The organism is Agriterribacter sp., assembly GCF_035445465.1.
Taxonomy (GTDB): Bacteria; Bacteroidota; Bacteroidia; order Chitinophagales; family Chitinophagaceae; genus Agriterribacter.
The window spans coordinates 1-57671 of the sequence record NZ_DAOMQT010000011.1; the positions used below are offsets into that span (position 1 = coordinate 1).

Sequence of the window (57671 nt, forward strand, 5' to 3'; positions counted from 1 at the left end):
TCTTGCTGAATCATCTTTTTAGTTATTTGAAATTTGATATTTGAAATTTGAAATTTGGTACGATGTTGAGATGATGATAAAATCAAAGCATCTCAAACCTTCCTGCCGGCCGGCAGGTCTCAAATCAGAAATCTCAAATCAGAAATATATTACTTCGCCTTTTCTACCACCTCAACCAGGCGCCAGTGCTTTGTTTTACTCAGCGGACGGGCTTCCATGATCTTCACCGTATCGCCAATACCGCACTCGTTCTTTTCATCATGAGCATGGAATTTGGTGGTTTTCTTTACAAACTTACCATAGATGGGGTGTTTTACCTTTCTTTCAATTTCAACCGTAACTGTTTTTTCCATCCTGTTACTGGTTACCACCCCAATCTTTGTTTTACGCAAATTTCTTTCAGCCATCTTATTTAGCTTTTAGCTTTTTTCTTTAATTCAGTTCTTAACCTTGCAATATCCCTTCTAACCGATTGTATGGTCATGGGATTCTCCAGGGGAGAAGTAGCATGAGCGAATTTCAATTTCTTCAGGCGTATCTCATCTTCACTGATACGCGCCTGCAAATCCGCTTCACTCATCGTTTCCAGGCTATTTAAAAAATCAACTTTCTTTGACATTGCTATTCGGTTTGAATATTTAAAACTTTAGCTGCTGCGTTTATTGTCCGGCATAGTCACGACGGATAATAAACTGGGTTTTGATCGGCAATTTTGCGGCAGCCAGTTCCATTGCCTCTTTTGCCACCTGAACCGGAACGCCATCGGCCTCAAAAATGATACGGCCCGGTTCCACCACTGCTGCCCAAAACTCAGGGTTACCTTTACCTTTACCCATCCTCACTTCCGCAGGCTTACGCGTAATAGGCTTGTCGGGGAAAATACGTATCCACACATTCCCTTCACGCTTCATGGCACGTGTCATGGCCTGGCGGGCAGATTCTATCTGGCGGTTATTGAGCCAGATGGGTTCCAGTGCTTTCAGTGCAAATGAACCAAAAGATATGGTTGCTCCCCGCTTCGCCACCTGCCTGATCCGTCCTTTCTGCGCTTTTCTGTGTTTTGTTCTCTTCGGCTGTAACATTATATTACAATTTGAAAATTTTGAATATTTACTTGATTTTCCTTATGCCTCTCTACCCTATACCTTTCCTCCCTGCATCTATCTCCTGTCGCCTCTTCCGCCACCGCGTCTGTCTCCGCCGCCACCTCTTCTGTCATCGCGCCTGTCGCCTCCTCCTCTTCTATCTCCGCCGCCGCCACTTCTTCTGTCATCGCGCCTGTTGTCGCCAACTCCCACTTCACTTTTTCCGTCAATGATATTCGGGTTAAGATCGCGTTTTGTTAATACTTCACCTTTACAGATCCAAACTTTGATGCCTATTTTTCCATATACGGTTAAGGCAAACACGTTGGCATAATCAATTTCCATACGGAAAGTGTGTAATGGAACGCGTCCCTGCTTAATTTCTTCCGTACGGGCAATTTCAGCACCGCCCAACCGTCCGCTCACCTTTACCTTAATACCTTCGGCGCCCATGCGAAGCGCTGAAGCGATGGATAACTTAATAGCACGTTTATAGTTGATACGGTTTTCTATTTGCCGTGCAATGGTATCGCCCACTATATTGGCATCCAGTTCAGGGCGACGCACCTGCAGAATGTTGATCTGCACATCCTCCTTGCCGGTCAGTTTTTTCAACTCTTCCTTAATATGGTCTACTTCGCCGCCACCTTTACCAATGATAATACCGGGCTTGGAAGTATGTATAGTAACGATAAGCTTGTTAAGCGTACGTTCAATCACAATTTTAGAAATACCACCTTTATTGATACGGGCATTAAGGTAGGTTCTGATCCGGTTGTCTTCTATAAGCTTTTTGGAATAATCCCTCTTGTTACCATACCAGTTGCTTTCCCAGCCACGGATGATCCCTAACCTGTTACCAATTGGATTTGCTTTTTGACCCATGTTTATAATTTGAAAATTTTCATTTTTATTTCTGGTCTACAATCACGGTTACATGATTGCTGCGTTTGCGTACCCGGTAAGCTCTTCCCTGGGGCGCCGGCAGCATTCTTTTGAGCACTCTTCCGCCATCCACAAAAATCGTTTTTACTAACAGGTTGCTGTCTGCCGCGCTGGTGCCTTCATTTTTTTGCTCCCAATTGCTTACGGCGCTCCTCAATAATTTATAAAGAGGGGTTGAAGAATGCTGCGGATGATGCTCCAATATTGCCAAAGCCTTCTCTACATCCATACCACGTATAACATCAGCCAGCAAACGCATTTTGCGTGGCGATGTAGGATAGTTTTTGAGTTTAGCTACTGCTTCCATTTTTTATGTTTTCGGGTTCCCATAAGAGGGAACTATTATTTACGCTATTTTTTTGCTTGAGTGTCCTTTAAAGTTCCTGGTAGGCGCAAATTCACCTAACTTATGACCCACCATATACTCCGTTACATACACGGGTATGAACTTGTTGCCATTATGCACCGCAAAAGTATTGCCCACAAAATCGGGGGTAATAGTGGAACGCCGACTCCAGGTTTTGATTACACCTTTTTTAGCTGTGCCCTCGTTCATAGCCAGTACCTTTTTTTCGAGGTAATCTGCTACATAAGGACCTTTTTTAATTGAACGACCCATAATCTATATTTCAGATTTTAGATTTGTTGATTTCTGATTTATCTTATCACTTATTTCGCCAGCTTCTTTCCGTTTTTACGCTGAATGATCAGCTTATCTGAACCTTTTTGCTTGCGGGTTTTCAATCCTTTGGCATATTTACCGGTTCTTGATCTCGGATGCCCTCCGGACGCTCTTCCTTCACCACCACCCATCGGGTGATCTACAGGGTTCATAGCCACACCACGTACACGCGGACGAACGCCTTTCCAGCGGTTTACACCTGCCTTACCGGCTCTTTCCTGGCTATGATCACTGTTGCTTACCACACCTACGGTTGCATAACAATTGATCAGTATCTTCCTGAGCTCGCCACTGGGCATTTTTAACACGCCGTATTTTTCTTCCTTATTGCTCAGTTGCGCAGAAGATCCGGCGCTGCGTACCAGCTTCCCTCCCTGTCCGGGTTGCAGTTCAATATTATGTACGTTTGTACCCAGGGGCATATACTTCAACTGCAATGCATTTCCTACCTCGGGCGCTACACTGTCGCCGCTTATGATCACAGCACCCACCTGCAATCCCTGCGGTGCAATGATGTATCTTTTTTCGCCGTCGGCATAATGCAGCAGGGCAATAAAAGCAGTACGGTTAGGATCGTACTCAACAGACGCCACAGTTGCTTTGATATCCTTTTTATCTCTCTTAAAATCTACGATACGGTATTTCTGCTTGTGTCCGCCACCAATATAGCGCATGGCGCGGCGTCCCTGGAAATTACGTCCTCCTGTTCTTGATTTTGCTTCCAGCAAACTTTTTTCAGGTGTATCTGTAGTAATTTCGGCATATCCGTTCCCAATTCTCCAGCGGGTGCCCGCTGTCATTGGTTTGTATTTTCTTACTGCCATTGTTATTTCTTTTTATCGCGAACTTTTCAGCTTCGCCAGCTTTAATAATGTAATATCCGTTTGACCTATAATGTACTGTACAGATCAATATTTTCTCCTTCGGCCACTGTTACATATGCCTTTTTGTAAGCAGGCTTGCGTCCCGAAATAACACCTGCCTTCGTAAATCTCGATTTGCTTTTACTTGGAACAACAACCGTATTTACATTGGTCACGCTGATGCCATAAAATTCTTCCACTGCCTTTTTTATTTCAAGTTTATTAGCCCTGCGTCCTACCTTAAAAGCGTATATATTCCTTTTTTCAGTAAGCTTATTGCTTTTTTCGCTTATGATCGGCTTAACAAGTACATCTGCAAGTTTCATCTTTGTTAATTTGAAAATTTGAAAATTTGAAAATTTGAAAATTCATCTACTCCTTTGATCTTAACCAGCTTTTCAAAATTTCTCTTATGCTTATGCTTCTGCTACTGCTGCTTCCTCTTCAGAAAATATTTTAGCCGCATTTTCTGTAAGCACCAGCACATCACTGTTCACAATATCATACGTATTTATATCAGCCAGCAACACGCCTAACACCGTAGGCATATTACGAAAGCTTAACTGTACATTCTCATTATAACCGGGTAATACGAATAAGGTCCTTTTCTTATCCAGATTAAGACTTTTAATTACACCGGCTGCTGCTTTGGTTTTAGGTGTATCTAAAGCAAAATCTTCAATAACTACAATGGCATTTTCTTTTGCCTTATAAGAAAGGGCCGATATTTTAGCCAGGTCTTTTACTTTACGGTTCAGCTTAATGTCGTAGCCATGTGGCTTGGGTCCGAATATGGTACCGCCACCTTTATATAAAGGGTTGCGGATATTGCCTTTACGTGCGCCGCCTGTACCTTTCTGACGATGCAGCTTGCGGCTGGATCCTTTAACTTCGGCACGGGTTTTAACCTTGTGCGTTCCCTGGCGCTGTGCGGCCAGGAACTGCTTTACAGCGAGGTAGATGACATGATCGTTTGGCTCAATTCCAAAAATTTCATCAGGCAGTTCTGCTGTGCGGCCTGTTTTCTCACCTGCTTTATTTAAAATATCTACTTGCATTGTATAAAATATTTTGCCGGTACACAGTTACCTGTGTACCGGCAGTGACTTTACTTTTGAATTAATACAATTGAACCATTATACCCCGGAACAGCTCCGCTTACCAGCAGGTAGTTTTTATCGGGGAACATTTTCACCACTTTTAATCCTTTCACTTTCACCCTGTCGCCCCCCATACGGCCTGCCATACGCATACCTTTAAATACGCGCGATGCATCGGAAGAGTTACCAATGGAACCAGGTGCTCTCTGTCGGTCGTGCTGCCCGTGCGATTGTTCACCTACGCCATGAAATCCGTGACGTTTAACCACACCCTGGAAACCTTTACCTTTTGTGGTGCCTATTACTTCCACTTTATCGCCTTCGGCGAAAATGTCGAGCGTAACCGTTTCACCAATATTTTTTTCAATAGAAAAATCGCGGAATTCTTTTACGAACTTTTTAGCGGGAGTATTTGATTTGGCGTAGTGACCAGCTTCTGCTTTTATAGTATGCTTTTCCGTTTTATCGCCAAAACCCAACTGAACTGAACTGTAGCCGTCGGTTTCTTTTGTTTTAACCTGCGTAACCACGCAGGGACCAGCTTCAATAATAGTAACGGCAGTTTGCGTGCCGTCGGCAGGATTGAAGATGCTGGTCATCCCGATTTTTTTACCAATAATACCTTTCATTGTTTTGTTTTTATACCCGTTAGGTTAAAGAGACAGACCGGATCGTATAATATCCAATGCTTCAATCCCCGTTTGCCGCCGACCTTTTCCCGTATTTCCCACTTGTGAAAGAGGAAGTACCAGCGGTAAACTAACCTCGAAGGGCTAGTTCATATTTAATTCTCCAAAAACCGGAAATCATAAGCTGGTTATGACCAAACGGGCTTTACCCCTTTTGCTTCCGGCAATCCAGCGCTGCTTTTTTTTGGTTTCCCGCAATTGGCAGATGGAATATATAGTAAGAACTAAGTTGCTTCATTTTTCTCCCGCCTTTGCGGGGGATGATCAAAAATTACGCTTTGATCTCTACATCCACACCACTGGGCAGGTCTAACTTGCTCAGCGCATCCACGGTACGGGAAGAGGAAGTGTAAATATCCAGCAAACGCTTATGCGTGGAAAGCTGGAACTGTTCACGACTCTTCTTGTTTACATGAGGCGAACGCAATACCGTAAATATTTTTTTGTGTGTAGGTAAAGGAATAGGTCCTGTTACCACAGCACCGGTACTGCGCACAGTTTTAACGATCTTTTCGGCAGATTTATCTACCAGATTGTGATCGTAGCTCTGTAATTTTATTCTGATTCTTTGAGACATACCGTAAACTACCCGTTTTGATTTTGGGAGTGCAAAGGTATGTGCCTTATTGTTTATTGCCAAATAGTTGGGAAAGAAAATTAAAAAATGTTTCAGGGTGCCGCAAGCTGCCGCCTGCAGGGGGTCATTTCAGGAGGTTTACACGGGTAAATCTTCACTTCCCTTTTTTAGTTTACCCGTAATTATATATTTTATTATTTTTAGATAAGTAATTATTGCTCAACCTGAAAAACACACTATGGATATCACCATCATCCAGCAAAAGATATATGAAATAAGAGGTGAAAAAGTAATGCTCGATTTTGACCTGGCGAACCTGTATGGAATAGAAACTAAAGTTCTTAATCAGTCTGTCAGGCGCAATCCCGGAAGATTCCCACCCGATTTTATGTTTCAACTCACCCCAACTGAATGGAACGGTTTGAGGTCACAAATTGTGACCTCAAACCGGGGAGGAAGGCGATATCTGCCCAATGCATTTACTGAACACGGCGTTACTATGCTGGCAAGTGTGCTGAAAAGTGATACAGCCGTGAAAATCAATGTAGCTATTGTACGGGCGTTCATAGCTTTGCGGCAAATGGCGCACCAGTATAAAGAACTGGCCGAAAAGCTGGCTGAGATAGAGCAAAGCAGCAACAAAAAGTTTAAAGATATATACCAGGCACTTCATTTCCTTCTGAACAAAAAAGAACAGGAGGAGGACTTCAGCAAACGGGAAAGGATTGGCTTCAGGAAATAATAAACTGAATTTTGGATATTCGGAAATGAAAACCCGTTTGTTATTGTTTATGTGGTTTAATGTGGCAACCTGTTCATAAAACGGCCATATACCCAGGTTCCGGCCACTGCGCTTAATAAGGTTATTATAATTACGGTAGCCCCGGTTCCAATTTGCGCATACAGGGGTCCGGGGCAGGCGCCGGTAACAGCCCAGCCTAATCCGAAGATCAGCCCGCCATAAATTTGCCCTTTATGAAAGCGCTTGGGCTCTAAGTGAATTTTTTCTCCTTCTATTGACCTGGCATTGTATTTTTTGATCAGCGCCACACTGATCATACCTATTACCACCGCCGAGCCAATAACGCCATACATGTGAAAGCTTTGCAGCTTAAACATTTCCTGTATCCTGAACCAGGAAACGATTTCGGCTTTCACAAATACGATCCCGAAAAAAATGCCCAGTAAGCCATACTTAACATTAGAAACAAGCGGCCTGTCGAGAGTGCTTTCATTTACGCACATGGCATTTTGCGAACGCACTTCATAATCTGTGTTTCCCAAATCTATTTTTAAAGCGGAGGTTTCAGCTTTCTTTTCTTTAACCAGCATATCTGAGTTTGTAGTTTGTAGTTTATAGTTTTTGGTTTGTAGTTTATTATAACTGCAAAATATAGGGAAGAATAAGCCAGGTCATCACAAAGCCGCCTGTCATAAAGCAACAGGTAGCTACGAGCGAGGGCCATTGCAGGTTGCTCAGCCCCATAATAGCATGGCCGCTGGTGCAGCCCCCGGCATAACGTGTACCAAAGCCCACCATAAAACCGCCAACAACAATCATAATAAAGCCGCGCAGGGTAAATAATTCCTGCCAGGAAAAAAGATCAGGGGGTACAATCCCGTTATAATCCGTTACGCCATAAGCCGCCAGTTCTTCCGCCAGATGAGGGTGCACCTGTACCGGCGCAGGGTTGGCCAGCCATTGTGCCGCCACTATACCTCCGAGTAAAATACCACCTACAAAAAACAGGTTCCAGGCCTCCTTCTTCCAGTCGTACCTGAAAAACGGAATTTTGGCGGGAATGCAAATGGCGCAGATATGCCGCAGGGAGGAAGATATACCGAAGGTTTTGTTGCCAAGCAGCAGCAAAGCGGGTACCGTCAGTCCTATCAGGGGTCCGGCTACATACCATGGCCAGGGTTGTTTAAGCCATTCAAGCATAATTGTAATTATTTATGATGCAATTTACGCAATAACATGTTTCATGTTGCAGGGTGCAGGGTGCAGGGAGAATCCGTTTCAATGTTGAGTTTATCGTTTATTGTTTGTGGTTTATCGTTTGTGGTATTTCGCTTCGGATTTCGGGTTTCCGGCTTCGGATTTGAATTTTATCCGCCCCGGCGGACAGGCCTGCATGCCGGTAGGCAAGTTTGTTTTTTGTGATTTGTCTTTTGGTGCTTTGTGCCTGAGAGGCGCGTTATTGAATCAGCCTGCATTGCCCTTCCCGATCAAAAAATGCTATACTTTCCATGGCTTCATTCATGGCAATGAACCGTGCAGACTGGGAAAGAAAAGAATCGCCATACGAAAATTCCACTTTGCGGCTTTTGCCGTTTTTGAGATGAACAATGACATACAGCTCGCCTGGCTGCAAAGCGATCAGGCGGTTATCTTTCTTTTGCCTGAAAATTTTTAACAGGTTTTGGTTTTGAGAGGCGGCAAGCAGGTAATGGCTACCGGCCTGCCTCAGGCGAACCAGGGCCTTACCATCACCCGGAATAAAAATACCGCTTTGCAGTATGGTTTGGGCGCTGAAATTCCCATTGCCATCACCCAGCAGCACCAGTCCGTTCAATGCATCGTAACGCCCTGTTGATACTTCCGTTCCAAAATCATTGCCATTCATTACCACATCCAGGTTACCATCGCCGTTAAAATCATCCGCCACCATACCATACAGGGGCGCCAGTTGTGCCTGTGCCGGCAGCGGATGGCATTCAAATTTACCGTTGCCCATGTTCTTTATAAAGCAGCTTTTCATATTATTCGCTTCCAGTACCAGGGCGTCCTGTAATTCTTCTTTCGTAAACATGTCGTGAACAGTGGCTTTTCCAAAACTTTTATAGGTAATGAAACGCTTTTTCAAGCCCGGCAACTGCTCCATCATTTCATCGCGGTTTTGCGCAGGAAATTCTTTCCGTATTCCCTGCTCATCTTTTAAATATACAGTGGTAATAATATCATATCCTCCATTTTTATCAAAGTCCTTTCCATAAATACGCACAGGATGAGCTGCACCTGCGCGGTAAAAGGAATTTTCCCCAAGGTTACCGGCCATATAATCCATATCGCCATCGTTATCAAAATCGCCGGCTACCAGGCTGCTCCACCAGCCTTTGTGCTGCTCAATGCCACTATCCGTTAACCGTTTAAATTTCCCCCGGTTGTTCTTTAAAAATACCAGTGGCATCCACTCCCCGGCAATAACCAGGTCTTCCCATCCGTCGTTATCAAAATCTGTCCATAAGGCATCGCAAACCAAACCGATATCAATAAGGGCATGGGCTACCTCCCCGGTTACATCCGTAAATTTAACAGTACCAGGCCCGGAGTCGTTCCGCAAAATAATGCTGCTCACCGGCTGCGGGTATTTTCCGGGCAGTACCCGCCCACCAATAAACAGGTCAAGATCACCATCATGGTCATAATCGGCCGCCTTTACACAACTCTTGCTTGAATAATTGACCGGGATAACATCTTCCGCTATGGTAAACTTTCCGTTGCCCTGGTTGATATAGAAACGATCCTGGTAGTTTTTAGTATCGGGTGTAAACTCGCTGCTGCCGCTTGCCATGTATATATCCAGATCGCCATCATTATCGGCATCAAATAAAAGCATACCCATTGTTTCAGGCTTTCTTGCATCGGGGACCGTTGCGGCAGGAAGGATATGTTTTAGGAATGTCCCGTTGGGCTGCTGTGCCAGCACTGCCGGATCCATTACCGTGTTACCGCCAATTACAATAGCATCCAATCCGTTACCATATACATCACCCGCGGCTAATGGCGGGCCGTACTGTGAAAGCTTATGCGGCAGCAGACGCTGATAATTAAAATCTACAAAATCCACTTCACCATGACGATAATGTATTCCTGATTCATTTGTTATATCAGTGAACAAATGATCACGTGCTATGCGATCTGCCGGCGGCGTATAAGGCGCTGCATCCCGTATATTAACTTCCAGCACCTGGTTTGCGGCAATTTGTTTTAGGATTTGTTTGTACCCGCCGGGCCAGCTAACAACCAGTGAATCTATAACCGCGGTTTTCCCCAGTCCAAAATGTGCTATATCATTCACTGTGGAAAGATAGCCCCGGTAAGGGGTATTTTCATATACCTGTTTGTGGCCGTTATTATAATAAATTGCCGCTATTGCTCCCAGTCCGTTCCTGTTCTTTTCACCGCCTTTGAATTTCACCTGCAAAAAATTCGCACTTATACGTGTTTTTCCGTTGAGCGTATTTTCATATACCGAGGCTTTTTCATTGATATTGTTTATTACATAATCCAGGTCGCCATCGCTGTCGAGATCAACATATACCGCGCCGCTTGAAAAGCCGGGTTCATCCAAGCCCCACTGCCCGGTAACATTTTCAAATTGCAGTCCATTGGTATTCCGGAATACGTAATTGGCAATCTTAATTTGCGGTATCTGATCAATGAGCTGCTGCCTGGTGGTGGAGGGTGAAGCCTTTTGCCTGTATGCGCTAAAATCATGGTCTGTAACATCGCGCGGATAACCGTTGGTGATAATGATATCCCTGTACCCGTCGTTGTCAAAATCGGCTAAGGAGGGGTTCCAGCTCCAGTCTGTTTCCGCCACACCGGCATAAAAACCAATCTCGCTGAATACCGGTTCTCCAATCGTATCATTATTGCCTATAGAAGGTCCCTGGTTGAGCTGCAGGGTATTACGAACATATTGAAGCGCATAATGACCGCTTCTCATTTGCTGATACAAAAAATAATTAGCGCTACCCATATTTTTTTTCTTCCTGAAATTATCTTCCGGGTTCATATCAACCGTAATAACATCTGCCAGCCCGTCGTTGTTGATATCCGCTATATCCGTTCCCATGGCATTCTGCGAGGTGTGCTTAAAATACCGGTCGCGCATATTGGTAAATGTGCCGTTCTTATTGTTAATATACAATTCATCATTAGAGAGAAAATCATTGGCTACATAAATATCCTTCCACCCGTCGTTATTTATATCCGCCACAGCCAGCCCCAGTGCAAACCCGTGGGCGCCTATGCCTGCATCCGCAGTAATATCTGTAAATACAGGATGCTGCACTGCCCCGTTCCAGTCGTTACGAAAAAGCTTATCATAATCATCCCTAAGGGTATCGCCTGTATTATCATTAAAAAAAAGAGCGCTGTTTCGCCCGGCAAGCCTGGTATTGGCAAGATACATATCAAGGTCTCCGTCATTATCGAAATCAAAAAAAGCGGCATGAACGGCGTAGGCCGTATCTGCCAGCCCATAGCTTTCTGCCATTTCCTTAAACACGGGTATATTGTTCGCGTTCAATCCCTGGTTGATGTATAAAAGATTTTTTCTTTTCATCGGGTCTTTCTTAATCGTTGCGCAAACATAAATATCCTTCCACCCGTCGTTATTTATATCCACTACAGATGCCGCGTTACTCCATATACCCTCTCCTGCAACACCCGCTGTTTCCGTAATGTCGCTGAAACGGAGATCACCTTCATTAAGATATAACTTATTGAAAGTGGTGCTGGCGGTAAAGTATAAATCAGGTAATCCATCGTTATTAAAATCCCCTGCAGCCACACCACCGCCATTGTACAGGTATTCAAGATCAATGGGATTGATGGAGTCATTTTCAATAACAATGTTATTAAAATGAATACCCGACCGGGCAGCCGGAATTTTTTTTAACATTTTCTGTTCCTGTCTGCAGGCGGATAGCAATATAGAGAATGCGCCGGCAGCTAAAAATAAAAAGACAAGATTTCTATAAGCCATATCAGCGTAATTTTTACTTACCAGTAAAAAGGGTTCCGGTTTTTTCTTTACCCTGCTTTTTTATTTTTAATTGAAGGGGAACAGCTCATTATGTAATATGGATTTAAGAAAGACTTATGCACAAGTAATACACGATCCGTTATGGTAGCTGATTGAACCAGGTGTGCAGACGATGGGATATGATTTACAGCGCAACACATTACAAGTACCCCTGCCTATACAATCAACTCCGGTAAGCGGGGTTTAGAACCGGAGGTTTTCATTTCTTATTGGCATCATAATAATAAGTTATAATATTTGAGAATAGTTTTTTAATTTAACTGCCAGAAAAACCGTAATAAAGTTTTTTTTAATTCGCGGTTCCTCAATGCTTATGCCCGCCAAAACAAGCCATATTCAAAGCTGGATACAACTGCAAAAAGGCAACAAACAGGCCCTCCTGGAAATATATACCCAGCATTATATAGGCTTAATGAACTATGGCATCAAGCTTACCGGCCGGCGCGATATGACCCGGGATTGCATTACACAAATATTATTGCGTTTATGGGATAACCGTTCCAAACTGCCTTGTATAGAAAACGTGCGTTCTTACCTGCTTACCAGTTTGCGCCGCGAATTAATAGCGGAAATAAAAATGGAAGGCAACCGGTCATTAAAAAACCGCTTGTTTGGTGAAAGCATCCAAACAACCGAAGCGCCCTATGAAGAATATATCGTTCAGTTGCAGCACAACAGGGAACTAAAGGAAAAGCTGATGAATGCCATTGGGCAATTAACCCAAAGAGAAAAGGAATTGCTAAAGCTGAAATTCTTTGAAGACCTTGATTATGATGAAATTGCAGCCAAATGTAACATCACCAAAAGAACAGCGTACAATATCATCCACCAGGCGTTGAAATCTCTCCGGCTCATTTTAGTATCTACTCCTCCCGGGAACCTTATACCAGACTATGCATTGTTAGGATATCTTTTCTTCTTCTTCCTGCCCCAATAATTTTCATTTTAAAAAAACGGCATTTTTATAGTAAAATTCCGTTGGCGCTGCTTCTATAGTAAAAACCAGCGTTCATGAATTATACAACGTTCGAGGCGGAAGATTTCATATTGGATGAGTCATTTCAAAACTATTGCCTGGGCACCCAGGAGGAGGACGTTATTTTTTGGGAAGAATGGATAAAGAAAAACCAACATAAGTCAGTTACTGTTAACCAGGCTAAAGACCTCTATCTTTCCTTTATTGGCAGTCACACGGGCGAAACATTTGCTGCCGACAGAAAAGCCTTTCAATTAATTGCTGAAGAACATTTTTCAAATGAAACGGCAGAACCCCTTACCAGTCAACCTGATTTCCGGAAGCCACCTGCTGCCAGAAAAATGTGGCTGTACGCTACAACTGTTGCCGCAACAATTGCCGGCATTCTTTTTTTGGCTACCCGTAAATATGAAGTCCCGTTTGAAAACCATAAGCAGGAAGCACAGTTAAAGTACAACAGCACCGAAGTAAGCAAGGCAGGTGAAAGAAAATCAATTCAGCTACCCGATGGCAGCAAAGTAATGCTTAATGCAGGCAGCACTATTCATATTGCCGGAGATTTCAATACTGCCAGCCGTGAGCTTACCCTGGTTGGCGAAGCTTTTTTTGATGTGGTACGCGATACCGGAAGACCCTTCATCATTCATACCAGCACCATGGATATAAAAGTGCTGGGAACCGTTTTTAATGTGCGGGCTTACCCCGGCGATAAAACATCAGAAACATCCCTGCTGAAAGGATCGGTAGAAGTGACCGTGCGGAATAAGGAAAAGAAAAAAATATACCTGCATCCCAATGAAAAGATCATCCTGCCTAACATCTCCGATGTACCTCCTGTAAAGAATAGTAAAGTAACGGATAAGGCAACGGCTACTGAAAATTTTAAAATAACAGGGCTCACTTACAATACAACGGATAGTACATTAACGGAAGTATCATGGACGGAGAATCGCCTTGCGTTTAATGATAATAGTTTTGAAACCATTGCAGCAGAGCTGGAGCGCTGGTATAATATTACCATCAGCTTTACTGATGAAAAAGTAAAAGAGTACAGGTTTACGGCAACATTTAATCAGAAAAATATAGAACAGGTGCTGCAGGCGCTGCAATTATCAAGATATTTTAAATACACTATAGCGGAAAACAATAATATTATTATCAGCAAAAATTAAGAAAAGCGAAAAATGAAGGTATAAGAACAAAGGAGAAATGTTGACGCATTCCCCCTTTGAAAGTTTTTGAGGTAAGCTCTTATAACGGTTAGCTTACCTCATTTGTAAACTTAAACATGGTAAAAATATGAAAAAAAGGCTACAAAGCCGGACGCTTGCCTGCGTATCCGTGCTCACGAAAATTGTATTGCTTATGAAACTGGCTGTGATCATTATGCTGTCTACCTGCCTGCAGGTTTCCGCAAACAGCTATTCGCAGGAAACCAAACTAACACTTGACCTTAAGAAGGTTACGATCAGCAGCGTGTTGAGAACGATTGAACGCAAAACGGATTATAAATTCGTGTATTCCAGCAACTTTTTCCCATCAGAATTAAAGGTAGACGTGCGCGTAAAGAATACGCCGGTACCGGAAATCTTAGTATTAATCCTTGAAAAAACCGGTTTCACTTTCAAAAAAATAGACGATGACCTGATTGTTATTACAAGCAGCCAGCCGGTACTGAACCAAATTACAGTTAAAGGCAGGGTTACAGATGCCAATAACACACCGCTGCAGGGCATAACGGTAGCTGTGGAAAACAGCAACGTACAAACCGCTACAAACAGCAGGGGCGAGTTTGTGATCAATGCACCCGAAAATGGCGTCCTGATCTTTACTTCCGTGGGATACATTACAGAAAGGGTAGCCATAAACAACCAGCAGGAAATTACCGTTGTGCTTACAGCTACCACCAGGGGTTTGGATGAAGTGGTGGTAATAGGCTACGGACAGCGAAAGAAGAAAGACGTTACCGGAGCACTGTCTACCATTTCTTCCAAAGACATTGCCAAAAGCACGGCTATGACCCCCGAATTGGCCCTCCAGGGTAATGCTCCCGGGGTTTTTGTGGAATCGGGCGGCGGCGAGCCCAATGCCCGGCCTAAAGTACGTATAAGGGGCGTAAATACATTCGGCTATGCGGAACCCCTGTACGTGGTAGACGGTATTCCTATTTACGAAGGCGGCGCAGGAGCAACAGAAGGCGCCATAGGAGATATAAGATCCCCCATCAATATCTTTTCAAAAATAAACGCCGCCGATATTGAATCCATTTCGGTGTTAAAGGACGCCTCTGCCGCTGCTATTTACGGTGTACGCGCTTCTAATGGTGTAATTCTCATTACCACCAAAAAAGGCAAATCAGGCAAACCCAAAATAGAATTTTCAGCTTCTTATGTTATGCAAAATATAGCGAAAACTATTCCCCTCCTGAATACCCAGCAGTATATGGGATTGGTGAAGGAAGCATATAATAATAATCCCGATGCGGGAGTTTCGTTCGGACAAAAATTTGGCCCATTATATACGGAAGGCGATCCTGCCTATATTGGCAATGGAGCTACCTACGACTGGGTGGATGAATTAAAAAATAAAAACGCGCCCATCCAGGATTATAATGCACGTGTATCGGGTGGAACGGAAAGCTTCAATTATTACTTCTCCGCAGGATATCAAAAAACGGAAAGCCCGTTAAAAGCCAATAATATGGAGCGGTATTCGGTTGCATTAAATATTGACTCCCGCATCTCAAAATATATAGAGGCAGGCATGACGGTGAGGCTGATCCAGCAAAGAGGATTAACCAATACGCAGGCAGACCTGGGCACCATGATGTCTACCATACCCTTTCAACCCTTTTATGATGCCGCCGGGCCTTATGGTTTTGTGCCGGTAACAGCAGGCAGCTTTGAGCCAAACCCCGATTACGACCCTAATTTACTGAATCCCGGAGCGCCATACAATTTCGTTAGCGGGGATCCCCGGTTGTTGTGGGGTCAGCAAACAAGATATAACGTTTTTGCTTTTCAGCATTTGAACAGCACAAAGTATGAATTGTACGATATTATCGGGAATGCATTTGTGCAAATAGAACCACTTACGGGACTTAAAATAAAGGGCGCCCTTGGTGGTGAATATTATTTTAACCTGCGCAGATCATGGGGAAATTATGATGAATGGATGTTTTCACAAACACCGGGTAACCCCTACGCCGGCCAGGATGGCAATGCAAAAGGAAGATACGGCGAAAGACAGGGCCGCACCCATAATCTTAATAAGGAGCTGACTGTTAATTATAATCATACTTTTTTCAATGATCATAATATAGATGTGCTTTTAGGCGCCTCAGAACAATTTGGCAGATGGTATACTACAGACCTGAGCGGCAATGTTAACTACTCCGATCCCCAGTACAGAAGCATCGCCAACATTCCCCCTTACACCCAGGGATTCGCCAATATTATTCAGGAAGACGCGCTGATCGGTTATTACGGAAGGCTAAGCTATAAATATAAAGATAAATATTACGTAGATGGCACCATACGTAAAGACGGGTCATCGAGATTAGCGCCCGGGCATAAATGGGATCAGTTTGCATCTTTTGCCCTTGCATGGCGTATTAGCGCAGAAGGCTTTTTTCCTGTAACTACTTTTATCAATGATTTAAAAATCAGGGGTGGCTGGGGTAAATTAGGCAACTATCAGTCTGCAGCCTATTATGCTTTTCTTTCTACCATATCGCTCACACCGGACTATCCGGTTGGTTCCGGAAACGGAGATGGCTACGGCACCCAGCTACAGGGGGCGGCCTTACCTAATTTTGCCAATACTACCCTTACCTGGGAAAAATTAAAAACAACAAGTATCGGCTTAGACGCGATGCTTTTTAACAACCAGGTAAGCTTTACAGCAGAATACTACAATAAATCAACGTATGATATTATTCAGTCTGTATCGCTACCGCCCAATACAGGCATACAGGCTCCTGCCGACCTCAACATAGGTGAGGTAAGAAATACAGGTCTCGAATTCCAGTTGGGTTATAATACCAGCTTCGGACCTGTAGGATTTAATGCTTCGGCAAATTTAACTACTGTAAAAAACAGGGTAACCAAACTATATGGCGGTAATCCTCTGGGCGGTGAAACCAACAGAATTGAGGAAGGATACTCCATGTTCTATTTGTGGGGATATAAAACCGGAGGTGTTTTTCAAACACAGTCAGAAATTGATGCCTGGCGCCAGAACTATGCAGATGTGAACGTTGGACAGGATCCCGGTAATGCAACCGCAGGATATGTATACAAGCCCGGCGACGCCTATTTCCAGGATGTATATGGAAATCCCAAAGACCAAACCGAACGGTACAGCCAAACACCGGATGGACGGGTTAACGGTAATGACCGTACTTACCTGGGTAAAACCATTCCGGGCTATTATTATGGCTTTAACATAGGCGCCAGCTTTAAAGGATTGGACATTAGTATATTTTTCCAGGGTATTGGCGATGTTCAAAAATATAACAGCGTAAAGGCAGGCATGGAAGCTATGAGCGGACTTGCCAATCAGTGGGCTACTACACTGAACAGGTGGACCCCCGACAACCCTTCTGCTACCATGCCAAGGGCTGTATACGGCGATCCTGCACAGGCGCTGAGGTACTCCGACCGGTTTGTGGAAAATGCAGGATACCTGCGCTTAAAGAATATACAACTGGGTTATGCTTTGCCGGCAGCACTCTTAAACAGGGCAGGATTCATACAAAGCATCCGGCTATATGCCGCAGCCATCAACCTGTTTACCATTACAAATTATACAGGCCTTGATCCGGAAAATGATTTTATTCCGCCTACCCGGCAGGTACAGTTTGGTATTAATGCCAGTTTCTAATTCTAAAATCTTTACATAATGAAAGTCTTTATAAAAAAAATATCAGCGCTGGTAGTCATCTCAGCTATCGCGTCATTCTATTCGGGATGCAACCGGTCGCACCTCGATCTTTTACCACACGGACCTACTGAGGAGTCATACTTTACCGAAGAGAATGATTTCGCCAAAGGTGTGCTTGGCGTGTATGCCAAAATAAATGATGTATACTGGTACAGGGGTAACCCCTACATGTGCACGATGCCTATGTACCTGCTTCCGGGTGACGATATTACTACTAATGAAGCAAATGAAGAGTTTGAGATTTTCGGAAGCCTGCAACCCAGCACGGAAAGGGTAACCTATTTTTATACGGTATGGTACCAGCTTATTGCAAGGGCAAACACATTGCTGGAAAAGATAGAAGGAGAAAATGGTGTATACCAAACACCCAACCTTAAGAACTACAATAAAGGGGAGGCTTTGTTTTTACGCGGATACGCATTCTATAACCTGTGGAACTATTTTGGCACTGCCCCGTTAACTATTGAGCGAGTTAAAACCTCAGAACAGTTTACACCACCCGGCACAACCGGCACGCAATTACTTGACCAGGCAATACTGGATTTTACAGAAGCCGCTTCGCTATTACCACCCTCATGGGATGCCGCTAACAGGGGACGTGTTACAAAAAATTCAGCATTTGGCATGATGGGGAAATCGCTCGTATTCAGGGCCTCCGCTACAAATAATACATCTGATTATACCGCCGCTATTTCCGCATTGAACAGCATTTCCGGCGCAGGGCTTACCGCCGATTTCACCGACAACTTTGCCTGGGATACAGAGAATAACGGGGAATCTTTATTTGAATACCAGGCAACACAGGCTTTCGCCTTAGATAACGTATGGCTTGAAAATGATTTTGATAATGCCGTGGGCAATCTTTCCGTTTTTTACAGCTTTTACAGCGTAGGCAATGGCAATATATGGGACAAGTCGCCATTTTATGCCACCACAAAATTGGTAAACGCATTTGAACCGGACGACCCAAGAAGAGATCTGACTTTAAATGCCGCCACACACGAAGTAAAAAAATATGTAACCCGGGATAAACTGAACCAGGTTAGCGTGGGCTCGGTAAATAACCCAAGGATACTTCGTTATGCCGATGTGTTGCTGTTAAAAGCAGAAGCTACGCTTCAATCCGGGGGATCAGCAGCAGAAGCGATCGGGTACATTAATGAAGTAAGAACAAGAGCCCGGAGCATGGTTGCCGGTGGCACCATACCCGCCAATTATGCAACTGCAGAAACAGATAAGACAAAAATCATGAACTGGATAATGAATGAAAGGCTTATTGAGCTTGCAGGTGAGGGACAACGATGGTTCGATATCAGGAGGTGGCAGATGCAGGGTATTATTACACTGGATAATGCTTTCTTCAGCTCTAATACATCCACCATGTCTTTTCAGTTGCCAAAGCATTTATTGTTCCCTATACCCAGCAGCGAAATTGATGTAAATCCAAACGTTCCGCAAAATGCAGGTTATTAGTGTTAAGTAAAACAAATTATGTCTGTATATTATCGTGAAAAGTGAGAGGTGAAAGACGTGTTTCACTTCTTATGCCAGCCTGCCGGATGGCAGGTTTCGCGTTTGACACAGCACCGGCATTTCCTGCTGCATTTCATAAAATATGTACATCAACGGGGCTGTATTAAATCCTTTTTGACGCAGCCCTGTTTATTTTATTATTACACTAACATGAAAGCCTGCCTGCTCTACAGTATTTTGTTCCTTTTTTATTTGCCGGCGCCGGCCTGTTCAAAAAAAGCAGGCGCTCATGCTGCCAATTATTCTCCCTCCGCTCATATCAGGTCAAATCTTGTTAAGGTCAATCCCTTCACTTATCATTTTGAGGTAGATGCCAGTGACCATGAATTTGACCGCCTTACTTATACCTGGGATTTTGGAGAAGGTACAACCAGACAGGGTAACGCTAAGGAAACCTTTTCTTATGACGACGGGAAAACCTATATTATTAAAGTAACAGTAAGTGACGGGAAATCGGAGCCTGTTGAAGTAAGGGATACCATCAATACTCATGTAGTTACCATTACGGCAGTCAACACCACTACATTCCAGGTAATGGAAGGGTTTGGCGGATTTGGACTGCAAAGGGAAGGCTGGTCACCGGGACCTTTTACAAGCGCCGCATTTGTGAACACATTGATCAATGATTTAGGACTTACCATCCTGAGAATAAATATTCCTTCCAATTTTGAAGTTGAAAACGATAATGATAATCCTTTCGTTACCGACCTTACAAAATTTAATATCAACAACAATACTCCCGGTCATGATGATAAGCTGGCCGACCATATTCAGTATCTCAAAGACATGAAAGCTGCGGGGCTGCAGAAAGTAATTGCTTCTGTGTGGACACCGCCCATATGGATGAAATACAATAACAAAGTGGGCAATGGCACTACCAATCAAAATGCCGCCCCGCCTTATACAACTAATCCCAACGCCAATACCAACCAGTTAAAAACAGATATGTACGATGAGTTTGCCGAGTATTGCGTTGCGTATATTAAAACCATCAAACAGCTTACCGGCATTGATATCTATGCGTTGAGTATACAGAACGAACCCCGTTTTTCGCAATTCTACACTTCCTGTGTATACAACGGCGAAGCCATGCGCGATGTACTAAAGGTGGTGGGTAAGCGCTTTAACGATGAAAATATAGCTGCAAAGCTGTTTGTGCCTGAAGATGTGGGATGGTTTGATGGCATTAAAAGCTTAGTAGAACCCATACTGGCAGATGCGGGCTCGCGTAAATATGTGGATATGCTGGCGGTGCATGGTTACGCAACCGATGGCGTTAACCCCGGTTCGGCAGATGCCAAAACCTGGGAAGACATGTATAATTGGGGCGTACCATATAATCTTCCTTTATGGATGACTGAAACCTCCGGCTATGAAAACAACATGAACGGCGCCATTGCGCTCAGCAAAGCGATGTATGTCGCTTTACGCTATGGACATGTTTCGGCATGGCTGTTCTGGTCGCTCAGCACTACACAGTTAGATGCCTATTCGCTAATGAGCGCAGCGGGAGAAAAGAGTAAAAGATATTACGTTTCTAAAAATTTTTACAGCTATGTACGCCCGGGATCCCAACGTTTTAAAATCAGTTCGGATGATGAACGCCTGCTTCCGCTGGCATTTACTAATGCTAACGAACAATCTAACACAATCGTTATCATTAATGATGATACAACCGGCAAGCCAGTGCGTTTGGCCGGAACCGGGCTGGCAAACGAATATTCAATTTTTGTTACCAGCGCCGAAGATGATTGCAAAGCGACGGGAACCACGGATTCAAAAGATGTAGTATTGGTTCCTGCGAAAAGCGTTGTAACCCTGTACAAAAAATAGAACCGATGCCTGCAGACGGATCCTGCATGGAACTGCCGCCCGAAATAAAAGTTACTCGGTAGCCAAGTCTTTATAGCTGATCAATTGTATCTTTTTCTTTTTGATCAATGCTATGATCTCAGCATCTGTCCATATATCCACTACACCCTGGCGGTCGGTAGCTACATCTTCGTAACCAATATGATGTATGGCCCGCATTTCCGGTGTATCAAATGCGGGATGGTCTACAAATAGATACGTATTGCCGGGTTCCAGTGTTTGCAGCATAGCAATGAAAGCCTTCTTCTTTTCCGCTGCTGTTTTGCTCTGCCATTTATAGCTTACCCCTTTTACGGCTTTTTCCGAAGGATCAATATCAATCTTATATTCCTTTGCCAGCTTTTTAGTGAGCGCAGTTACATCTTCATTCATGTGCGTGCAACCCATATGTCCTGAAACATGACTGATGCGTGGTATCTTTTTTATAGCGAGCTCTATCTGCGCCCTGAACTCTTTCTCTACATCCTCAAGCGTCCACTTATGCTGTAACAAGGCCCTGTTGGGATAATTTTTATTGGGCCATATCATGGGATAAAAATATCCATCAGCATCTTTAAGACTTGGGCAATCTGATACCGGTCGCCATTTTACATTATCCCATTCACTGGTTAATGTAAGATGGATGCCCACATCCACGCCCGGATTTTCCTTCAGCAAGGCTACGGCTTCGGGGAACCAGGGAGAAGGAACCAGCACTTCAACAGAACGTACGATGCCTTCTTTGTATGTTTTGATAGCTGCTGCATTGCCACTGTGCGAAAATCCCATATCATCTCCACGTACTATTAACCGTGGAGGATGCTGCGCATGAAGCATCATGCTGCTGCATGCAAAAGCGATCATAAGCAGGCTGTATCTCATACAGGCGAAGTTTAGCTTAAAGCTACGTAAATTAGTTAAATCCTCCCTCTCAGCAGGCTTGAGTGTTTCGCCAACACAAATAGTGAAAGGAATTAAATTGGTTGGGTTGTCAGCGACTCAATACGCTGCCTTATTCCGGTAAATGTTTTCTTGATATTATCATGCTGTTCACGGAAGGATTCGGTACGTTGATTATTCCACGGCTGATCAACAGTATTGTGTTTGAGTCTTGAAGCGAGTTCCATTTTGTCAAGATGCATTTCATTGCGTAAGGCATCTATGTCTTCCCGAAGGTTTGTAAGCGATGCATTAATTGTTAGCAACGGATCTTTTTCCAGGTAAGAAACCAACTCCTGGAAATAATCTTTCAGAATCCTGATTTCATCTACCAGAAAATTTAATTCCGCAATCCACAAACGATATTGCAGATGAAGATTTAGTATTATAAACTGAGAGCGCATATGGCAATTGTCTTTTTTATGAACCTATAAGATACATATATTTTCATTACAATTTATTTTTGCGATAATGTCTTCACAGCCGGGCTATTATTGCACGAACGGGTGACCCTGTCGCATATTCAGCGCCGGGGTCTTCATAGCTGCCTGCAATGGTTACCGATGAAGACCATTGCGCGGCTTAAAATCCCTATTTTTACTGCCATCAATATCTTTTTAGAAAAAGTACAGGGCTTGCAAAGCAATAATATTTAAATACAACTGGTCATGATCAAAGTTTTCGTTCCGCTATTTTTTTTAACTGTTATAACATATACCGGGTTACCTGCGCAGGAACAGCTTCCTGCTGGCACGCATCCGCCGGCTATTGAATTCAAACACTTCCCCAACCGTATATATGCGCTGGTATGGCGCAACTGGAACCTCGTGGAACCTGCCCGTATTGCCCAAACCATAGGATGTGAAGCAAAAGACATTACTGCTATTGCCGCATCCATGGGCCTGCCCCCCGCGGAATCTGTGTCACCCGATTTTAAAAAGAGGATATACATTACCGTGATACGCAGGAACTGGCACCTGCTTCCCTACGATCAGTTACTCACCCTGCTGGATATGACGGCAGATGAACTGGAATTTGCGCTTAAGGAAGACGATTTTCTCTTCGTTAAATTAGGCAACCTTAAGCCAAATTGCGCAAAACTGGTATATACAAAGCCCGACAACAAAACGCTGGCACGGGCAAAGGAGATTAAACAACTGGTGCAAAAACATTTTAAAGCTTCCCTCGCCCGGCCAACCGTGCCCCGGTTTGCTTTTGTAAAGGACCTGCAATCAACAGATGGTTTGCCCAAAAAAGAAACTGCGCAGTATTCAAATGAAAACGGGTTGCGCTTCATCTATTCTTATTTCGGCATTTTCGGCGATCCTTTAATTGACACGCTTCATGATCCCTATCCCGATGGATTACTTTCCCGGTTGGCCGCCAAAGGTGTGAATGGCATATGGATGCACGTTGTACTCAATCAACTGGCGCCGGGTGGAAATGATTTTCCTGAATTTGGCGAAGGGCATCGTATACGTATTGCTAATTTGCGGCGTATTGCCCAAAGAGCAAAACGATATGGCATTTCGGTGTACCTGTACATGAATGAGCCCAGGGCTATGCCTTTATCTTTTTTCGAAAACAGGCCGGATATGATGGGTACACGGCAAGGTGCTTTTGCCGCCATGTGCACCAGCGACGAAAAAGTGCTCAACTGGATCAGCCATTCACTTGCGCATGTTTTTACACAGGTACCTGAGCTGGGTGGTGTATTTACCATCACCGCGTCTGAAAATTTCACCAATTGTGCATCGCATGGCAACCAGAAAGCCTGTCCGCGTTGCAGCCGGCGCAACTATGCGGATATTATTGCCGGGGTTAATGAAGCCATTGCCAACGGGGTGCATGCAGGCAATGCCGATGCAAAAGTTATTGCATGGGACTGGGGGTGGCACGGGCATGGCGATGCACCTGATGTTATTGCAAAATTGCCAAAGTCGGTATGGTTAATGTCTGTGAGTGAATGGGCAAAACCCATTGAACGGGGAGGCATCGCTTCACAGGTGGGCGAATATTCTATCTCCACAGTGGGCCCAGGCCCCCGTGCTGCAAGGCATTGGGCACTGGCAAAGCAGGCCGGTTTAAAAACGGTAGCCAAAGTGCAGTTCAACAATACCTGGGAACTATCTGCCGTGCCCTGGCTCCCGGTTTCTGATCTTATTGCCGAACATGCTTCCAATCTTGCCAAAATGGATACCGACGGGCTTATGCTGAGCTGGTCGCTGGGCGGCTATCCCTCACCCAACCTGGAGATAGCACAGGCTTTTGCTGAAGATCCTGCTGCTAAGCCCGAAACGGTGCTTAACGAACTGGCTGCTCAGCGTTACGGAACAACTGCCGCACCTTTTGCCCGGCAGGCCTGGACTGCATTCAGCAAAGCTTTCCGGGAATTTCCGTATAATGGCGGCGTGGTATACAATGCGCCACAGCAATACGGCCCCGCTAACTTATTGTTTGCTGAACCTACCGGGTACGCATCAACGATGGTAGGTTTTCCGTATGATGATCTTAAAGGTTGGCGGAGTATTTACCCGGCAGAAACATTTGCAGGGCAATTTGATAAAGTAGCCAGCGGCTGGAAAACAGGTCTTGAATTCTTTAAAAAAGTTATTGAAACTGCGGAACCCGGCAGACAGGCCATTGCAAAAGAAGACCTGGGTATAGCCAAAGCCGTCTGGCTGCATTTTGCATCGGTGGCCAACCAGGTACGGTTTGTTATGGCCAGGGATAGTATACAAAAGCATCATTTGGTGCCTGCCGGAAAGCAGGTCCAAATTAAAGCGATCAACAGCATTCTAAGCAATGAAATAACATTGGCCAAAGCGCTCTTTGAAATCACTCAATCCGATTCCCGCATCGGGTTTGAAGCTTCCAACCAGTATTACTATGTACCACAGGATTTAATAGAGAAAGTGATCAATTGTGAATTCATACGTTCGCAGTTGGGCTCCATGTAAATAACATTTTAGTATCAGAGCGTAGCTCGGAATCATAATTATAGACTTTGCAAAAGTTAACTGGTATTGGATTGTTCATTTCAAAATAATAACTATTAGCTTCGAAACCAATATAAGCTATCGAACTATTTTTTCTTTGTTACTTTTTGCGGAAAAAGTAACCAAAAGCCGCCGGAAAACGAATACCCCCCGTTTTCCGGATGGTTCCCTGATGTAGCTTTTGCGCTACTGTGGTTTCAACTACAGGAAGGCTACTGCAGGGATCTGGCTCAACATCCGCTCAAATTCAGTTTTTACTTGCTATAGAAGAGAGTAATAAATAAATTAACGATAAAAGTGAGAGGCAAAGCTGATAAAACCAATTGTCCAACAGAAATAGCGCTGTATAAATACTTTCACGACTTAACGCCTAACGCTACAACATTTTATAACTCAGAAGAAAGCAAATAAAGCCCGCGTTTGCAGCTATGACGTTTCTTATCTTTACCCCATGTTAGAATTACCTGTTACCATACGGATTCCGCTTCCCGACGAAATGCCTCACCGGCCCGATATAGAAGAACTATTGCTGAAAAGAAAAAAAGCGGAAATAACAGAAGGGTACAAAATAACACCCAATACTATTCGCCAGCTTTCTTATACTTTCCAGGCGGAGATCAATATTAACAACTCAAACTTATGGAATTTGATGCTGGCGCTGTTACACCTGCTGCCGGAAGAAATATGCTGTGAATACAGTTTAAATGAAGATGAAACAGTAACCACAGAATACTTTCCGCAGGCCTCGGTTCTGCAAAAGATCTCGCCTTACAGGCAGGAACTGACGCAGGATTGCTCCTTGCAACTGAGCCTGTATGCCCATACCATGAATGAACTTACAGAGCTTATTGTTACACCGGCAAAATACATCCGCTTTTCCGGAAGCAACAAAGAAAGTTTTTTACAATGCATGCGTAGTTTTAATCTTACAGAAATACCCGGCATTGCTTTTATAGATGAGTATCCCAAAATAGTGGAACCCTTACGGAAATTTATTTCAACCGCCAGGCGGCCGGAAGATGTGATATGGTCGCTTAACCGTGCCTTTGGTATAGAGGGATGATATTTAGATACGTTGTACTCCGGTTTTGTTGTCAGTATTTTTCCGGACCTAGTCCGGTAAGAACATAGCAGGTACGAAGTCGGAGACTTCATACAGCGTAATTTTCAGGACATGGTCAGGTAATAACATTGGGTTGTATTCCGTCGGCAGGAACAAAAGCTAAAACAATGAATCAGAAGTTTAAGAATGTTTCCCGTCTGCCCGTATTTCTGCCAGGCATGTTGGCGGCAGTTTTTAGTCCACAAACGTTTCCTGAATTACGTTTTTTACTTTTTCAATCTCTTTGTCGGCCAAAGTTTCAAAGCGTTTAACTATGCGTATCCTGTAATTACAAAAAAGTCAAACTTCCAAATTGTCTGGTTATTTTTATTGGTAGAGGAATCTGTAAAATTGTGCCATTTTTGCGGCTATGGCGCTCATGTTATGAGCGTTTTTGTCTATCCAGGATCCTGATAATACGATTATATATAATTTCCGATATCGTCCATGCATTTCCGCCACTGGTATTTACAAACTGGATTACCACGGTATCAATATCCTTGTGATAACGGGCGATACTCCCGTATCCTGGTAACAAGCCCGTATGCTCATACTTATAAACAGAGGAATATATAGCCTGCTCCTCTTTATTTAACAAAGAGCCATCATTCAATGCCCTCAGGAATATACCCATGTCCTGTGCTGTAGCTACCATCGAACCGCCCGGAGCCACAAAATCAAGCATCTTTACATCCTTATCATAATGGGAGTCATATCCGTTGGCAACATCTCCGGAGTTCACCTCACTCAGTGATCCAAAAGTGTGGGTTAACCCAAGGGGAGTCAAAATTTCTTTTTTGATATATTGCTGATGGTTGTAGCCTAATGTGCTATCAAGAATTTTACCAATCAATAGATAATTCGTATTGGAATACTCATAGTGGCTGTCAGGCATAAATTTTGACGGTTCATCAAATACCAGTTCCAGAACTTTGCTGACATCAGTTGGCGGCTTATCCCATGGGAATTCAGCGGCTTTAATCCAATCAGGAATGCCGCTACGATGCTGCAGCAACATTCTCAAAGTAATCTTATCTGCATTTTCTATTCTTCCGGCAAGCTCCGGTAAAAGCTTAGCCAATGTGTCATCAAGCAGCAATCTTTGACTATTGATTAATTTAGAAGTGGCTGCAGCGATATACAATTTGCTGATGCTGCCAATCTTGAATAATGCTTGTGGGTCGGCCGGCACTTTATTTTCTCTATCTTTCCAACCAGCAACGTAAAATGCCGGTGGCTTACCAGATTGATCTACATACACAATAATACCATCCAGATTATAATCCAAAGCATCGTTTACCTGCTTTTGAATTGTATCCGGTAATGGCGCCAACCACGCCCTTACCATAACCCAGGGAATGAATACCACGGCACAGATTATTGCAACGATTGGTATAACTATTCTTCTTAGTATTTGCTTTGTTTCTCTCATATTCTGTTCAGCGCGGAGGTCTCATGGCTGCCCACAATGGCTCCCGATGAAGACCCCAGCGCGACTTTTTATACCAGCACAGATTGAAAGCGCGATCAAACCTATTCACCTATTCTTTATTTCAATTTCATGCTTACCGGATCCCACTGAACGATCTTTTTTGAAAAGTAGCTGTCGTTGCATGCAAGACAAGGCGCCGCGGCCCGGAATCCAAATACAGGGTCTTCTATTACGGTTCCGTTGGTGCGTATGGCTTCAAAGAAATTGGCAAAATGGGCCACATGCGCATCATGCCCTTCGGGTACTTTATACTTTATATTGGGTTTTTCCGGCTGTTCTTTGTCTTGTTTTGAATACTTATCATTGTATGCTCGTAGCAACGCCTCCTGCATTTGTTTGGGATAGGTTGTCAGTGCATCCCATCCTCCGATTCCCGGGGCTTTGGGCAACAGGTCATGCGTTATGGTTAATGCATCACCCAATTCCATTGCACCTTCATCGCCAATCAATCTTATCAGGGAACGATCACCCATCCCGCTTGAAAAATTAACACGCAGGGTGAGTTGAAATGCAGGATGTTCTTTTGTTTCAGCATAATCCATAATAGCGGTCATTACATCCGGCACGTCTCTTCCATCTTTCCAGTAACTCGTTTCACCCGAAGCAAAAATTCTTTCCGGGCCTTTTGATCCTGTTATCATATGTATACCCGTTAACAGGTGCACAAACAGGTCGCCGGCAACGCCTGTTCCAAACGCCTTATAATTTCTCCACCAGAAGAATTGCTTTGCATCATAAGGTTGTTTGGGCATTCCCGCAATATAACGGTCCCAGTCTACTGTTTCTGGTGAACCATCGGTTGGCATCGTGTACTGCCATGCACCTATTGCACTGTGCCGGTCGTAAGAAGCTTCTATACAATTCAGTTTTCCTATCTCACCTGCTTCATACAATGCTTTGGCTTTTTGATATAGCAGTCCGCTGATGCGCTGGCTGCCCACCTGCATCACTTTTTTTGTTTGTTGTTGCATGGCTATAACCCGTGCGCCTTCACTGATTTGCTGCACCATGGGTTTCTCGCAATATACATGCTTGCCTTTTTTCATGGCGTCAATGGCAATCCGGGAGTGCCAGTGATCGGCCGTGCCTATAATAACGGCGTCAATATCTTTTCTTTCCAGCAACTCACGGTAATCCTTAGTGGTAAAAATATGGTTACCGTATTTTTCTTTCACCCTGGTTAAGCGGCCCGTATACAAATCGCAGGCAGCCGCCAGCTCTATGCCCGGTATTTTTAAAGCCGTATCCGTATCGTTATGCCCCATTATACCCATGCCAATGCTGGCTATACGTAAACGATCATTAGCGCTGATTTTCTTTTCATCGTGCAATACATATTCGCGAAAAGCAGTGTCGCCGGCAAATGCATGGAGCGTTCCGGCAGTGAGCGCTAAGCCTGTGCCACCGAGCTGCTGTATGAACTTTCTTCGTGAAGCGGATAACATAGCAGGAATTTTGAGATAATGAAGGTAAGTAAGGAATGACAGTTTACAAATCACCATTTTTCCATGTTTCGCGGACCGATGCAAAGCTATTTTTAAACTGTTCGGCGCAACGGATCTCAAATCTTAAATCTCAGATTTCAAATCGGTTAGCTGAATACCCGTTTTGGTGAACGCTATCTTTCGCTGCTTGTATAAACTGCCGGTGGTCATTTTAAACGTTTTTTTACTCATGCCGAAGAAGCTGTAAATATCATCAGGGGTTGATTTATCGTTGTACGGCAGGTAACCGCTGTTTTCCGAGAGTAAGCGCAGTATTTTTTCTCCTTCGTCAGTTACTCTTTCATACCCCGGCCTGCCGGGCATCACATCAATTTTATTGTCTTCGGTTATTTTCTTTATAAACCCTTTTAATGTATCGCCGGGTTCCAGTTCCGTAAACACCTCGTTATAATGAAGCACCCCCGTATGTTTGTTATTGATGATCACAAAATAACCGATATCCGTACGCCGGTAAACCAACAGGTTTACCTGCTCCATCTCCCTTACCGTGAGCGTTTCATTGCTCAGGAAAGCGTCAAATTTTTCCGTAGCCGCCACCCGTCCCGTTTGCTCATCAAGATATATTTTCACTAAGTATTTTTCTCCCACATGCATGCGCAGACGCTGTTTTGATTTGGGAACGAAAATGTCCTTCTGCAATCCCCAGTCCATGAAAGCGCCCTGCGGCGTAATGGAAACTACCGGCAGCATTACAATATCCCCTACTGTTCCTGCAGGCTGCTGCGTGGTGGCGATAACACGGCTTTCCGAATCATGATAAATAAATACGTTCAGCATATCGCCCGCTTTTGTACCCTCGGGCACATATCTTTTGGGTAGCAAAATGCCTTCTTTCCCGTCATCAAGATACACTCCTATGGCAACAGCACGGGCCACTTTCAGTAAATTGTATTCCCCCGGTTTGATCATAAATAATTAAAGGTATAGCATTCACTATGTTTCTGAGGCAGAAGTTTTATATTCAAGCGCCTTAATTTGTTTTATATATGCCCGGGGCAATAAAAGTGATTTCAGCAGCCATTCCACTTTTAAGGTTCTGCATATTTTATACAGCACAAGGGCAGGCGATAAAAAGGATACCCCGTTCAACTGTAACAATGCTTTCACCCGTGGCGGAACAAGCCGCTTTTGCACTTCCAGTAAAACCAGGTAACGGGCTTTGCCCAAACTGCGTTTATATTGCTTATACAAATCAACCGTATAATGGCTCCTGTGCAAATCATCTTCGAGGTGCCTGCTGTGCATTAGCTTCCATTCCTCATAACCAGCAGGCAGGCCGGGTATTTTCATCCTGTGGCCCACCGCGCAAAAAACCGCTGTTACTTCCTCCTTTTCCTGCCGTGTTAACTTTCTTTCCAGCATTTCAAAAGCGGCAATAGAATAATAGATAAGCATAAAAAGCACGTCGCGGTAAGCATAATCCGGTATATGCATTCCGCGTGAAGATTCCACGGCAGAATGAATTTTTGACATCTTATCAATCGCGGCATATGCTTTCTCCTTTTCTGCAAAAATGATCTGCCTGGCATATCCTACGGTAGAAAATAACCGCCCTATCGGATCGGCGGGAAGCTTTCCGGTAAAATACAGCCAGTCTACCGCTTTGTTCAATGCAAACTCAGCAGCGGCTCCTGCAAAAATAAACAGCACCGTATCTGCACTGCCCCATATTTTTCTTACAATAGCATGCTGTTCCGTAAAATATTCCATAAAATCAAAAGCACTTTGAAATACAAAGTAAGATAATTATTTCCATTCCGCGCTATCTTTTTCCACGTGGTTAACCTATATATTCAAGGCTTCGCACTGCTGTTGTAGAATAAGTGGTAAATTTTTATCGTTTTGAAGGCGCCAGCGATCCGGCAGATAACTCCATATTATACGCCATCATTTATGAAGCTTTACGTGCGGATGCAGCAGTGCCGAGGCTGGCCTTTAGCTGCGACATGAGATCACGGCTCCGGGAGTGCGCCACGCGCAATGCAGGCGCAGCCACCTTTTTGCCTTTAGCTTTCGCTTTAATCAGCTTCATTAATTTTTCGGAATAGGTGTCTTTATATTTTTTTATATCAAAGTCTGTGGTTAATTGCTGAATAAGCTGAACGGCCATCTTCAGCTCTGCCGGTTTGCTTTGTGTGGATGGCACTTTAATCTCATCGGTATCCCTGATCTCCTGTGCAAAGCGAATTTTATTTACTAATAAAATATCGCCTGCCGGCTTAACCAGCACCAAACTTTCCCTGTTTCGCAATACAAAAGTACCGAGCCCGGCTTTTCCTGTTTTTTTTAATGCATCACGCAGCAGGGCATACGCTCTTACACCTGCTTTTTCGGGTTGCAGGTAATAGGGCATTTCGTAATAGATCCCTTCTATGTCTTTTTCATTAACAAAAGCATCGATGGATATGGTTTTTGTTTTTTCGGGACTGGCCTTTTCAAAATCTTCAGGGTCCAATATTACATAGCGGTCATTCATTTTATAACCCCTGATAATATTTTCCCAGGTCACTTCCCTGCCGGTATTGGCATTTACCCTTTTGAACTTTATGTTTGCATGATCTTTTTTATCGAGCATATCTAAGTCGAGCTCGCTCTGCTGAACCGCACTGTATAATTTAACAGGAATATTTACGAGACCAAATCCTATAGCCCCGGTCCAGATCGCTTTCATACGTTTTTTCCATATGTATATGAAATACTATGCCATTAAAAATACCGGTGGTATTTACAATACAAATAAAGCATAACTCCTGTAAGAAGATACTCATGAAGCAAAGCGGAGTAAATTATGCTACATTCTTTTGTAGAAAATATTACCCATAGCAGGGGGTTCTGATACGATAGGGTTTCGATTGCAGCAGACAGTCTTTTCAACTTTCATTATTCATGTTGCCTGGGGAGTATGGCAACATTATTGAAATAGATATCACCGGCAGCATGCCTGATTAAAACAATTGTATATGAATACTTATCAAAATTGTATTGAAGCCTGTATGGAATGTATTGCAGCCTGTAATCATTGCGTTTCTTCCTGCCTGAGGGAAAAGAATGTGGGAGACATGGCAGCCTGTATCAGCACCGACCTTGAATGTGCGGCTATATGTGCAGCAGCAGTATCACTGATGAGCATGGAAAGCAAGTTTGTTCATGAAACCTGCAAACTGTGCGCCGGTATCTGTAATGCCTGCGCCGAAGAATGTGAAAAGCATACTATGGATCATTGCAGAAAATGTGCAGCGGTATGCCGCTATTGTGCAGAAGAGTGCAGAGGTATAGCCGAAGCCTGATACTGTTGAAAGATATACTAAATAAAAACAGGTCATCCCGTTCCTGTTGAAATGACCTGTTTGAACAACCATTAAAGCAGTTTGCCTACAGGTTCTTTAACATGATATTGCGGTAATGCACCTGCATGGGCGGGCCCACATGAACCTGTATACCCAGCAACCCTTCCATCTTCCTGTTAGTGGTATCTTCATCGGTTACATCGCTCATTAAAATACCATTAATATAATGTTGCAGGTGATTGCCTTTAATAATTAAATGACAGGTATTCCAGTCGTTGCTTTTGATCAATGCTTTTAATGAATCGGAACTGCCTAAAGAACCGTCAATAATGGCTGCCGTCCACGCATTTTTTTGCGATTCGCCGGGCTTATTGGGTATGGTTACCTTTTGTCCGCGATAGGCCAGCGTGGTGCGGCCGCGCTCTTCATAATTTTGCCCGGTGTAATTATTTTTCCCGTCAATATCGGCCTGGTACCCTTTTAATGCATAAGGCACGCCGTCAAACAGCACACTTCTGTAATTAATACCGCTGTTGCCAGCTTCCGTGATCTTAAATTCCAGCTTTAATTCAAAATCTTTTGGCTCACCGCCTTTGTATATAATAAATGTATTGCTTTTTAAAAGCTTCTCCGGTGTTACTTCTCCCACCAGACTGCCCTCTTCCGCTCTCCAGTAAGCCGTATCTCCTTCCCATCCGTTAAGCGTTTTACCATCAAATATCTGCTCAAACCCATCATTATCTGCAACAGCAACCGTGTCAGCATCTTTTTGCAGATCATCAGAAGTTGTGGCTGAATTGCAACTGCTCATCAAAAGACCTGCAATCATTATTCCAAGACAATAGTTCGTTTTTCTTGTCATTTTATTTTTTTTTAAGATAATTTTCAAAACCGGAACAAGCTATGAAAAAAAAAGAGACAGCGCAAAACAATTGCGCATATACTTTTTCAATTGCACATTCCTTCCCATATAACGCCTATTGACCGTATAAACTGCACAGGACGGCACAGGACAGAATCCGGCAAGAACAACGCTCTCTTATAAATGGTTCTATGCTGTTTTACAGGTGTTGGCCTTACCGAAAACTCACATGCAGCACGACTTAACAAGGCGAAATGATGCATTTAACTGCAGTGAAAAACATACCGTTTCTTTTTATCCGGCTTTTACAGTAAAAAGGGAGAGGAGAAAGTTATATTTAACCCATCCGTCCCAATTTTTTCTCAGCATATTTTCATACATTGGAACCTTAAAATGCGCGAAGCTAAAGACCTGTACGACGTATCCCGGCCCTGCATTTTAAGAAACCATTATATCATTTAACGATTGTTTTAAAAGTATAACGATTTGGCAAGGCATACCTGGACCGATAAAATTTCCACACACACACCATTAGGCGGTATTGAAACGGCTGTTGCCGATAACGGCGCTCAGCGGGGCGCCCGTATTGCATGGATCAACACCGGAACCGGGCTGCGCTGTAAAGTAGTGATTGACCGGGCTATGGATATTGCAGATGCATTCTATAACCAGCATAGCCTGGCATGGCTGAGTCATTCGGGTATTAGCGCTCCCCAACCGTTCTCAAACAGAGGAGCAGACTGGCTTACCACATTTGGTGGCGGATTGGTTACTACCTGCGGGTTAACCCATGTGGGCGGACCTGAAACGGATGAATATGGCGAACGCGGATTACATGGAGCCATCAGTAACATCCCGGCGGTAATAGAATCTGTTATACAACCTGACCCCGTTGCGGGCACAATGGAAATGAGTATAACCGGTATAATGAAACAAAGCCAGGCATTGGGTACCCGGCTTGAGCTCAGGCGAACAATTTCCGGAAGAATAGGAGAAGCATTTATTCATATTCATGATGAAGTAAGCAACAGAGGTAACACCGCCGCACCGCACATGCTGCTGTATCATTGCAACCTGGGTTGGCCGCTGGCAGATGAAGGGGCAAGACTGATATGGAACGGACCATGGCAGGCCCGCGACGCCGCCCCAAAAATATTTACAGCCCAAAATGATTTCCGCAAATGTTCCGCTCCTTTGGAAGAACACAATGGCGGTGGTGAAGAAGCAGCTTTTATTGATATTGCGGCAGACCATAATGACGAATGTGCATGCGGAATATACAATGAGCAGATAGGCATTGCCGTTAGCATCCGTTTTTCCAAAAAACAATTGCCGTGGTTAACCAACTGGCAGCATTGGGGAAAAGGCGAATACGTTACGGGACTTGAGCCCGGAACGCATCCTCCCATCGGACAGGCACAGGCAAGAGCGCAGGGCACCCTTATTGAGCTTGCACCGGGCGAAACGCGTACCTATGATCTGCGCTTTGAAGTGCTGCACCAGGAAGCGCGCATTACCAATTTCTTAAACACATATAACAATAGCTGATTAAACACAATTTCAATTTCACACAATGGAAAAATCAAGTGTAGCACAAAAAGCTTTAGACCAGGGAAAAGGCATCCTGCGTTTGGCGCCAACCTGGGTACCCAGGTCGTTTTGCGTGCCGGGAAGAAGAATTAAATTACATCCTGATGATTATTATGTTTTGGGCGGACAACGGGGAGGAATAGACGAACGCTGGTTCTCTTCTACCACACCAGCAAAGAACGGGCCGCTCACGGGCGAAAACGAAGGACTGAGTCCTGTTGTATTTAACGACGGATCAAAAACCGTACAAATACTACTGAGAGACGCCGTGAGTGAGCTTAAGGATGAACTGATCGGCGAAAGGATATGGAAGGAACACGAATCCTGGCCAATGTACTCCAAGTTCTTCGACAATATGGGGCCGCTCCCCCATCACGTGCATCACAATGATGAAAAAGCCGCGCTGATCGGGCAAAAAGGCAAACCCGAAGCGTATTATTTTCCGCCACAGCTCAATAACCATGGCGGCGATTATCCCTATACCTTTATCGGCATTGCACCGGGCACCACAAAAGACCAGATCCGCGAATGCCTCGTAAACTTTACGAAAGGCGATAATAAAATAACAAATTACTCGCAGGCATACCGGCTTGAGCCCGGTACCGGGTGGGATGTGCCGCCGGGACTGCTGCATGCTCCGGGTAGTATGTGTACCTACGAACCGCAGAAAGCTTCCGATGTATTTGCTATGTACCAGTCATTAGTAAATGAAGCTATTATTCCGGAAGAACTGTTATGGAACGGAACACCTAAAGAAAGCATTGGCGATTTTGATGCGTTGATAGACGTATTAGACTGGGAACTGAACGTTGACCCCAATACCATGGCCAACCGTTTTATGGCGCCGAAACCCGTGAAGCCTATTGAGCAAATGAAAGCAGCGGGTTATGTAGAGAATTGGATATGCTATAAATCGGATGCCTTCAGCGCCAAAGAGCTTACCGTTATGCCCGGCGCAACCGTAACGATCAAAGACAGTGGCGCCTATGGCATTATCGTAATGCAGGGCCATGGCAGGTTTGGCGTTTGGGATATTGAAACACCCGCGTTGATCCGCTACGGGCAATTAACCAACGACGAATTTTTTGTAAGTGAAAAAGCGGCAAAAGAAGGTGTTACTATTGTAAATCCTTCCGCAAACGATCCTATTGTAATATTAAAACATTTCGGTCCCGGCAACCCCGACCTGGTGTTGGGATAATGAATCAGAAATCATAAGAAATAAGAAACAAATCACAAATAGCAAATCTGCCCGCGGCGGCAGATAACAAACAAACAATAAACTACAAACCATAAATAACAATGATATGGAAAAGAACAACTATCCCAAACTACACAACGCCACATGGCCGGGTGTTGTTGGCAAAGGTCCTGATTCAGAACCACCATTGCTGATCGATACCATGCTCGAATATACCGCTGCCGCTGAAGTAAATGGTATAAAGTTCGACGGAGTGGATGTAGGATTATTTGATCCCTCTATAGACCTGGACGATGCCGATGGTCCAAAAAAACTGGCGGATAAAGTAAGCAGGCATAACCTGAGTATTGGCAGCCTGGTGGCGCCTATATGGGGTGGACCTGTTTTAGGCAGTGCCGATGATCGTAAATTTTTTGTGGAGCAGGTGCGCAAAAGCTGTGTATTTGCACAAAAACTAAATGATATAGGCATTCGCCGGTACGGGGTCATTCGCATTGACTCTGCCAGCAGCCCCGATCAATGGTATAAAGATCCTGTGAACAGCACAAAATTGATTGCAGAAACATTTCGTACAGCCTGTGATGTAGCCGCAGACTATGGTGAGAAACTTGCCGCAGAAGGTGAAATTTGCTGGGCGGGTATGCATAGCTGGAAGGCAATGATTGATACGCTGGAAGCAGTGGATCGCCCCAATATTGGTTTCCAGGCCGACATGTCGCATACCTTTTTATACCTTTTAGGTTATAATGCACCTGAAGACAGGATACTGCCTGCTGATTTTCAATGGAGCGATCGTGCTACACTGGAAGAAGGGTTGAAAAAATTAACAGCAGCGCTTCGTCCGTGGACGATTGATTTCCATGTGGCGCAGAATGACGGCACCGTGCATGGCACAGGCTCGCACGACAAAACCGGCCGGCATTGCCTCGCAACGGATCCTAACGGGAAATTAGATATCGCCCATGATGCCGGCTACTGGCTGCGCGATGAAAAGGGTAATCTAACAAAAGCGTTCGATCATATTTGCTGGGATGGTTGTATGTTTCCCAATGAAGTAATGCACAAGCAGCAAACATGGAATGATATTCTGGCCGCCATGATTAAAGTGAGAGACCAGCATGGATGGAGAGGGGAGTAAGAGAGCAAGAGAGTAAGAGGAATAGCGCCTGTCTTTTACAGTCTTACCATCTTACGGTCTTACGGTCTTACAACTTTCCGGTCTTACAAAAATGACAAGAGATTTATATTTCAGATCAACATTTAATCAGTAAAAAATGAGTAATAAAAAGGAACTACGTATAGGGTTGATCGGCACAGGATTCATGGGCCGCACCCACTCTAACGGTTACAACCGTGTTGATAATTTTTTTCCCGAACTGCAATACAGCCCGGTGCTTAAAGCGGTTTGCTCCAGGAATAAAGAAAAAGTGCAGGCCTTCGCCGATCAGTGGGGCTACGAATCTATTGAAACAGACTGGAAAGCACTGATAGCCCGGAACGATATTGACGCGGTGGATATTTGCACACCCAACGATATGCACGCCGAAATTGCGATTGCAGCAGCAAAAGCAGGTAAAATGATCCTTTGCGAAAAACCACTTGCCCGAACCTTAGCCGAGTCGAAAGGAATGGTGGATGCCGTGGAAAAAACGGGTGTAAAAAATACCGTGTGGTATAACTACCGCCGCCTGCCCGCAGTTAGCCTGGCAAAGCAGATCATAGATTCCGGCAAACTGGGAAAGATCTTTCATTACCGGGCTAATTTTTTGCAGGACTGGACGATCAGTGCCGACGTTCCCCAGGGCGGAACAGCCGCCTGGCGTTTAGACGTGGATGCAGCAGGATCGGGCGTTACCGGCGATTTGCTGGCACATTGTATTGACACGGCCATGTGGCTCAACGGCGGCATTAAAGATGTATCGGCCGTTACCGAAACTTTTATTAAAGAGCGCATGCACCAGGTAACGGGTAAAGTGCAAAAAGTAGGTATTGATGATGCCTGTATCTTCCATTGTCATTTTGCCAACGGGTCATTAGGCTTGTTTGAATCTACCCGCTATGCCCGTGGACATAAAGCCCTGTATACTTTTGAGATCAACGGCGAGCATGCTTCCATTCGCTGGGACCTGCACGACCTGAACCGTTTGGAATATTTTGATCACAGGGATGAATCCATCGTTCGCGGATGGCGCTCCATTCATGTTACAGATGGCGACCAGCCCTATATGGATAAATGGTGGGTACCCGGGTTAGGCATTGGCTACGAGCACAGCTTTATTCACCAGGTAGCCGACTTCCTCAAATCACTCGAAACCGGCGAAGACTGTCATCCTACATTTAAAGACGCGTATGAAACCCAAAAAGTATGCGAAGCAGTGATTGATTCGGCCAATTCAAAAAGCTGGAAAGATACCGGGGTGGAGTGGAAGGAGAAATAAGTGGGTGAAGTAGTATGTGGGAAGTGGTATGTGGTAAGTAGTATGTGAATACAGAATTTGTTAAGCTGCTGGATTTTTTCAGCAGCTTTTTTTAAGTTTGAAAACATGAAGTATTATTTAACTACAAACAATCTCCGCAAATGGTATTTCTCTGTAGTGGACATTGTAGCTGCCTTTACTGATTCCATTAACCCTATTGATTATCTGAAAAAACTAAGAAAAAGAGATTCAGAGCTGGGGAGCTACATAGGGACAAATTGTTCCCAGGTAGAAATGCTCATCAAAGGTAAAAAACGAAAAAAACTGGCAGGCAATGCCTCCTCCCCTTCTGGTGAAGACACCAGACGGGCGAAAGGAATGCAATACAAACTATCTTCCTGATTTTTACTTCGCAATATCAATCTTCACCTTTTTGTTTTTTATTTTCTGATCTTTGATCAACCGCAGCGCCTCACCCATTTTTACTTTTCGTACTGCTGCAAAAGAAAAAAAATCTTTTACTTCAATCAATCCTATGTCTTCCTTTTTCAGGTTCGCTTTATTGCTCAGGAAACCAACAATATCAACTTTATTCACCTTGTCTTTTTTGCCGGCAGCGATAAACAGCGTTGACCATTTGGGTTTTTCGGGAAGTATATCGGTTTTCGGTAAACTTATTTTTTCCGTATCCCGTGCAACATAAGCCGGACGTTTCTCCTCAGGCGACAAAATAAGTATGGCAGTGCCGCTGGCGTCCATCCGTGCGGTTCTTCCGTTGCGGTGCGTAAAGATCTCTTCCGTTTGCGGAAGGTGAAAATGAATGATATACCGGATATTGGGAATATCCAGCCCCCGTGAAGCCAGGTCTGTTGTTACCAATATATTGGAAGTGCCGTTCCGGAATTTGCATAAAGCATTATCCCTTTCCTGCTGTTCCATTGCGCCATGATAAAACACGTTGGTAATGGTTTGCTGCGTTAAATATTCACTCGTGCGTTCCACCGCTTCGCGGTGATTACAGAACACAACGGTGGAGCGGTTGCCCAAATAACAGATCAGCTTAAAAAGCGTTTCCAGCTTATCCTTTTTATCGCTCTGCACTATTTTGATTGCCAGCCCTTCAGGCACTTCATCTGCGCCCGACAGGAAATTCAGCTTTACAGGATCTTCCAATCCAATAAATGCCGGAATTTCAACCGCTTCGGTAGCAGAAGTGAGGATCCGATTTTTTAAAGCCGGCAGGGAACGGATGATGAAAGCCACTTCTTCATGGAAGCCCGATTCCAGCGATTTATCAAACTCATCCAGCACCAGGGTTTCAATGGTATCTGTAGTAATATTTCCCCTCCGTATATGGTCCGCCAGTCTTCCGGGCGTACCAATAAGCAGCGCAGGCGGCTGCTGCAAATTATTTTCCTCCGTTTCCCGCAGGTGACCTCCATAGCAGCAGGTAACCTTATACCAGGTGCCCAGCGACTTGAATACTTTTTCTATCTGCATAGCCAGCTCGCGCGACGGCACCACAATAAGCGCCTGTGTTTTTTTATTTTCCGGGTCAAGCAAATCCAGTATGGGTAACAAAAAAGCCAGTGTTTTTCCCGATCCCGTTGCCGAAAGCAATACCACATTGTTGTGCTGCTCATTGGCCGCAACAGAAGCGATCTGCATGTCGTTGAGGGCGTCAATGTTTAAGCGGGAAAGGATATCCGGTAAGGAATACGATTTATTTTGCATAGCTGCAAAAATACGAAACTGGCGCCGGCCATGGTATTAAAGATATATGGGATGGGTAAACCCGTAAAAAAACGTATATTGAATTTCACTAAAAAAGATATGTCATGGGAAAATTCGTAACAAAAACCGGTAGTAACGGGGAGTATTATTTTAACCTGGTGGCGGGCAACGGGCAGGTAATCCTTAGCAGCGAAGGATACACCACCACGGCTGCCAGGCAAAACGGCATTGACTCTGTAAAGAAAAATGCGGGTGACGATGCACGTTATGAGAAGCTGACCGCCAAGAACGGGAAGCCTTATTTCAACCTCAAAGCCAGCAACGGACAGGTAATTGGCAAAAGCCAGATGTATGAAAATGAGTCGGGCCGCGACAATGGCATTGCATCGGTAAAAAGCAATGCACCCGATGCGCCTGTTGTGGAAGAATAAAATATTGGTATTACCTATAGATTGCTAAAGGCGAAGCCACTGGCATCGCCTTTTTTTTTGCAGTTGAAAATTATAGATCTCAGTTTGTTGGTATGCGGTTATTAATATTTCTGCAGGGGCAGTTTATCATGTAACTCCCGGCTCATGCTGCGTTTTCAACCGGCTTAGTTGGGCAAGTCTTCAAATTATTATGTAGTTTAGCCTTTAACAATATAACCATCCAAATCCTTAGCCACATTACGCATGAAATCAATCATAACCATTTCCAGATACATTGTTGGCATTCTTTTTATTTTTTCGGGGCTGGTAAAAGCCAATGACCCTTTAGGACTGGCCTATAAAATGCAGGAGTTTTTTGAAGTGTGGGCGCAAGCAGGCTGGTTGCCGAACCTCATGCATGCCATGAACGATTACGCGCTGGCTTTTTCTGTTATTATGATCGCATTTGAGATAGTAGCCGGCGTGGCGGTGCTGGCAGGCTGGAAGATGCGTTTGTTTAGCTGGCTTTTACTGGTACTGATCATTTTCTTTACTTTTTTAACCGGCTATGCTTACCTGTCGGGAAAATTCAGAAGCTGCGGTTGCTTTGGCGACTGTATCCCCCTTACGCCAAAAGCATCTTTTGTAAAGGATATCGTGCTGCTGGTACTGATTCTGCTCATCTTTTCATGGCGTAATAAAATCAAGCCGGCACTGTCGTCATTCGGCAGCGTATGTATTATTCTACTGTCTGTAATTTTTAGTATATGGTTACAATGGTATGTATTAAAGCATTTGCCTGTAGCCGATTGCCTTCCTTTTAAAAAAGGCAATAATATTCCTGAAAAGATGAAAATACCGCCGGATGCGATACCTGATAGTACAGTGATCAGTTTCGTATATAAAAAAGACGGCGCAACGGTTGAGTTCACTTCCGATAACTTTCCTGATGATTTTGATGATTCCGTTTATCACTTTGTAAAACGATACGACAAGCTGATCCGTAAAGGAAACGCCGAGCCCGCTATTAAGGATTTTGTGCTTACTACCCTGTCGGGAAACGATACTACCCTGCAGGTACTGAGCGATGCAGGTTACAGCGCCTTTTTATTTATAAAGGATGATCCGGGTAAAGGCGAATGGGTAAAGCATTTTGAATCTTTATACCCGGTATTGCAGCAGCAAAAAATAAACCTGTTCGTGGTTACCAATAACGCGGATGAGATTAGTGCCTACTTTAATACCCTGCCGCATATAACCTTTTTAAAATGTGATGTAGTGCCCATCAAAACAGCGGCCCGCACCAACCCCACGTTGTACCTGCTGCAAAGCGGAACGATCAGGAATAAATGGAGCTATGCCGACTGGGATGACGCTAAGGAAACCATACAGGCTATCGCAAATTAAACAGCATGCATTGATACGATACCTTACTAATAAAATTGTTTATGCGTTGCTTGTTCTGGCAGGAGTGGTATGTATTGTGTTTTTTTTATTCCAGGGATTTGGCGATCCGGCGCGCCTCGTATTAGGACAAACCGGCGACAGCGCTACCATTCAAAACATACGTAAAGAGCTGTATTTAGATCAGCCCAAATGGAAGCAGTTTGTATATTATGTAAAAGATATTTCGCCCGTAAGCATCCACTCCGCACAGGAAATTGAACAAAAAGAACTAAAAGGACTATTTATTGGCAATGAAAAGATCAATTTTGCTATAAAGCTGCCCTACCTGCGCCATTCTTACCAAACCAAAAGAGATGTGCTGAACATACTGATGGAAGCCCTGCCCGGCACCATGCTGCTGGCGGTGGCCGCCATGCTGTTTGCCACTGTTGCCGGCATTGCGCTGGGGGTATTGGCTGCTGTTAAGCAAAACACGTGGATGGATACCTCAGCGGTTTTTACAAGCGTGCTGGGCATTTCGGCGCCTTCGTTTTTTACGGGCATTCTTATCGCTTATTTTTTTGCGATTGTATTGGGTGCCTATACAGGACTTAACCTTACCGGCAGCTACTTTGAATATGATGATTATACCGGCGAAAAATACCTTGTTCTAAAAAATCTCATCCTTCCCGCGCTTACTTTGGGTATCCGCCCCTTAGCCATCATTACCCAGCTTACCCGCAGCGCCATGCTGGATGTATTGAACCAGGATTATATACGCACCGCATACGCCAAAGGACTAAGCAAAAGAAAAGTAATATTCAAGCATGCCCTGCGCAATGCCATTAACCCTGTGCTTACGGCTATTACGGGCTGGTTTGCCGAATTGCTGGCCGGAGCTTTTTTTGTGGAATATATCTTTGGCTGGAAAGGAATCGGGAAAATAACGGTAGATGCTTTGGATAAGCTTGATTTTCCGGTGGTGATGGGCAGTGTGCTGGTAACTGCAACATTATTCGTTCTCATCAATATCTTTTCAGATGTATTGTATAGTATGGTTGACCCGAGAGTAAAGACAAGGTAAATGCTATAATTTAAATATCTCATTATAAAACAACGGCATATCCTCATCTTTTGAAAACCCGATAATAACTACCCTTATACTTTTGGCATCGTCATTATTATAAAAACGGATCTGGATGGGCTTGCTTCCTTCGGGCATTACTATGGGGTTCCAGTACAGGGCATCACGGCTGTCTTTTTCTATGCGCTTAACGGAAGCATCCTTATAATCCGGCTCATAAAAAGGCGCTACTTTATCATAGCCTGCCAGCACACTGTTATTGAGGGATGGCGGTTTTTGCGCATTCGCAGCCTGCGTATCGCCCCTGCGGGTATAAATGGCTACCGCGCCGCCACCACCACCGCCTATGCCTCCTACAAAACCACTTTTGATCACTTTTACCATAGCGATGTTACTTACCGACATGCCGCTTATGGTACCTGGATCAACCGGCATTTCGTCGAGATACAACTGTACCCGGCTACCCCTGATAATGGGAATATAATCGCCCCCCTGCATTTGTATCTGTAACCCTGCCACACGGCCCTGCAGCCACTGAAGTACGTTTTGGTACGACATGGCTTCCGGGTTTTCATTTACCAGATCAAATACATCTTCATTCATGCTTCTGAACATGCCGGAACTTAGTTGTTCATTTAACTTTTGCTTATTGCTTTTGCTCTGTGCTACTACCTTTACTTCTTCCAGCGTTTTAAATTTTTCATTCGCAGCTTCCTGGTTATTGCGGTTAATAATGGCTCTTGCTATATCTGCCGGCACCTTATCATTGGGCAGTCTTTTAACCAGTGTATAACCACCCTGGGGTAATGCGCCCCTGAAAGGAACAACTTTATTCAGCGACTCAAAAGTTACCGTAACATCCCGTGGGGCTATCTTTTTATCATTAACCTGGTAATATACTTTCAGCGGCTCTTCAAAAATCAGGTTTTTCAGTTCAAATACTCCTTTGGAATCGGTGGTTACCTGGTTGAGCTGTGTGGTAGAATCGGCAAAATAGAAAATGAGATTTACGGTTTCATTAGCTACAATTCCTCCTCCTCCGTAAACTGTTCCTTTATAGGAAATATAGGGCTCGGGAGTAAAACGGATCTCCGGAAATTTTCCTGCCGTTACCCCGGCCCAGTCAAAACGCTTCCACTTTTCCGACATCAGCAATGCATCCAGTGCCATCGGCTCTGCATCTGCATCAAAGTAGCGTGCGGGTGCATCTATTCTGCCGGTAAAGTCGGAGGTAAGCCATAAGCTGGTTAAAATATTTTCGCTGTCTAAATAATCATTAACACCACCATCGAGCACCAGCACCGAATATTTCAGATAGCTGGTATCAGCCATAATATCAAAGCCGTTTACACCCCGGGGTGTGCTGCTCAGGTAAAGGGGCGGAAAGGATGGCCGGCCAACATTAAGCTGCTGCGGCTGAACAAAACATAATCTTTCTGCCACTGCATTTTCCGACTCGTCAAATACGGTTAAACGTAAAACACCATTGATGAGTTTATCGGCAGGAATAGAGCTCGCTATTTCGGATGTTATTTTATTAATACTGGCTTTGTACACTAAAATGTTATTCATGGTGCCAATGATCTTATATCCTTTGGCATTTGCAGGCAGGTTTTTAAACTGCAGCGAATAAAATATAGCGTTAGTAGTACTGTTTACCTGCAGGTTTACACCTGATGGCTGCGCTTCAGGCAAAGCTATCGTTTGCTTTTTCCCTTTCTTATCCTGCACAATCACCTGGTATTTTTTTTCTTTTTCCGGTATAATACCAAATACAGCCACATTCCGGTCTAAAGCCGTAAAGCTGGTAATTTTTTCAGATGGCTTGGCCGCATCAATAACATACCCGCTCCAGTTCTCCGGCAATACGCCGGGCGATGAAAGCCGCACAGCAACCTTACTGCTTAGTCCTTCAATAAACGTACCGCCTTCGGGAAATATGGCAGCAGTCCATACGGCCAGGGAATCGGGCACAAGCTTTTGCGGCGAAGCGGTATTGTACAACCTGAATGAATGCATATACTGAAAAGCCTCATCAAAATTGAGCATCCACTGCGTGTAGCCCCTAACGTAATAGAGCCCTTCGGGTAAGGAGTCCGGAAGCGCAAAACTGCCCTGTCCTTCCCCTTCAAAAAGCGGGAGCTGCTTTCTGCTGATCAGTGTTTTTTTACTGTTGTACAGTTCCAGGGTAAGATTGGTGGAAATAAGCGACCGGTTATATCCTTCAAACACAAAAGCGTTAAACCACATGTTTTCTCCTGCCAGGTAGCGCTCTTTATTATACAACAGGTACACTTTTTCCTGTGGATATTTTTGTGAAAGTATTTCCAGCGCCTGTTCTGCTTTATTTTGGGCAAACAGGTAAGCGGCAGGAAGCAACAATAAAGAACAAAATAATAATTTTCGGGTTAGATTTTTATGAGAACACATACGTATTTTTTGTTAGAAGCGTAATAGCACTGTTTACTACTGCAATTTACCATAGCAAATGGTTAGCGCAGGTTAAATTAAAGATAATACAATGATAATAATGGCCAAAATGGTTTCGGGCTTTGCCTAAAACAGGGGAAAATCTGAAGAGAATACAGGAGGAATGTAAAGCACCAAAAGACAAATCACAAGAACCAAATAAAATTCAAATATTAAATTTCAAATCCGAAACGGGAAGTCGGAAATCCGAAGAAAATGCAACTCTATACCACAAACGATAAACCAAAAATCCGAAATCCAAAGGCTGCCGGCGATCAGTTTTGGGCTATGAGCAATACAACTGTAAACATGAAGCCGGAAAGCTGAAATTCGAAAAGAAGCACCAAGAACCAAAAAGCAAGAACCAAATAAAATTCAAATACTAAATCCGAAACGAAATGCAACCATAAACTACAAACTATAAATTATAAATAAAAGATAAAAGTGAGAGGTGAAAGAAGTAGTATGCATCCTGTCGCCAGTAGTCACCTGATAGCTGACAACCTTACACCTTACACCTCATACCTCATACCCCACACCTTACACCAACTTCTCATTAATGGCTTTACTAATGGCTTCGCCCTGGGAGCGCACATGGAGTTTATCGTAAATATGCTTGATATGGGTGCGCACCGTATCGAGACTGATAAATAAATCAGCCGCAATCAGCTTAAAGCTGTTCCCTTTTGACAATAACTGCAGGATCTCTTTTTCCCTGTTGGTAAGCTGGTAGTTTTTGGCGGGAATTTTTATATTTTCCTGCATACTGGAAATGATCATACGTGCAATAGACGGGCTCATAGGGGCCCCGCCTTCCAGCACTTCTCTTATGGCATGGATCAATTTATCGGAAACATATTTTTTTAGCAGGTAGCCATTAGCGCCGGCGTACATAGCATCAAACACATGGGTATTATCGTCAAAAACGGTAAGCATTATAATTTGTACAACAGCGTTAACTGTCCTTATTTTTTTTACGGCTTCAATACCATTAATGCCGGGCATATCAATATCCATTAATATCACATCGGGATGTTTATCCTTTATATCGTTGATCACATTTGAACAATCGGGGTAACTGGCTAAAACGACGTATTCGCCCGTAAGTGCAAGCAGGCTGCTTAAGCTTTCCCGAAGCGTGGTATTATCTTCATATATAACAATACTAACAGGCATAGGCATATAGTGGTACGGTTTTTTAAAATTCCCCGGGTATCATTTATACATACATTATGCAATAAATAATATCATGAAATTTCACTAAAATGAAATTGACTATACTGCAACTTACTCATCTTTATTATAGCAGCCCATACCCTAATCATGTGATAACCACTTCAATGGCAACGGTAGTGCCTGTACCTTTTATGGAATCAATTCTCAAAATGGCGTGCATGCCCGCGGCCCTGTTCTGCATATTTTTTATTCCGTTGCCCGGGTATTCGGCTTCAGCATCAAAACCGTTACCGTTATCTATAATAGTCATTTTCAACCTGTCATTTTCCTTTTGCAGAATAACATTTACTTCTGTGGCCCTGCTGTACTTAACCGCATTACTTACCGCCTCCTTAAAAATCAGGTAAATATCTTTCCGTTGTTCTAAGTTAAGCTGCGTTTTATTGAGCGATCCCTCTTCGTTGAAATAGTAATTAATGCCGGCAGATTCCAGTATTTCGGCTGCAAATTCTTTCATACGTAACATCACTTTGTCGAAGCTGTCGTTAACAGGGTTAATGGCCCAAACAATGTCGCTCATACGTTCCATGATACTGCCGGAGTTATCTTTTATTTTTTGCAGATAGGTTTTTATTTTATCTTTTTCAAGCCCGTCCTGCATGGCCACTTTGCTGAGAATATTAATACTGGTAAGGGTTGATCCAATTTCATCGTGCAGGTCGCGTGCAATTTTGCTGCGCAATTTGTCTTCCGCCAGGTATTTAGCAATACGCTCCGAACAAATAGCGGAAATTTTTTTCAGCACCCGCAAATGATACTTTTTATAAAACCGCCGCCGGGGATGCTCAGAATCTATAACGCCAAAAACTTTTCCATCTATCCACACAGGAACTGTTATTTCCGATAACCTTCTTTCATCATCAACAATATAACGGGGATCGGCTGCAGTATTATAAATGATCTCTGCTTTACCGGTTTGGGCTACTGATCCTACAATTCCCTTACCTACCGGTATTTCAATACGGTTAATAATTTCGCGGCGCCAGGGATTCTTAGGTCCGAATGCGGCTTTTTGCAGTAACAAATTTCGTGCTGTATCTACCTGGTATACCACGCAATCAATAAACCCTATTTTTTCAACACAGTTCTTGGCTGTATCCCAAAAAATGTCTTCCACCGTTTTTTGCCCGTATAAGGAGGTAGCAAAAGCACTGATTATTTTTTCCTCTTTTAGCCTTTTCTGTAATGAATGAATAATCCAATAAACTACGGCAACGGCTATAAGAAGGATCCATCCGTACCACCACCAGTTCCCGGCTTTTTCATCAACAGGGTGTGCACCGTTATCCGGAAACTGGGCTTTTGCATACAAAGCCAGGCACATGCAGGGAAGCGTTAATATGATGTTTCTGTTTTTCAAAAAACTAAAAATGAGGCGTTTCATAAATGTACAGCATGAAAAACAAAAAACCGGTATTAAAACACCGGGTGGCGTAATACGGCATTCACAAAATTTTACAGGGTAATACATTTATTTAAACAGACAAAGGATTTATTTTTGCGTATTGCTTAATAATTTCAAACATATTACAGCTCTCTTATTAGTAACAATATTTCTTCTTAAAGGAAGCGCTTCCCTGCTGCCGCTTTTTTCTTTTTCTGCCTTAAAGACGCATCCTGCCGAGCTTTTTACAGATACCGAAACTGATAGTTCAGGAAAGGAACGCCAGGAACGGGAGGGAGAGCAGTCATTCATAGCAGATCACAAAAACGCCTTTTCCACTGGAGCCAACATAGCTATTACCTCCTTAAAGAAAAAGAATAAAGGACAAGCAGATTACAGGCAAACCAATTTTTTCCCTGTTGCCACTCCCCCTCCCAACTTTTGATAGTTCATCACGCATAATCAATAAAGTTACCAGGCAACCTGCACAAGGGTTGTTCCTTCACAATTACATTGTCATCATTTAAATTCAATAATAATGTTTCATAACAATGCTATAATAAAGGCCGGTATGGTATTTTCCCTCCTTATAACTGCTGCAGCAGGCTATGGACAGGACATACCGGATCATTCCATCAAAAAAAACATAGAAGCAATTAATGATCCTTTGCATAAAATAACTCAGCTTGACCCAAAGCAGTTTGAATACAATGCCGGATCATTTAAACACCTGCGGCTCAAAGCAGGAAAACAATATGGCTTTATTGCTGAAGATATCCAGGCGGTTTTCCCCCACCTGGTAAACGAAAAACCGGTATCGTACAGGTATGGAAAAAATGTATACCGCAACGCCACTATTAAAACAATAGACGAAACGGGCCTGATACCGGTTTTAGTAGCTTCTATAAAGGAACAGCAGCACGAAATAGAAAAGCTTAAGTCTGAAATGCTGGAGTTAAAAAGGCAAATGGCCTTTAAAGAATAATGAAAGATGATGAAAGAAAACATGTGTGCAGCCAGGCGTAAAAGCCTGGCTTTTTATTTTTAATAGCATAAATAAGTATACATATTTAAATTAACTAACCAATAATAAAATAAATAATTATTAAATATAATATGGTATATGAGCCAAAATAAATAATATTTTATTCAATAATAACAATAAAATCATCAACTATTGTTACTAATTATTTAAAAATCAACATAATTATAGCACATATATCATAATGAATCAAATTCAATAAAATTAAAATTTAGATTATAAATAATAATATGTAAGTTATTTTGTGAAATAATATCTAATTCTACAGTATATTTGTTTAATATTAATAAATAATTATTATTTATAATTTAAAAATTTCTACATGGCTAAGAGAACGCTAAAACAAATTGCCCCCTTCCTTGTACTGGCAGCCATAGCACTGGCTGCTATTTTTGTTACCCCTGTTACTGATTTTGCAGATACCGGCGTTTACAGCCCTGCCGATATTGCCTGGGTTATTGTAGCCGCTACACTGGTTTTTTTAATGACCCCCGGACTTGCCTTCTTTTATGGTGGTATGGTTCACCGTAAAAACGTGATCTCCACCATGATGAAAAGCGTAGTAGCCGCCGGTGTGGTTAGCGTGCTGTGGGTTTTTGTAGGTTACAGCCTTTGCTTCGGAGAAGATGTTGGCGGGTTTATCGGCAACCCTTCTACCCACCTGTTCTTTAAAGATGTAAGCTCCGGTGAGCCCTGGGTGGGCGCTCCTACCATTCCCAAAACACTGTTTTCCGTATTTCAGTTAATGTTTGCCATTATAACCCCGGGGTTAGTAGTGGGCGCAGTGGCCGAAAGGATCCGGTTTACTTCCTATATTTTGTTTATTGCCCTTTTCAGTATCCTGGTATATGCACCTCTGGCACACTGGAGCTGGCATCCTGAAGGATTTTTATTTAAAATGGGAGCGCTGGATTTCGCAGGTGGAACCGTAGTGCATATTTCTGCAGGCTGTGCGGCATTAGCAGGTGCATTGGTTTTAAAACGCAGGAAAGCGCATATTGAGCACAGGGAAATACCCCCCGCAAATATTCCTTATGTATTGATCGGTACGGGTTTACTGTGGTTTGGCTGGTTTGGTTTTAACGCGGGATCCGCTTTAGGCGCCAACGCCCTTGCGGTTTCGGCATTCGCTACCACCAACACTGCTGCTGCAGCCGGTGGATTGGGCTGGATGTTCTTTGATGTGCTGAAAGGAAAAAAGCCTTCTGTTGTAGGCTTTTGCATTGGTGCCGTAGTAGGACTGGTAGCTATTACACCCGCTGCAGGCTTTGTAGCTATCCCGCAAAGCATCTTTATCGGGCTTGTGGCAGCTATCATTTCCAACATTGCCATATACTATAAACAAAAATCTTCATTAGATGACACCCTCGATGTTTTTCCCTGCCATGGAATAGGAGGTATGGTAGGCATGCTCATGACCGGCATCTTTGCCACCACAACGGTTAATGCCGGTGGCAGCGATGGATGGTTCTACGGTAACAGCGCATTTTTCTTCATCCAGCTAAAAGCCATGGCCATAGCCGTGGGGTATAGCTTCGTAGTGTCTTACGCCATTTTCAAGTTCATCAATTTTATATTGCCATTGCGTGTTACAGCCGAAGAAGAAGAAATTGGACTGGACGCCACGCAACACAATGAAAAATACCTGCAGGGAACTTTGCTGGTAACTAATAATGGAAGCATTCACGAGGAGGAAGCAATAGATTAGCTGAGGTAATTAAATAAAAAGCCGACTAATTCACATAAAAAAGAAAAGGTACAGTTTAAGAAAACCTCTGACCAGGTTTAAAACAGTACCCTTTCCATTTAACACTTAAAATCAACTGCAATGTTAAGAAAATTTCTTACACCTGCCATTTTCATGGCCGCATTTTCACCTGTCTTTTCCCAGGACTCCGCCACAAAAAAAGGAGAACTAACCCTTTCGGGGTCGGTTGACGGGTATTACCGTTATAATTTTGCCAATGCCAAAGACCAGGACGCTACTAACAACTATACCAGCTTCACCAATTCTCAAAATTCCTTTGAGCTGGGTATGGCTTCCATTAAAGCAGATTACATGGTTGGAAAAGTATCCGCAACCATTGACCTTGGCTTTGGGAGCAGGGCGCAGGAATTTTCCTATGCCGAAGCAGGCGCCATGGCAGCTATCAAACAGGCCTATGTTAGTTACGCTCCTTCCGATAAAGTAAAATTAACCATAGGCAAATGGGGTACCCATGTGGGTTATGAAGTGCTGGATCCCCAGCTCAACCGCAACTATAGCATGAGCTATATGTTTTCCTATGGTCCTTTCTCGCATACCGGCATTAAAGCAGATTTCGGATTGGGCGATCATTTCGGACTAATGGTAGGTATAGCCAATCCCAATGATTATATCAGCGCCGGGTTCGCTAAAAAATTCGTTTTGGGACAATTCAGCGCCAGCTTTGATAAATTCAGCGCTTTCCTGAATTATGTGGGTGGAAAGGATTTTGACAATGCGGCTAATAACCAGCTCGGACTAACCGCCACCGCCACAGTTTCCGATAAGTTCAGCCTGGGATATGACGGAACCGTAAAATTTTACAAACCCAAAGGCGGTAGTTCCGGTTCCTGGTGGGGTTCCGCAGTTTACCTGAACGTTGATCCCACAGAAAAATTCGGACTAACGCTTCGGGGTGAATATTTCGATGACAAGAAAGGCGTAATAACTTATATGGATGAATATGATGACGTTTACCCGCTTTTTGGCTCAGGCATTTTTCAAACCACGCTTTCTTTTAATATTAAACCGGTTCAAAATTTCATGATCATACCTGAATTCCGTTTAGACAGCGCAGAGGATCCGATATTCATAAAAAATAACGGGGCAGGCGTTAAAAGCACAGGGTCGTTTGTACTGGCAGCTATTTTCAGCTTTTAGGTAGGTTTCAGGTACAGGTTTCAGGGGGCACACCTTGTAACCTGCAACTTGCAACCTGCTTAACGCCTAAGCTTTTTCACAGGGCAAGCAATCGTTAAAGCCGTTCATTTCTATGGATGGCTTTTGTTATATATAACGTAAACTTTGGATACCGGGCGTAAACTGTCGTAAAATCTCAACATTGCCTTTGGGAAGATTCTTAACTATATTTTTTTGAATACTGTACAATATCATGTACATTTGGACGTACAAAATAACAAATCTCATGCAAGCAGTATCTGTAACTCAATTAAGAAGCAATATCAAAAAGTATTTAGACGATGTTTCCAAATCTTCTGATGTAATTGTTGTTTCAAGAGCCTCTGAAGACGAAGCTGTTGTAATCTTATCAATGAAAGAGTACAACTCGCTTACCGAAACCGGACATTTGCTATCAACTTCAACGAACAGGCAAAGGCTACACGACTCAATAAGTCAATTAAAAAGTGGTAAGACCCGTAAATTCAAATTATAATAATCGTATCTCATGAATTTTGAGTTTACAGAAAACGGATGGGAAGACTTTCAATATTGGATAGAAACAGATAGTACTATTGTTGAAAAAATTAAGAACCAACTAAACGAAATCAAAAAAACTCCATTTCAGGGAACCGGGAAACCTGAGCCGCTCAGATACGATTTAAAAGGTTATTGGTCAAGACGAATTACAGGTGAGCACAGGCTTGTGTATAAAATAGAAGGGAAGAAAGGAACAGACCAGAAATGCTATATCATTCAATGCCGTTTTCATTACGATTAATGCCTGCTATACCCAACAACATAGATTTCGCACAGACATCAGACAACATGCTATATATTTTACAGCCTATGACCGTTAATCCTGAAACCTCCTACACCTTGCAACTTGTACCCTGAAACCTGAGACCTGAAACCTCACCACCTCTCCCTTACGCCGAATTTCTTCCCGCATTGATAATACCGAAAGCACAACGCATCACTAATTTTTCCAGCGTTTGCTTATGCGGCGATTCAGATGCGTTTTCTTCTATTTCCCTTACTTTGGTAATGGCATACTGTTGTATGGTTACCAATGGCAGCACGATCCGCTCCCGCATCTGAACAGAAAGCTGCTCTACCGGGTAATCCGCCATCAGCTCATTTTTGCCGGTGAGGCGAAATACATATTGCTTGGTAAGTTCGTATTCATCAAAGATCTTATTCCATATTTCTCCGTATACAGGATGGGTGGAAAGAAAACGGGTCATAGGGAAAAAGCTTTTTTTCATAGACATTTCACAGTTGGCTATCAGCGTTTTAATAAAAGTAGATTTATCGTAGAGCCTTTTCAATTCTTCCCACCTGCCTTCTTCGTCCATTTTTTTAAACGCGGTGCCCACCCCATAATACCCGGTTACATTTTGCTTTAACTGGCTCCACGAACCAACAAAGGGGATGGCGCGCAGGTCTTCCAGTACCAGCTTACCCGATCCGCCTCTCTTTGCCGGACGGCTGCCGATATTGGTTGCCGCATAAAATCTTAGCGGGCTTGCATGACCGAGGTATTCTAAGAAATTAGGGTGGTTCTTTAGTTCCAGGTAAGCGGTAAGGCTCTTTTCGGCCAACTGCTGTATCAGCTCTTTTTCAGCATCCTGGAGAATAATCTTCTGGGAAGCAAACAGGTCATTTGAAATTCCCGCATTGATCAGTTGCTCAATATTAAACTGGGCCGATTCAATAGTGCCGAAATTAGAGCTTACGGTTTGTCCCTGAATGGTTAACTGGATCTCTTCATTAGCTATATTTTTCCCGAGGGAGGCATAAAACTTATGCGTTTTTCCACCGCCTCTTGCGGGAGGCCCACCCCTGCCGTCAAAAAATATGACATCAATATCATAGGCTCTCGATATCCGGGTAAGCGCTTCTTTGGCTTTATATATACTCCAGTTTGCCATAAGGTAACCGCCATCCTTGGTACCATCGGAGAAGCCAAGCATAATGGTTTGCTTGTTTTTGCGGAGACGCAAATGTTCCCGGTATGCCGGCAGCTCATACAGCTCCTTCATGATACCAGCCGCATTATCGAGATCATCAACCGTTTCAAAAAGCGGCACAATATCAACCAGCAGCGACTTCGCCTGCCAGCCGCTCATCAACAGCAACCCATATACTTCAATAACAGTTAAAGCGCTATCGGCATGGCTTATAACATACCGGTCGCATCCTGCCACCCCGTTATTAGCCTGAATGTCTTTAATGGCAGCCATCACTTCAAGCGTATCTTTATGGATCTCGTCCGTCAGGTCTTCGCTGTTCACTGTGGTATTCACATTTATCAGCGCCTGTATTTTATCCCTGTCCGGCAAAGACAAATAACCGGCAGGAAGTGCTTTTGTCTTTTTAACAATCTCTTCAATTACCCTGGCGTGAACGGAACTATCCTGCCGTACATCCAATGACGCAAAATATAATCCAAAAACTTCCACTTTATTGATCAGTGATTCAATCAGGTCGAGAAACAGCCCGTTGTGCTTATAAATAAGCGTTTCCCTGATTTGTAAAAGCGTATTCAGGATTTCCGCTTTATTGATATCACTTTTATGTCCCGGTACAAAAAGATTATTATACAGCTTGAATTCTAATTGCTGCAGCGGAATATCCACTCCTTTAAACGTAAGTCTTCTTTTCAGGCGGCGCACATCAAGGTAATATGATTTCATAATGCTCTCGCGCAACGCTCCTGCCACTTTCAAGGTAGTATCCGTTCTAACGTATGGATTACCATCCCTGTCTCCGCCGGGCCAAAACCCCATGCGGATAATGGAATTGTCGGCAGATACCGCTTCAGGCAAATTCGTTTTCATAAATGAAATGATCCTCCCCGCAGCCTGGTAAAAAATATTTTCGAGGTACCACATTAAACTTATCGCTTCATCATAGGGCGTAGGCTTCTGCTCCTTTAAAAAGGGCGTCTTTCCTAACTGCTGAAGGTACATGTTGATCTGGTTGATATTATTTTCAGCAATAGCCCGCGTAAGATCATGTATGATGCCCAAAACAGCGCCCGGGTAAAATTGTGTGGGATGCGCCGTCAGCACAAGCCTGATGCTGAAATCTTCGAGCTTTTTCTTCAGTTGGCCTTCATGATCGAACTGCGCTACTTCCGACTGGAGCCCTTTCAGCGTGCCCGGGCCATTCATATCATTTACCGTGGTAAAAGCGGCATCTTCAAGTGCATCAAATAGTACTACCTGCCGCTCCACGTACTGCACAAACCGGAACAGCAGGTCTAATTTATCTTCTTCTTTTGCATAAGAAGTGTGCTTACTAAAAAAGTCATCAATGATTTGGGAAGGACTTTGTTTATTATCATATCCCTCTTCACAATAGCTCAGCAACAGGGAAAGCAGGATACCGGTTTTTTCAATGCGATGAAAAGGTAAAGAGGTAAACAGACTGTTGTATATCTGGAATTTCCGGCCTACAAGGTTCTGGAACTGCGTTAACGCTGCGGAAGATGAGCTTGGCATGAGTTACTTAAAGATTAATTCGTCAAGATAGTTGTAAAAAAATCAGGCATCACTGCTGCAACGCAATCATGCATAACGGATTTTCAATTGACAGGCAATTGTATTTTAAAGGCGTGAAATTAGTTAAAAAAAAAGGAAATGATCGTTACCTTAAATGTTTTTAACCGGGATCGCTGTAATTTGTGCAAATTTTTAAAGGAAAGGCAAACAGGCCCTCTCCGGCGATAAATTTTCATCATTTTGTTTGCTATTGTGCAAATCTGTTTTACCTTCGGCAACTCAAAACAGTAATGGTACACTATAAATCAAATACATTTCCTTCCGCCTCCGCTGCATACCATACAGCAGGTACCATTATTATTACAACAACAACGACCCTCGTTTGAGGGTGGATGGCATGCATATCATTCTTTGGGCCACAAGGCTACGACCATCTGAAAAGATACAGGAACCGGTATAATAATACTTATCAAAAACAAACATATGCAGGTGTTGAAATTCGGCGGAACTTCGGTAGGAAGCGCCGATAATATTAAAAGAGTAATATCCATTGTAAAAGAAAGATTGGGAAAAGATAAAACCATTGTGGTGGTGTCGGCCCTCGGTGGCACCACCGATGCGCTGCTGAATGCAGGGCTGATGGCCGCCGCCGGTAACGAGCAATATAAAGAAGCCTTGCAGCATATTGAACAACGGCACCTGGAAACGGTTAAGCTATTAATACCTGTGCAGCACCAAAGCCACGTATTAAGCCTGGTAAAAAAATTGTGTAATGATATTGAGGATATTTGCAACGGTGCTTTTTTACTGGGTGAATTTTCTGCCAGGACCTGCGACCGGATGATCAGCTATGGCGAGCTGACCTCCTCACAGATCATTGCCGCGGCTTTTAACTATAGCGGAATCGCCGCTGCATGGAAGGATACAAGAACATTGATACAAACCAATGCCAATTTTGGCAATGCCACGGTAAATGTGCCGGTTACGCGGCAGCAAATCACAGATTATATTACCTCATGCAAAGAAGATTTGGTGGTGATGCCGGGTTTTATTGCCGCCAATGCGAACAATGAAACTACCACTTTAGGACGCGGGGGATCCGACTATACAGCCGCTATAATGGCCGCGGCAACAGACGCGGTCTGCCTGGAAATATGGACAGATGTACCGGGTATGATGACTGCCGATCCCCGCTGGGTAAGCGGCGCCAAAGTAATTCCTTCCATATCGTACCAGGAAGCCATGGAGCTTTCTCATTTCGGCGCTAAAGTACTTTATCCGCCCACCATTCAGCCTGTTTTACGCAAGGCTATCCCCGTGGTCATCAAAAACACTTTCGCTCCCGGCGATGCGGGAACGGTAATTCAGCAAAAACCTTTTACAAACGGCAATGCCATACGCGGTATTTCAAGCATCAGCAATATTGCCCTCTTTAGCCTGGAAGGAAGCGGCATGGTGGGCGTTCCCGGTTTTTCAAGAAGACTGTTTGAGGCCCTGTCTGAGGCACAGATCAATGTAATACTTATTACTCAGGGTTCTTCGGAGCACTCTATTTGTGTTGGCGTTGAAGCCTCCGCCATCCATAAAGCCAAAGCAGTGGTAGATACTGAGTTTGAACATGAAATAGCTGTCGAGAAAGTACAGCCCCTGCTGGTTGAAACAGAATTGTCTATCGTGGCTTTGGTTGGAGAAAACATGAAAAGCCACCCGGGCATAAGCGGTAAAATGTTTGGCTCGCTGGGAAGGAACGGGGTAAATGTTCGTGCCATCGCGCAGGGATCTTCGGAGCGAAACATATCGGCCGTAGTGGCTACAAAAGATGTGCGCAAAGCCATCAACATCCTGCATGAAGAATTTTTTGAAACCACCCGGAAAGCAATACACCTGTTTATTGCCGGAACAGGTAACGTGGGCAGTAAACTGTTACAGCAATTGCAGCAGCAACACAACTGGCTGGCAGAGCACCTGCGCCTTAACGTTAGGGTAACAGGACTGGCCAACAGCCGGAAAATGGTAAT

51 protein-coding genes (1 of these 51 running past the window's edge) are annotated in these 57671 nt (G+C 43.8%); 24 read left to right on the plus strand and 27 right to left on the minus strand.

Annotation, left to right across the window (positions count from 1 at the left end; genetic code table 11):
• Positions 1 to 149: 149 nt before the first annotated feature.
• The 11 genes from rpsQ to rpsJ all read right to left on the minus strand — a co-directional run bounded on the left by rpsQ (position 150) and on the right by rpsJ (position 5941).
• Positions 150 to 407 carry a 30S ribosomal protein S17 gene (rpsQ, locus tag PLE34_RS07825; RefSeq protein ID WP_324555624.1) on the minus strand — a complete coding sequence of 86 codons (258 nt, stop codon included), beginning with the start codon at positions 405 to 407 and terminating at the stop codon, positions 150 to 152.
• 5 nt (positions 408 to 412) lie between these two features.
• Entirely contained in the window at positions 413 to 619 is a 207-nt protein-coding gene (rpmC, locus tag PLE34_RS07830; RefSeq protein WP_324555626.1) for a 50S ribosomal protein L29, read from the minus strand.
• Between the two features lie 40 nt (positions 620 to 659).
• A complete protein-coding gene (gene rplP / locus PLE34_RS07835; protein WP_324555628.1) occupies positions 660 to 1082 on the minus strand; it encodes a 50S ribosomal protein L16 in 423 nt (140 codons plus the stop codon).
• Positions 1083 to 1160: 78 nt separating this feature from the next.
• Positions 1161 to 1970: a 30S ribosomal protein S3 gene (rpsC, locus tag PLE34_RS07840; protein ID WP_324555630.1), complete on the minus strand. Its 810-nt coding sequence runs from the start codon at positions 1968 to 1970 to the stop codon at positions 1161 to 1163.
• A gap of 25 nt (positions 1971 to 1995) precedes the next feature.
• On the minus strand, positions 1996 to 2337 hold the full coding sequence (gene rplV / locus PLE34_RS07845) for a 50S ribosomal protein L22 (protein WP_324555632.1): 342 nt from the start codon (positions 2335 to 2337) through the stop codon (positions 1996 to 1998).
• Positions 2338 to 2376: 39 nt separating this feature from the next.
• Entirely contained in the window at positions 2377 to 2649 is a 273-nt protein-coding gene (rpsS, locus tag PLE34_RS07850; protein WP_324555634.1) for a 30S ribosomal protein S19, read from the minus strand.
• Positions 2650 to 2699: 50 nt separating this feature from the next.
• Positions 2700 to 3536, minus strand: coding sequence for a 50S ribosomal protein L2 (gene rplB / locus PLE34_RS07855; RefSeq protein ID WP_324555636.1), 837 nt, complete (start codon positions 3534 to 3536; stop codon positions 2700 to 2702).
• 65 nt (positions 3537 to 3601) lie between these two features.
• Entirely contained in the window at positions 3602 to 3901 is a 300-nt protein-coding gene (rplW, locus tag PLE34_RS07860) for a 50S ribosomal protein L23 (RefSeq protein ID WP_324555638.1), read from the minus strand.
• Positions 3902 to 3991: 90 nt separating this feature from the next.
• Positions 3992 to 4633 (minus strand): 50S ribosomal protein L4, encoded by a 642-nt coding sequence (rplD, locus tag PLE34_RS07865; protein WP_324555639.1) that lies wholly within the window; start codon positions 4631 to 4633, stop codon positions 3992 to 3994.
• A gap of 50 nt (positions 4634 to 4683) precedes the next feature.
• On the minus strand, positions 4684 to 5304 hold the full coding sequence (rplC, locus tag PLE34_RS07870) for a 50S ribosomal protein L3 (protein WP_324555640.1): 621 nt from the start codon (positions 5302 to 5304) through the stop codon (positions 4684 to 4686).
• 331 nt (positions 5305 to 5635) lie between these two features.
• A complete protein-coding gene (gene rpsJ, locus PLE34_RS07875) occupies positions 5636 to 5941 on the minus strand; it encodes a 30S ribosomal protein S10 (protein ID WP_324555642.1) in 306 nt (101 codons plus the stop codon).
• Between the two features lie 238 nt (positions 5942 to 6179).
• Here rpsJ and PLE34_RS07880 point away from each other — a divergent pair, with 238 nt between their 5' ends.
• Positions 6180 to 6683, plus strand: a complete 504-nt coding sequence (locus tag PLE34_RS07880) for an ORF6N domain-containing protein (RefSeq protein WP_324555644.1) — start codon at positions 6180 to 6182, stop codon at positions 6681 to 6683.
• 56 nt (positions 6684 to 6739) lie between these two features.
• Here PLE34_RS07880 and PLE34_RS07885 read toward each other — a convergent pair whose 3' ends face one another.
• The 3 genes from PLE34_RS07885 to PLE34_RS07895 all read right to left on the minus strand — a co-directional run bounded on the left by PLE34_RS07885 (position 6740) and on the right by PLE34_RS07895 (position 11718).
• Positions 6740 to 7273 carry a DUF6691 family protein gene (locus PLE34_RS07885; protein ID WP_324555645.1) on the minus strand — a complete coding sequence of 178 codons (534 nt, stop codon included), beginning with the start codon at positions 7271 to 7273 and terminating at the stop codon, positions 6740 to 6742.
• Between the two features lie 46 nt (positions 7274 to 7319).
• A complete protein-coding gene (locus tag PLE34_RS07890) occupies positions 7320 to 7883 on the minus strand; it encodes a YeeE/YedE family protein (protein WP_324555647.1) in 564 nt (187 codons plus the stop codon).
• Positions 7884 to 8139: 256 nt separating this feature from the next.
• Positions 8140 to 11718 carry a VCBS repeat-containing protein gene (locus PLE34_RS07895; RefSeq protein ID WP_324555649.1) on the minus strand — a complete coding sequence of 1193 codons (3579 nt, stop codon included), beginning with the start codon at positions 11716 to 11718 and terminating at the stop codon, positions 8140 to 8142.
• Positions 11719 to 12085: 367 nt separating this feature from the next.
• On the opposite strand from PLE34_RS07895, the gene PLE34_RS07900 reads away from it, so the two are divergent.
• The 5 genes from PLE34_RS07900 (at position 12086) to PLE34_RS07920 (ending at position 21064) form a co-directional block, all read left to right on the plus strand.
• Positions 12086 to 12715: an RNA polymerase sigma factor gene (locus tag PLE34_RS07900; RefSeq protein WP_324555651.1), complete on the plus strand. Its 630-nt coding sequence runs from the start codon at positions 12086 to 12088 to the stop codon at positions 12713 to 12715.
• A gap of 74 nt (positions 12716 to 12789) precedes the next feature.
• Complete coding sequence (locus tag PLE34_RS07905) at positions 12790 to 13926, plus strand: FecR family protein (RefSeq protein WP_324555653.1); 1137 nt, start codon at positions 12790 to 12792, stop codon at positions 13924 to 13926.
• A 127-nt stretch (positions 13927 to 14053) separates the two neighbouring features.
• Positions 14054 to 17638: a TonB-dependent receptor gene (locus PLE34_RS07910; RefSeq protein WP_324555655.1), complete on the plus strand. Its 3585-nt coding sequence runs from the start codon at positions 14054 to 14056 to the stop codon at positions 17636 to 17638.
• A gap of 18 nt (positions 17639 to 17656) precedes the next feature.
• Positions 17657 to 19171, plus strand: coding sequence for a RagB/SusD family nutrient uptake outer membrane protein (locus PLE34_RS07915; protein WP_324555657.1), 1515 nt, complete (start codon positions 17657 to 17659; stop codon positions 19169 to 19171).
• Positions 19172 to 19381: 210 nt separating this feature from the next.
• A complete protein-coding gene (locus PLE34_RS07920; RefSeq protein ID WP_324555660.1) occupies positions 19382 to 21064 on the plus strand; it encodes a glycoside hydrolase in 1683 nt (560 codons plus the stop codon).
• 51 nt (positions 21065 to 21115) lie between these two features.
• Here PLE34_RS07920 and PLE34_RS07925 read toward each other — a convergent pair whose 3' ends face one another.
• Positions 21116 to 21964 carry a polysaccharide deacetylase family protein gene (locus PLE34_RS07925; protein ID WP_324555662.1) on the minus strand — a complete coding sequence of 283 codons (849 nt, stop codon included), beginning with the start codon at positions 21962 to 21964 and terminating at the stop codon, positions 21116 to 21118.
• Between the two features lie 92 nt (positions 21965 to 22056).
• A complete protein-coding gene (locus PLE34_RS07930) occupies positions 22057 to 22425 on the minus strand; it encodes a hypothetical protein (RefSeq protein WP_324555664.1) in 369 nt (122 codons plus the stop codon).
• A 264-nt stretch (positions 22426 to 22689) separates the two neighbouring features.
• Here PLE34_RS07930 and PLE34_RS07935 point away from each other — a divergent pair, with 264 nt between their 5' ends.
• Both PLE34_RS07935 and PLE34_RS07940 read left to right on the plus strand, forming a co-directional pair.
• Positions 22690 to 24981 carry a hypothetical protein gene (locus PLE34_RS07935; RefSeq protein ID WP_324555666.1) on the plus strand — a complete coding sequence of 764 codons (2292 nt, stop codon included), beginning with the start codon at positions 22690 to 22692 and terminating at the stop codon, positions 24979 to 24981.
• 490 nt (positions 24982 to 25471) lie between these two features.
• Positions 25472 to 26083, plus strand: coding sequence for a hypothetical protein (locus PLE34_RS07940; RefSeq protein WP_324555668.1), 612 nt, complete (start codon positions 25472 to 25474; stop codon positions 26081 to 26083).
• A gap of 421 nt (positions 26084 to 26504) precedes the next feature.
• On the opposite strand, the gene PLE34_RS07945 is transcribed toward PLE34_RS07940, so the two are convergent.
• The 5 genes from PLE34_RS07945 to ku all read right to left on the minus strand — a co-directional run bounded on the left by PLE34_RS07945 (position 26505) and on the right by ku (position 31790).
• Positions 26505 to 27554: a serine hydrolase domain-containing protein gene (locus PLE34_RS07945; RefSeq protein WP_324555670.1), complete on the minus strand. Its 1050-nt coding sequence runs from the start codon at positions 27552 to 27554 to the stop codon at positions 26505 to 26507.
• Positions 27555 to 27670: 116 nt separating this feature from the next.
• Complete coding sequence (locus tag PLE34_RS07950) at positions 27671 to 29059, minus strand: Gfo/Idh/MocA family protein (RefSeq protein ID WP_324555672.1); 1389 nt, start codon at positions 29057 to 29059, stop codon at positions 27671 to 27673.
• A 123-nt stretch (positions 29060 to 29182) separates the two neighbouring features.
• On the minus strand, positions 29183 to 30028 hold the full coding sequence (locus PLE34_RS07955) for a CvfB family protein (RefSeq protein ID WP_324555673.1): 846 nt from the start codon (positions 30026 to 30028) through the stop codon (positions 29183 to 29185).
• A 24-nt stretch (positions 30029 to 30052) separates the two neighbouring features.
• Positions 30053 to 30829 carry an oxygenase MpaB family protein gene (locus PLE34_RS07960; protein ID WP_324555675.1) on the minus strand — a complete coding sequence of 259 codons (777 nt, stop codon included), beginning with the start codon at positions 30827 to 30829 and terminating at the stop codon, positions 30053 to 30055.
• 181 nt (positions 30830 to 31010) lie between these two features.
• Positions 31011 to 31790 (minus strand): non-homologous end joining protein Ku, encoded by a 780-nt coding sequence (gene ku, locus PLE34_RS07965; protein WP_324555677.1) that lies wholly within the window; start codon positions 31788 to 31790, stop codon positions 31011 to 31013.
• Between the two features lie 289 nt (positions 31791 to 32079).
• Here ku and PLE34_RS07970 point away from each other — a divergent pair, with 289 nt between their 5' ends.
• On the plus strand, positions 32080 to 32406 hold the full coding sequence (locus PLE34_RS07970; RefSeq protein WP_324555679.1) for a four-helix bundle copper-binding protein: 327 nt from the start codon (positions 32080 to 32082) through the stop codon (positions 32404 to 32406).
• Between the two features lie 85 nt (positions 32407 to 32491).
• Here PLE34_RS07970 and PLE34_RS07975 read toward each other — a convergent pair whose 3' ends face one another.
• Entirely contained in the window at positions 32492 to 33268 is a 777-nt protein-coding gene (locus PLE34_RS07975) for a 3-keto-disaccharide hydrolase (protein ID WP_324555681.1), read from the minus strand.
• Positions 33269 to 33754: 486 nt separating this feature from the next.
• Here PLE34_RS07975 and PLE34_RS07980 point away from each other — a divergent pair, with 486 nt between their 5' ends.
• The 5 genes from PLE34_RS07980 (at position 33755) to PLE34_RS08000 (ending at position 38878) form a co-directional block, all read left to right on the plus strand.
• Positions 33755 to 34816 (plus strand): aldose 1-epimerase family protein, encoded by a 1062-nt coding sequence (locus PLE34_RS07980; protein WP_324555683.1) that lies wholly within the window; start codon positions 33755 to 33757, stop codon positions 34814 to 34816.
• 25 nt (positions 34817 to 34841) lie between these two features.
• A complete protein-coding gene (locus PLE34_RS07985; RefSeq protein ID WP_324555685.1) occupies positions 34842 to 36059 on the plus strand; it encodes a hypothetical protein in 1218 nt (405 codons plus the stop codon).
• A 106-nt stretch (positions 36060 to 36165) separates the two neighbouring features.
• Positions 36166 to 37197 carry a sugar phosphate isomerase/epimerase family protein gene (locus tag PLE34_RS07990; protein WP_324555687.1) on the plus strand — a complete coding sequence of 344 codons (1032 nt, stop codon included), beginning with the start codon at positions 36166 to 36168 and terminating at the stop codon, positions 37195 to 37197.
• A gap of 136 nt (positions 37198 to 37333) precedes the next feature.
• Positions 37334 to 38497, plus strand: a complete 1164-nt coding sequence (locus PLE34_RS07995) for a Gfo/Idh/MocA family protein (protein ID WP_324555689.1) — start codon at positions 37334 to 37336, stop codon at positions 38495 to 38497.
• 105 nt (positions 38498 to 38602) lie between these two features.
• Complete coding sequence (locus PLE34_RS08000) at positions 38603 to 38878, plus strand: hypothetical protein (protein WP_324555690.1); 276 nt, start codon at positions 38603 to 38605, stop codon at positions 38876 to 38878.
• Between the two features lie 3 nt (positions 38879 to 38881).
• Here the strand turns inward: PLE34_RS08000 and PLE34_RS08005 are convergent, their stop codons facing one another.
• Complete coding sequence (locus tag PLE34_RS08005; RefSeq protein ID WP_324555691.1) at positions 38882 to 40210, minus strand: DEAD/DEAH box helicase; 1329 nt, start codon at positions 40208 to 40210, stop codon at positions 38882 to 38884.
• A gap of 104 nt (positions 40211 to 40314) precedes the next feature.
• On the opposite strand from PLE34_RS08005, the gene PLE34_RS08010 reads away from it, so the two are divergent.
• The 3 genes from PLE34_RS08010 to PLE34_RS08020 all read left to right on the plus strand — a co-directional run bounded on the left by PLE34_RS08010 (position 40315) and on the right by PLE34_RS08020 (position 43090).
• Positions 40315 to 40641, plus strand: coding sequence for a YegP family protein (locus PLE34_RS08010; protein WP_324555693.1), 327 nt, complete (start codon positions 40315 to 40317; stop codon positions 40639 to 40641).
• A 243-nt stretch (positions 40642 to 40884) separates the two neighbouring features.
• On the plus strand, positions 40885 to 42027 hold the full coding sequence (locus PLE34_RS08015) for a BT_3928 family protein (protein ID WP_324555695.1): 1143 nt from the start codon (positions 40885 to 40887) through the stop codon (positions 42025 to 42027).
• Positions 42028 to 42037: 10 nt separating this feature from the next.
• Entirely contained in the window at positions 42038 to 43090 is a 1053-nt protein-coding gene (locus tag PLE34_RS08020; protein WP_324555697.1) for an ABC transporter permease, read from the plus strand.
• 3 nt (positions 43091 to 43093) lie between these two features.
• On the opposite strand, the gene PLE34_RS08025 is transcribed toward PLE34_RS08020, so the two are convergent.
• From PLE34_RS08025 to PLE34_RS08035, 3 genes are all read right to left on the minus strand, one after another.
• On the minus strand, positions 43094 to 45520 hold the full coding sequence (locus tag PLE34_RS08025) for a hypothetical protein (RefSeq protein WP_324555699.1): 2427 nt from the start codon (positions 45518 to 45520) through the stop codon (positions 43094 to 43096).
• Between the two features lie 579 nt (positions 45521 to 46099).
• Positions 46100 to 46741 carry a response regulator gene (locus PLE34_RS08030; RefSeq protein ID WP_324555701.1) on the minus strand — a complete coding sequence of 214 codons (642 nt, stop codon included), beginning with the start codon at positions 46739 to 46741 and terminating at the stop codon, positions 46100 to 46102.
• Between the two features lie 139 nt (positions 46742 to 46880).
• Positions 46881 to 48155, minus strand: coding sequence for a GAF domain-containing protein (locus PLE34_RS08035; RefSeq protein ID WP_324555704.1), 1275 nt, complete (start codon positions 48153 to 48155; stop codon positions 46881 to 46883).
• A gap of 145 nt (positions 48156 to 48300) precedes the next feature.
• Here PLE34_RS08035 and PLE34_RS08040 point away from each other — a divergent pair, with 145 nt between their 5' ends.
• The 6 genes from PLE34_RS08040 (at position 48301) to PLE34_RS08065 (ending at position 52925) form a co-directional block, all read left to right on the plus strand.
• Positions 48301 to 48624 (plus strand): hypothetical protein, encoded by a 324-nt coding sequence (locus tag PLE34_RS08040; protein ID WP_324555706.1) that lies wholly within the window; start codon positions 48301 to 48303, stop codon positions 48622 to 48624.
• A gap of 93 nt (positions 48625 to 48717) precedes the next feature.
• Positions 48718 to 49164: a tail fiber domain-containing protein gene (locus tag PLE34_RS08045; protein ID WP_324555708.1), complete on the plus strand. Its 447-nt coding sequence runs from the start codon at positions 48718 to 48720 to the stop codon at positions 49162 to 49164.
• A 379-nt stretch (positions 49165 to 49543) separates the two neighbouring features.
• Positions 49544 to 50929: an ammonium transporter gene (locus tag PLE34_RS08050; protein WP_324555710.1), complete on the plus strand. Its 1386-nt coding sequence runs from the start codon at positions 49544 to 49546 to the stop codon at positions 50927 to 50929.
• A gap of 120 nt (positions 50930 to 51049) precedes the next feature.
• On the plus strand, positions 51050 to 52126 hold the full coding sequence (locus PLE34_RS08055) for a porin (protein WP_324555712.1): 1077 nt from the start codon (positions 51050 to 51052) through the stop codon (positions 52124 to 52126).
• A gap of 265 nt (positions 52127 to 52391) precedes the next feature.
• Positions 52392 to 52640, plus strand: a complete 249-nt coding sequence (locus PLE34_RS08060; RefSeq protein WP_324555714.1) for a type II toxin-antitoxin system Phd/YefM family antitoxin — start codon at positions 52392 to 52394, stop codon at positions 52638 to 52640.
• Between the two features lie 12 nt (positions 52641 to 52652).
• Positions 52653 to 52925 (plus strand): Txe/YoeB family addiction module toxin, encoded by a 273-nt coding sequence (locus PLE34_RS08065; protein WP_324555716.1) that lies wholly within the window; start codon positions 52653 to 52655, stop codon positions 52923 to 52925.
• A gap of 148 nt (positions 52926 to 53073) precedes the next feature.
• On the opposite strand, the gene PLE34_RS08070 is transcribed toward PLE34_RS08065, so the two are convergent.
• A complete protein-coding gene (locus PLE34_RS08070; protein WP_324555718.1) occupies positions 53074 to 55653 on the minus strand; it encodes a phosphoenolpyruvate carboxylase in 2580 nt (859 codons plus the stop codon).
• A 483-nt stretch (positions 55654 to 56136) separates the two neighbouring features.
• On the opposite strand from PLE34_RS08070, the gene thrA reads away from it, so the two are divergent.
• Positions 56137 to 57671 carry the 5' portion of a bifunctional aspartate kinase/homoserine dehydrogenase I gene (thrA, locus tag PLE34_RS08075; RefSeq protein ID WP_324555720.1) on the plus strand. Its footprint extends 910 nt past the window's final position, so 1535 of the gene's 2445 nt are visible here — the first part of the coding sequence; its start codon is at positions 56137 to 56139; its stop codon lies off the right edge, out of view.

What these genes read in the sequence shown, in the direction of transcription:
- rpsQ (WP_324555624.1), bottom strand. Translation starts at nt 407, where the DNA reads ATGGCTGAAAGAAATTTGCGTAAAACAAAGATTGGGGTGGTAACCAGT.
- rpmC (WP_324555626.1), bottom strand. Translation starts at nt 619, where the DNA reads ATGTCAAAGAAAGTTGATTTTTTAAATAGCCTGGAAACGATGAGTGAA.
- rplP (WP_324555628.1), bottom strand. Translation starts at nt 1,082, where the DNA reads ATGTTACAGCCGAAGAGAACAAAACACAGAAAAGCGCAGAAAGGACGG.
- rpsC (WP_324555630.1), bottom strand. Translation starts at nt 1,970, where the DNA reads ATGGGTCAAAAAGCAAATCCAATTGGTAACAGGTTAGGGATCATCCGT.
- rplV (WP_324555632.1), bottom strand. Translation starts at nt 2,337, where the DNA reads ATGGAAGCAGTAGCTAAACTCAAAAACTATCCTACATCGCCACGCAAA.
- rpsS (WP_324555634.1), bottom strand. Translation starts at nt 2,649, where the DNA reads ATGGGTCGTTCAATTAAAAAAGGTCCTTATGTAGCAGATTACCTCGAA.
- rplB (WP_324555636.1), bottom strand. Translation starts at nt 3,536, where the DNA reads ATGGCAGTAAGAAAATACAAACCAATGACAGCGGGCACCCGCTGGAGA.
- rplW (WP_324555638.1), bottom strand. Translation starts at nt 3,901, where the DNA reads ATGAAACTTGCAGATGTACTTGTTAAGCCGATCATAAGCGAAAAAAGC.
- rplD (WP_324555639.1), bottom strand. Translation starts at nt 4,633, where the DNA reads ATGCAAGTAGATATTTTAAATAAAGCAGGTGAGAAAACAGGCCGCACA.
- rplC (WP_324555640.1), bottom strand. Translation starts at nt 5,304, where the DNA reads ATGAAAGGTATTATTGGTAAAAAAATCGGGATGACCAGCATCTTCAAT.
- rpsJ (WP_324555642.1), bottom strand. Translation starts at nt 5,941, where the DNA reads ATGTCTCAAAGAATCAGAATAAAATTACAGAGCTACGATCACAATCTG.
- PLE34_RS07880 (WP_324555644.1), top strand. Translation starts at nt 6,180, where the DNA reads ATGGATATCACCATCATCCAGCAAAAGATATATGAAATAAGAGGTGAA.
- PLE34_RS07885 (WP_324555645.1), bottom strand. Translation starts at nt 7,273, where the DNA reads ATGCTGGTTAAAGAAAAGAAAGCTGAAACCTCCGCTTTAAAAATAGAT.
- PLE34_RS07890 (WP_324555647.1), bottom strand. Translation starts at nt 7,883, where the DNA reads ATGCTTGAATGGCTTAAACAACCCTGGCCATGGTATGTAGCCGGACCC.
- PLE34_RS07895 (WP_324555649.1), bottom strand. Translation starts at nt 11,718, where the DNA reads ATGGCTTATAGAAATCTTGTCTTTTTATTTTTAGCTGCCGGCGCATTC.
- PLE34_RS07900 (WP_324555651.1), top strand. Translation starts at nt 12,086, where the DNA reads ATGCTTATGCCCGCCAAAACAAGCCATATTCAAAGCTGGATACAACTG.
- PLE34_RS07905 (WP_324555653.1), top strand. Translation starts at nt 12,790, where the DNA reads ATGAATTATACAACGTTCGAGGCGGAAGATTTCATATTGGATGAGTCA.
- PLE34_RS07910 (WP_324555655.1), top strand. Translation starts at nt 14,054, where the DNA reads ATGAAAAAAAGGCTACAAAGCCGGACGCTTGCCTGCGTATCCGTGCTC.
- PLE34_RS07915 (WP_324555657.1), top strand. Translation starts at nt 17,657, where the DNA reads ATGAAAGTCTTTATAAAAAAAATATCAGCGCTGGTAGTCATCTCAGCT.
- PLE34_RS07920 (WP_324555660.1), top strand. Translation starts at nt 19,382, where the DNA reads ATGAAAGCCTGCCTGCTCTACAGTATTTTGTTCCTTTTTTATTTGCCG.
- PLE34_RS07925 (WP_324555662.1), bottom strand. Translation starts at nt 21,964, where the DNA reads ATGAGATACAGCCTGCTTATGATCGCTTTTGCATGCAGCAGCATGATG.
- PLE34_RS07930 (WP_324555664.1), bottom strand. Translation starts at nt 22,425, where the DNA reads ATGCGCTCTCAGTTTATAATACTAAATCTTCATCTGCAATATCGTTTG.
- PLE34_RS07935 (WP_324555666.1), top strand. Translation starts at nt 22,690, where the DNA reads ATGATCAAAGTTTTCGTTCCGCTATTTTTTTTAACTGTTATAACATAT.
- PLE34_RS07940 (WP_324555668.1), top strand. Translation starts at nt 25,472, where the DNA reads ATGTTAGAATTACCTGTTACCATACGGATTCCGCTTCCCGACGAAATG.
- PLE34_RS07945 (WP_324555670.1), bottom strand. Translation starts at nt 27,554, where the DNA reads ATGAGAGAAACAAAGCAAATACTAAGAAGAATAGTTATACCAATCGTT.
- PLE34_RS07950 (WP_324555672.1), bottom strand. Translation starts at nt 29,059, where the DNA reads ATGTTATCCGCTTCACGAAGAAAGTTCATACAGCAGCTCGGTGGCACA.
- PLE34_RS07955 (WP_324555673.1), bottom strand. Translation starts at nt 30,028, where the DNA reads ATGATCAAACCGGGGGAATACAATTTACTGAAAGTGGCCCGTGCTGTT.
- PLE34_RS07960 (WP_324555675.1), bottom strand. Translation starts at nt 30,829, where the DNA reads ATGGAATATTTTACGGAACAGCATGCTATTGTAAGAAAAATATGGGGC.
- ku (WP_324555677.1), bottom strand. Translation starts at nt 31,790, where the DNA reads ATGAAAGCGATCTGGACCGGGGCTATAGGATTTGGTCTCGTAAATATT.
- PLE34_RS07970 (WP_324555679.1), top strand. Translation starts at nt 32,080, where the DNA reads ATGAATACTTATCAAAATTGTATTGAAGCCTGTATGGAATGTATTGCA.
- PLE34_RS07975 (WP_324555681.1), bottom strand. Translation starts at nt 33,268, where the DNA reads ATGACAAGAAAAACGAACTATTGTCTTGGAATAATGATTGCAGGTCTT.
- PLE34_RS07985 (WP_324555685.1), top strand. Translation starts at nt 34,842, where the DNA reads ATGGAAAAATCAAGTGTAGCACAAAAAGCTTTAGACCAGGGAAAAGGC.
- PLE34_RS07990 (WP_324555687.1), top strand. Translation starts at nt 36,166, where the DNA reads ATGGAAAAGAACAACTATCCCAAACTACACAACGCCACATGGCCGGGT.
- PLE34_RS07995 (WP_324555689.1), top strand. Translation starts at nt 37,334, where the DNA reads ATGAGTAATAAAAAGGAACTACGTATAGGGTTGATCGGCACAGGATTC.
- PLE34_RS08000 (WP_324555690.1), top strand. Translation starts at nt 38,603, where the DNA reads ATGAAGTATTATTTAACTACAAACAATCTCCGCAAATGGTATTTCTCT.
- PLE34_RS08005 (WP_324555691.1), bottom strand. Translation starts at nt 40,210, where the DNA reads ATGCAAAATAAATCGTATTCCTTACCGGATATCCTTTCCCGCTTAAAC.
- PLE34_RS08010 (WP_324555693.1), top strand. Translation starts at nt 40,315, where the DNA reads ATGGGAAAATTCGTAACAAAAACCGGTAGTAACGGGGAGTATTATTTT.
- PLE34_RS08015 (WP_324555695.1), top strand. Translation starts at nt 40,885, where the DNA reads ATGAAATCAATCATAACCATTTCCAGATACATTGTTGGCATTCTTTTT.
- PLE34_RS08025 (WP_324555699.1), bottom strand. Translation starts at nt 45,520, where the DNA reads ATGTGTTCTCATAAAAATCTAACCCGAAAATTATTATTTTGTTCTTTA.
- PLE34_RS08030 (WP_324555701.1), bottom strand. Translation starts at nt 46,741, where the DNA reads ATGCCTATGCCTGTTAGTATTGTTATATATGAAGATAATACCACGCTT.
- PLE34_RS08045 (WP_324555708.1), top strand. Translation starts at nt 48,718, where the DNA reads ATGTTTCATAACAATGCTATAATAAAGGCCGGTATGGTATTTTCCCTC.
- PLE34_RS08050 (WP_324555710.1), top strand. Translation starts at nt 49,544, where the DNA reads ATGGCTAAGAGAACGCTAAAACAAATTGCCCCCTTCCTTGTACTGGCA.
- PLE34_RS08055 (WP_324555712.1), top strand. Translation starts at nt 51,050, where the DNA reads ATGTTAAGAAAATTTCTTACACCTGCCATTTTCATGGCCGCATTTTCA.
- PLE34_RS08060 (WP_324555714.1), top strand. Translation starts at nt 52,392, where the DNA reads ATGCAAGCAGTATCTGTAACTCAATTAAGAAGCAATATCAAAAAGTAT.
- PLE34_RS08065 (WP_324555716.1), top strand. Translation starts at nt 52,653, where the DNA reads ATGAATTTTGAGTTTACAGAAAACGGATGGGAAGACTTTCAATATTGG.
- PLE34_RS08070 (WP_324555718.1), bottom strand. Translation starts at nt 55,653, where the DNA reads ATGCCAAGCTCATCTTCCGCAGCGTTAACGCAGTTCCAGAACCTTGTA.